Source organism: Qipengyuania sp. (assembly GCF_042095715.1).
Classification (GTDB): domain Bacteria; phylum Pseudomonadota; class Alphaproteobacteria; order Sphingomonadales; family Sphingomonadaceae; genus Qipengyuania.
Map to the genome: position 1 here is coordinate 1 of NZ_JBELMO010000006.1, position 55001 is coordinate 55001.

A 55001-nucleotide genomic window follows, 5' to 3' on the forward strand; every position below is an offset into this window, starting at 1 on the left:
GTTCTTTGGTCTGAAGGTCGCTCCGCCTTCTCATCTTCGTGTGATGGCGGGCTGAAATGGAACTTTCTCTTGCTCACGAGGCGTCGCAACGGACGCTGAAACAGCGCAATCTCCTCGCGCTCATCTGCATCGTTCTCGGCATCCTTGTGGTTGTGATGTTCACGGCCGCCTCGACGCGCGATCGGGAGGTCGTCCTGCAGCCGATCCTCCCGAGCGAAATGACGCTTAGCTCCTCGTCGGTCACGCCCGAGTATCTCGAGGCGGTAACACGCGACACCGCGCAGCTTGCGCTCAATCGCTCGCCTGAAACCCTCCAGTACTGGCTCGACGGGATCGTCGCCATCGCCGCGCCGGAGTCGCGCGGCGCGCTTAAAGCCAAGCTGATGGAGATCATGGCCGAGCAGGAAGGCTCTCAGGTCACGCAGTTCGTCACCATCGACTGGATCAGGACCGACCCCGACGAACTCACGAGCCAGGTCGGCGGCGTGCTCCATACGATCGTCGGTTCGCGCGACGTCCGCCGCGAACACAAGGTCTTCGAGTTCCACTGGAAATATACCGGCGTCTCGCTCCGTCTGAAGGGCTTCGGCGTCGTCGTGAAAGAAGGAGAGGAAGAATGAACCCGGTCATTTCCTCGCTCATGATCGTCTCCGGCGGGCTGTTGGCCTCGCGTCTCGACTGCTACCTTACGCGCTTGAGCGGCGCGGCGCTCATCGCAGGCGCGTTCGTCATCTCGGCTGCGCCCGCACTCGCGCAGGAACACATTCTCGCCGTCGACAACGGCGAGGTACGTTGTCAGGCGTCGAAATCAGACCTTACCCGGATCGCGCTCAAGGACGATCAGTTCGTCGCCGTGTCGCGCGTCCAGAGCGGTATCGAGGCCGAGGACTTCTCGATTGTCCACGAACCCACGCGCGGCGACATCTATCTGTCGGTGCCGGGAGGCTACACCAAGCCGAACATTTCCTTCTTCGGCACGACGCAGAAGGGATACGTCTACAAGTTCGACTGTCAGGTGTCGGGTGACGGCGCGTTGCAGGTCTTCGTGGCCAACGCGGATATCGAGCATCCGCAGCCGCAGGCCGAAACGCTGCAAGCTGCTTCGCTCGACGATCGTGCGGTGGGCCTCGTTCGGGCGATGTTCGAACAGCGTCCCGTGACGGGCTTCGAGATCAGCGACGCCGCTCGCGCGCCGGTGAACGTCGGCGACATCAAGGTCCAGCTGGTCAGCGAATATCGCAGCCCGACCATGACGGGCAAGGTTCTTCGGATCGAGAACACCGGAGCCGCTCCCATGACGCTGCAGGAAGAGCTCATCGCCGGCGACGGTGCGATCGCCGTTAGCATTTCAAACCGCGACCTCGCGAGTGGACAGGCGACTGCCGTCTATGTCGTCGTTCCCACAGGAAGGTAACTGAGATGGATCTCCTGAAGCGCAAACCCAAGGATCTGGATGCCGCCGGATATGACGAGCACGATGAGCTCGACGAGAGGGGTTCGATCGCGGAGAACGACCAGACCCAGAAGCGTCAGAAGATGCTGATGTACGGGCTGGTGGGCGTCATCGCGATCGCGGGTTCGATGTACGTCCTCGATACCGACGATACCATCGAACAGGCGATGGACGACGGTACCGAGACCACGGTCTCGACCGACGCCCTCATGAACCGCCAGCGTGTCGACCAGGAATGGGTCGCCATGTACGAGGGCGAGATCAACTCCCAGGGGCAGCGGCTGAAGGGCGTCGAGGCGCAGGCCGGCCAGATGATGGAGCTTCAGTCGCAGGTCGAGAGTCTGCGCAACGAGAACGCCGCGATGGCTCGCGATGGCCAGCGTGTTCTGGAAGCATATGAGCGCGAGAACGAGCAGCTACGCCAGCAGGCGAGCCGCGGGAACGCCCGCCCGAGTGCTCCGGGTCCGGTCGCCGCTGCACAGGCTTTGGGGGTCGCCCCCTCCTCATCGCCTGTCGCGGCGCCGCCGCAGCCGCCGCGGCGCGCCAACGATGTGCAGATGGTTTCTTTCACGGCGAATGGTGGCACGGGTTCGCGGATCGACGCTTCCAAGTCGCCCGCCATCTACACAGACTCTCCGAACTACTTGCCGCCCAACTCGATCGCGAAGGCGACGGTGGTCGTGGGGGTCGACGCCACCACCAACACACGCAGCCAGAGCGATCCGCTCCCGGTGCTTCTCCGCATCACCGGACCAGCGCGCTCGGTCTACAGCGAGGGCCGCCTTCTCGCCACTCGCGTACAGGGCTGCATGGTGAACGGCGCGGCTTACGGCGACCTTTCCTCGGAGAAGGTCTACGTAAAGCTCCAGCGCATGACCTGCGCGCAGCCTGGCGGCCGCTTCGCGGTGTCGGAGGTGAAGGGCTTCATCGCCTTCGGCGGCAAGGTCGGCGTTCGCGGCCGGGTGGTCAGCCGCGAAGGGTCTCTGACGACTCAGGCCTTCCTCGCTGGTCTCGTCAGCAGCGCCGGCACCGCCCTCAACGGCTCGTTCAACGCGCCCATCATCTCGGGGGGTCGCGAAGACCCGGATGCAAGTGAGGTCGGACTGCGCGCTCTTGGCGGCGGTGCCGAACAGGCCGGCACGACCCTCTCCGAATATCTCATCGAGCGCGCGGAGCAATATCAGCCCGTCGTCGAGATGCCCACCGGCGCAAGTGTCGAGGTCGTGTTCCTCGACGGCACCTTCATCAGGAACTGAGAGGCAATCATGCTGAAGAATTTGACCCTCAAGCGGCTCATGCACGGCGATCATAAAGCCGGTCTCGTCCGGACTGTTCAAGCAGTCGGGATCCTTGGCGCGGGAGGCGTTCTTGCCCTTGGAGCCCAGGCTCTCGCGCAGAGTTCCTCGGACGCTGCGGTGCAACAGGCTCTCGCCGAACGCCTGCCCAAGACCGAGATCACCGCGATCGACTGCGAGAAGATCGAGGGCGTATGCGAGGTGCAGGCTCGGCAGAACCTCTTCTACATCGATCACGGCGCTCGCTATCTCATTATCGGCCGCGTCTACGACATGGAGACCAAGCAGGATCTGACGGCGGCGCGGCTGCTCGAGATGAACCCCGACATGCTGATTGGGGGAGGCGGCGGAGAATCGGCAACGGCCAGCGCCGACATGCAAGCGCCCGCCGCAGGCGATGCCACGGGCGGCTCGATCGACGATCAGATCGACCCTCGCGCGCTGGCTGCGTTGCCGCAGAACGGCGCGGTCGTGATGGGCCGGGGGACAAAGACGGTCACCGTCTTCAGCGACTTCCGCTGTGGCTATTGCAAGCGGCTTCATGAGACCCTCGAGACGCTCAACGTGAAGGTCGTCGAGCGCCCAATCTCGGTGCTCGGCACACGCCCGATTTCCGAAGCCGTGATCTGCTCTCCCGACAAGCGCCGGGCCGTGAATCAGGCGTATGATGGCGGGTCGATCACCACCGGATCGGAATGCGACACGTCGGGGCTCGATGCCAACGAAGCTTTCGCGCGCCAGCATGGCTTCAATGGAACCCCCGTAATCGTCCGCGAGGATGGTGCCGTCGTTCACGGCTACCGCCCCCGCGAATTCCTCGAAAGCTGGATCCAAGGGAGTGCATCGTGAACAGCAAAGCCATTCTCACCATCGCCGCGCTTGGCGGCGCGCTCTCGGCCTGCACCACACTGGGCACCAATGTGAGCGGCAGTTTCCGGTGCGATGCTCCCGACGGTGTGTGCGCCCCCTCCACCGTGATCGACGACAACGCGATATCGCGGATCGAGGAAACGAGCTCCACCGATCTGCTCAATCCCGCCGGTCCCTACCAGATGGATGACGGGATCGATGCTCCGGTCCACAGCACCGTTCTCGCGTCCGCTCCCATGACGGCGACCAGTGCCCCGAGCTATGAGCTTGCCGTTGTCTTTCCGGGCTACACCGATGCGACGGGCATGATCCACGCACGGCGGACCGTCAGGACCGAGGCCGTCTTGCCCGGTCGCGGTGATGCGATGGACGCGATGGCGATGCGCGGGCGCAATCCCACGCGCAACCAGGGGCTGCTTGCCGCTGCGGAGAGTGCCCCGCCGTTCCTCGCGATCACCCCCGATATCCTCCCGCCCGCGGCTGATCCTACGGCAAAGCCGCAGGAAGTCGCCGTCGCGACAGGGACCGATCCCATCGCGGCGATCGAGGCGCAGGTATCCGAACGCCTTGCAGGCCAGCAGGCGAAGCCGCGGCGGCAGGCCGCATCGTTTCCCGGCGTGGTGGAGTGAAGCGCGATGATGAGAGCATTCAGCAACATCGTGGACCTGGTGGTCGGCGACAGCCGGAAACCCGAGCAGAAGTCGAACCCGCCGCAGGTGCCGATGCTGTCGCATTACCTTGGCTATCGCTCCTACGACGAAGACAAGCGGGTCTTCCACCAGGTCCGCTCGAAAGGCTTCATCCTCGAGCTTGCGCCGCTGGTCGGGGCCAATGATCGCGTCAACGACATCATAAGTTCGCTGTTCTCGGATATCCTCCTGCCCGGGACCAAATTCAGCGTAACCAATTATTCCTCTCCGCGCGTCGCGGAGAAGCTGCAGGACTGGGCGCTACCGCGCTTTAGCGCCTCCGGCGTCTTCCAGACCCTTGCCCGACATCGTCTCGACAAGCTCCGCAACGGCGCGTGGTCGACTCTCGCGAGCGACGGCCCCTTCTTCGTCCGCAATTACCGTGTCGTCATGTCGGTCGGCGTCAGTCAGGGCTCCGGGCTGACGACCGATGATCTGGTGACGATGCGCGACGGAACCATTTCGGCGCTGGAATCGATCGACGTTCCAATCAAGCAATTCGAGCCCACCGATCTGATCCGCTTTTTCGACGAGATCCTGGCTCCATCGACCGGAGCTGGAGACGAGGTTCCGGGGTACAACCGGTTCGACCCAATCAACGAACAATGCGTCCGCCGCGATCTCGTCACCCATGTCGAGAAAGATCGTCTTATCCTTCATGCGCAGTCGCTCCGCCCAACGGGTGCCTCTGTCGAGGGCGTGCCGGAGATGAAGGATTTCGTTCCCGAGCGCTTCGACATCCGGACGATGGCGGCACGCAATTTCCCCGATCGCTGGGCTCCGTGGGACACGCAGAAGATCATCGGCGATATCTTCAATCCCAAGCTGAACTTGCCGTGCCCGGTCCTCCAGACCGTGTGCGGGGTCATCCCCGGGCAGGAGTCTTCGGAAAGCAAGGCGGGATACAAGTTCGCGCGCACGAGCTCGCTGGCGGAGGGAAAGGGCGTCAAGCTCGTCCCGAAGCTTCGCACAGAGGCCGCCGAATGGCAGTTCATCCAAGACCGTGTGAAGCAGGGCGAAAAGCTGGTCTCATGCTATTATGCGGTTTCGATCCTCGCGCCCAAGGGACGTGGCGAGCCCTGCGAGCGAACGCTCAAGGCGCTCTACAAGGCGAGCGGGTGGGACCTGATCGACGAGACCCATATCCAGCTGCCCGCCTTCATGGCCCATTTCCCGCTCATGCTCGCGGACGGGCTCGATTCCGATTACAAGCGCATGAAGCGGCTGCGCACCATGCGCTCCACGAACGTCGCGGCCATCGCACCGATCCAGGGTGAATATGTAGGCGGCAACATTCCGCATCTGCTGTTCATCGGGCGCCGGGGGCAACCGCAATTCTGGTCGCCGTTCCAGAACGGTGCCGGCAACCACAACGTGGCAATCGCGGGCAAGTCGGGTTCGGGGAAATCGGTCCTCCTTCAGGATCTGACGGCGAGCTTCGCCGGCGTCGGCGCGAAGACGATCGTGATCGATGACGGTCGCAGTTTCGAGCACATGGCGAAGGCGCTCGGCGGCACCTTTACCGAATTCAAGCTCTCTTCGGGCATTTCGATCAACCCCTTCCGGATGATCGACCAAGAGCTGGCCCAGGGCGACGACGACTATCTGGTCGACTGCCTCGCCATGTTGAAGTCGATCATTTCGCAGATGGCGCGAAACGAGACCCGACTGAACGACACCGAGCGCGGGCTCATCGACCAGGCCGTCAACGCCGTCTGGGAAGCAGAGGGTCGCGATGGAACGGTGGACCACATCATCGAGGCGCTCAAGCAGCCCGAACATCCCTTCGCCTACGATCTTGCGACCTCGTTGCTGCCGTTCGCCTCGACCGGGACATTCGGTCGCTTCTTCCTCGGCGATGCCAATCTGGACCTGTCGGCCGACCTCACCGTCTTCGAGCTTTCCGATCTGGCGACGCGTGAGGAGTTGCGCGGCGTGGTGCTGACATCCGTGATGTTCATCGCTTCGCAGGTGATGCGCCGGATGGACCGCTCGATCCCCAAGCCGCTTATCATCGATGAGGCCTGGCAGATGCTGAAGGGCGGGGCGATGGCAGACTTCGTCGAGACCTATTCGCGCACCTGCCGCAAATACGGAGGTTCGCTTATCACGGCGACGCAATCGATCCACGATTACTACAAGTCGGAGGGGTCGCGCGCCGCGCTTGAGAACTCCGACTGGTTCCTCATCCTTCAGCAGAAGGGCGAGACGATCTCCGATTTCCGCAATTCGGATCGCTTCGAGATGGACAACATGACCGAGGCGCTCTTGCGGTCCTTGAAGCGCAACGGCGTGGACTACTCGGACGTGTTCATCCGGGGGCCCGACACCGAGAGCATCGGGCGGCTCGTCCTCGATCGCTATTCGGCGACCCTCTACTCCTCGAGCCCCGACGTCTTCGCCGAAATCGAGGATTACGTCCATCGTGGCTTCCCGATGCACGATGCGATCGAGGCGGTAGCCTTTCCCGAAACCCACCATATGCTGGAGGCCGCGGAATGAACGCATTTGCACACGCCGGATCCCCGCACACTCGGATCGGACGCGGCCAAGACGCAATGGCCGTTGCGTTCCGCCTGATCGGGTGGTTCGCCACGACGGGCCTCGCGACCCTTGGCGTCGCGACCTTGTTCTTCGTCCTCCTCGGCAGCTTCACCCTTTCTGGGACGATGCTTCAGCTGGACAATTTGGCCGCGCGCTTCCTCGCGGCCGACGCGGCTCGACAGGCGCAATTTCAAACGATCGTATTCACGGTCCTCGGCGGCGCCTTCGTTCTCATCGCTTTCTTTCGCCGTGCGAGCCTTCGCTCCGCTTTCGAAGTCGCTGGAGGTGACAATGACTGATCTGTTCGAGAATGCCGATCATGCGGCAACCGCCGAAGTTCGCAGGCCCAAGACAGTGGCTGCCAAACGCGCCTTTGCGGGTCTTTCACCCCGGGAGATCGTGCTGCTCGCTGCCGCCGCCGCCATCTTCATCTGGGGAGCCTGGGTCACCAAGAACCTCGTCTCTGAAGATGGGGGACGCCAGGAGTTCGTGCAGCTTCAGCTGCAAGGGATCATCGGCGAATATCTGCAGGCCCAGGCGCGATCGAGTTCCGACGAGCAGACTGCCGCCCAGGAAACGGCCGTCTTCATGGCCGCACTCGATCGAACCGTCGCTGGCTTGTCGAAGAGCGGGAAGGTCGTTCTCGTCCACGAGGCGGTGATTGGCGGCGAGATCCCGGACGTCACCCAGAGCGTAAAGGCGGCCGTCTACGCGAAGGTGCCGCGCCCGCAAATCGCCCAGGCTTCGATCGACATGCGACAAGCGCAAGACGCGCGTGTCGAGCAGGAAATGCAGGCGTTCATGGCCGCGAACGGGGGAGGGCAGGGCGGTGTTCAACAATAGAGCCAAGCGGCTGTCGACCAAGGGCAAGCTATTCGCGATCGCCGCGCTTTTCGGCATCGGAACGGCGGTGACGTCCCTGCAGCAATGGAGCGAGACCCATGCCTTCATGATTAACGCAACGGATTCGCTGCCGAACTGGGCGTTCCTTGTCGAAAGTGGCCGCTTTCCCGACCGCGGCGATTACGTGATATTCCACCCGGGCCATGATCCGGTCACCCAGAAGTATTTCGGCGAAGAGCCTGGCGCCTTCGCCAAGATCGCCTTCGGTCTGCCCGGCGATTTCGTGACCCGCGAAGGCCGTGACGTGCTGGTCAATGGCGAGCGCATCGCATCGACCAAGCCGCTCACGAAGCGCGGTGATCCCCTGACCGAAGGACCTCTCGGCGTCGTTCCGGAAGGTTGCGTGTTTGCAGCCACTCACCACAAGGATGGCTTCGACAGCCGCTATTCGCACATCGGCTTCGTGTGCCGCGACCGCCTCGTTGGAACGGGAGTGGCGATCCTGTGAGGTATCGTCTCGTCATCCTCTCATGCGCCGCCGTCACCGCGGCTGCGACGGCGCCGTCGATGCTGACTGCGCAGGCGCAGGATCATGGCCAGATGGGTCAGACCTGGCCCGTCATCGAGCCCGACCTCCTGTCCGTCATCAAGGCGCGTCTCGATCATGCGCAGGCGACCGGCAAGCTCGACGAGATGAACCAGCAGTTCGCCGCGAAAGTGAAGGATCGCGTCATGCGTCCGGTTCCCGTTCCGGGAATGGCGCGTGCCGAAGAGACGCGTTCGTGGGAATTCGATCCCGCGATCGTCGTCGAGAACGACATCCGCGACCACCAGGGCAATCTGATCGCGGCACGTGGGCAGCGGGTTAATCCGCTCGCGACTTCGGGGCTCTCCAAGAAGCTCGTCTTCGTGGATGGCGACGATCCCGCCGAAATCGAGTGGGCGCTCGGTCACGGATCGGATGAACGCGCTAAGATCATCTTTGTCGATGGTTCGCCCTTCGAATCCATGAAAACTCACCAGCGTCGGTTCTACTTCGACCAGGAGGGCAAGCTCTCCAGTCATTTCGGCATCACCCGCACGCCCGCGCTCGTTGAGGCGAAGGGCGATCTCCTGCTGATTACCGAGAAAGCTATCCCGCGGAGGCAATCGTGACGTCCTGGCGCGACATGATCCCGGCTCCTCTCGCCGCTCCGGAAACTGGGGAGATACGGGCTGCGCGCTTCCGCGTCATCGCAGCCTGCCTCGTTTTCGCGGTCGCACTTCTGTTCCTTGGCCAGCTTCGCCGGCTTATCGGGTCCGCCGCTCTCCCGGGCCTGGCCGCGGCCTTCACCTTCATGTCCGTTCAGGGCTGGGCATGGGCCAGGCTGAAGAACGCCGCGGACGATGCCTGGCTCTTCAGGGAGACCGACGATGTTGCGTAGGTGGCTTACCGTTGTTGCGGCGCTTGCCGCCCTTGCTCTTGTCGCGCCGGCGTCCGCCCAAGGACTGCCCTCCGGTCCGGGGCGTTGTTCCGGATCGTTCGTCAATCCGATCACGGATGTGTGCTGGGGCTGCATGTTCCCCCTTTCCCTCGGATCGCTCAAGATCTGGCCATCATCACGCGCCGATACCAAGAATCCGGATCTGCCGATCTGCGCTTGCGGAACGCCCGTTCCACGCGTCGGGCTTGCGATGGGGTTCTGGGAGCCCGTGCGTCTCGTCGATGTCTCGACCAAGCCGTGGTGCTTTCCCAATCTTGGCGGGATCAAGCTCGATCCGGGCTTCTCGATCGGGAACGGCTACGCCTCGAACTCCTCGCAGATAGGGGGCCAGTCGCAGAACACGGCGAAGTACCACGTTCACTATTACATCTACCCGCTGCTTTATTGGCTCGAGGTCGTAACCGATTTCCTATGCCTTGAAGCCAGCTCGTTCGATGTCGCTTATATGAGCGAGATCGATCCGCTGTGGCAGGATGATGAGCTTACGACGCTTCTCAATCCCGAAGCGGCGCTTTTCACCTCGCCGATCGCTCAGGCCGCTTGTTCGGCCGACTGTATCGCTTCGACTTCGAAACTGCCGATAGACGAACTGTTCTGGTGCTCGGGGTGCCAAGGGCCGATGTATCCGATGAACGGCAACATCGGAGCGAATGTCGGCATCAAGCAGTCGGCTCGGCTCGCCGCCGAACGGATGATCTACAAGATGCATCGCCAGGGTCTGGCGTGGGGCACTAGCGGCTCGAAAGCCCTCTGCTCGAAGTACATCATGCCGATCCTGAAGAAGAGCCAGTATCGCCTTCAACAGGTCAATCCGACGCCGATGGTCAGCGGACGAGAAAGCTGCTCGCCGATCGGCGCGACCCCCATCCTGCCCAAGTCCGGACAGGTTTACCCGGTCAAGGGAGAGGACGTGGGTTTCCTCCTTTGGCGCAAGCGCAATTGCTGCGTGCTGTAGAACGGAGACCTGCCATGAACCGCAAGATCGCTATCTCGCTCGCCGGTTTCAGCCTCATCGGCTGCGTGACGGCCGTCTTCGCCCAAAGCACGGACGGTTTCGATCCCCAAGCAATCGAAGCACGCGCTGGGGAGTTCCAAGAAGATGCCCAAGCACTCTTCGACTACGTGACCTCCAATGGCGAGGAGCACCGGGAAGAGGCGCAGAAGGTCGTCGAGGGTGGTTACGCCTCGATCGAAGGGCTCGACGTGTCCGATATCGCTGCCGGTGATGGCCCCTTCGACTTCGACGAAATGGTCGCTGGCGCCAAGGCGGGCATGGCCAACCCCGAGGGTGCGCCGTTGTTTATCGCGTTCGCCAGCCTTTCGATGCCCGAAGAAGCGCTGGCGAAAATGATCGAGGACACGACGAAGGCCGGCGGCGTCGTCGTGTTCAGAGGCTTCTCGGCCGGGAATCCGCAAGCGTTCATCACCGGCATCCGTAACGTCGTCGACCAGGCAGGCGCGAGCAACGTCGCGATCGAACCGCGGCTGTTCCGGTCTTTTCAGGTCGATCATGTTCCGACCTATGTCGCGCTTTCGAGCGACTTCGAGCCTTGCGACCAGCTTGACTGTGTGACTGCGCCGCCGCCTCATGACCGGATCGCGGGCAATGTCAGCGTCGGCTATGTGCTGGAGACCTTCGCGGGCACCAACGGCCCTGGCGCTCCGGTCTCGCGGGTTGCGCTCGCCAATTACAGGTCTGCGCAGTGAACATTCGCGGCCTCGCTCTTGCTTGTGCCGGTCTCGTGGCGACGGATCAGCTTGCCCACGCGCAGATGACGTCGTCCGATGCCCGCGCCGAGGGCGAGGCAATCGGGGAAGGCGTCCGCGACGCAACGAACGGATCCATCCTCGCCGATGGTTCGGAAGCGAATGTCCCTACATACGCAGGGACTGATTTCCCGTCTCTCGATTATGCGGACGATGCGGTCGGTTTGACGACGGCAGGCGAAGCGCAGCGTTATCAGGAGGACTATCGTGTCGTCATCGATCCGTACCGCAAGGTTGTCGATCCTGCGACGATCGATCTCTCCGCGGCATCCGCCATCGAAAGCGATCCCGACGCCTATCTCGGTCCCGGCGCTAGCCCGGGTGGATCGAGCGGTTCATGCAATCCACTGCCTCCCGGGGGCGGTGGCTCGACCACCTATCTCGAGAGTTGCAACCAGGGTTCGCAGCCTTTCGACGAAGCGCGGACGTGCAGGGCTCTCCTGACAATTCAGACACAGGGTTCCCGGTATTGGGAGTACACCTGCGATGAGGGGTTCGACAGGGATGTCAATCTAGGCGCGCGGCAATGCGCCGCCATTCAAGGCCAGCTCGATGCCGGCGGTTGTCAGGAGATCAACCGGGTCCGGATAGGCCAAGGGTGCCTTCAGTGGTACGACAATGGACGCACTCGCTACTGCTCCGAACCCGGCGACCCAATTTACCGTCTGACCTATTCTTGCCCCGCGCAAACTGCGGTCTCCGGCGGCATTGAGCGGAACAAGATTTCGATTGTCAGCGAGTCCGTCGACGAAACACAATGCGAAGCCACGATCGGTGGAGCGACGTGCTCGCTCCAAAGCGAGACCTGCACGGCTCCCAACGAGACGCGCGTCATCGATGGCTTGCCCGTAACCCGCCCGTGCTGGGAGTGGAGCCGCACGTATCAGTGCCAGGGTTTGCTTCCGGCGAACGACTGTGCTGCGCTCGAGGCACGTCCGGAATGCTCACTCAGCCATGACGAATGTCTGAGCTACGACGCCAATGGCATCACCTGCAACGTCTATGATCGCTGGTTCCAGTGCACGACACCGGACACGGGTGCGCCTCCGCCGCCTGCCTACGTTTGCGCGGGCGACCTCTACTGCATCGACGGCGAGTGCACGAGTGTCACGCGCGAGGCTTCGACCGAGTTCAAGGACGCGATGGTGGCGATGAACGTCCTAGGCGAACTCAGGGACGAGTTCGATCCGAACCAGCTCAAGATCTTCAGCGGCGAGAACCTCAAATGCACCAAGAAGGTGTTCGGGCTGTCCAATTGCTGCAGCGGGAAGGGCGTTCCCCTTCTCACGCCGTGGCTCTGCAACAGCCAGGATCGGGACGTCGACAAGAAGGATGACGCCGGGCTCTGCCATTATGTCGGCACCTACTGCTCGGACAAGATCCTCGGCGTCTGCGTGACGCGCAAGCAATCTTACTGCTGCTACGGGAGCAAGCTGGTCCGCATCCTCAACGAGCAAGGCAAGGCCCAGCTCGGGATGCGATGGGGCAAGGCCAAGGAGCCCGACTGCGAGGGTTTCCTCATTGCCCAGTTCCAGCAGCTCGACCTCAGCCGGATGGATTTCCGCGAGGTTTACGCTGAGTTCGTCGATGCGGCCAAGCTGCCCGACGAGATCGAAATGTCGATCCAGATCCAGACCAAGATTGAAGACTACTACAATCTGAATGGAGGGACTTGAAGTGTCGGGCGGCGAAGTCATTGCGTTTCAGGAAGGGGATCCGTTCCCAGCTGCCGAAGTGCTCGATCTCGCAATCAGCGTCGCGATCGGACGCAACCTTGCTGCCAGCGAGGAGGAGATGTTCTCGCGCATCGACGACTGGTTCCTGCGCCCAGCATCGAGGGCGGAGCTCGTGGCCGCTATCGGCCGATTGCTCGAACGCGGTTGGATCTCCCGCGCAGGCGAGAGCGCTTTCGATTTCTGCCTCACCGACGCCGGCATCGACGGCGCGACGACCCTATCCGGCGGAATGATCCGGATGATCGACCGTGGTCGGGGTCACCTCAAGACCGCCTTCCTCCTGCAGATGCTCGACCTCGACAAAGGGAAACGCTCATGAACAAGCTCGCTTTGCTCGGCCTTGCGGCAGTAGTCGCCGCAGCCACGGCCCCCGGTTTGGCGCAGACGGCGGACACGGCGTCCCAGCGCGATGCCTTCTACTGCGACGAGCGCAAACTCGGGTCGTGGTTCTACTGCAATTCCGAGAAGGTGAAGCGCGAGGCGAAGGAGAGGGAGCAACAGCCCGCCCAAACCGTACCCGCCGTGGAGCGAATGGCGGCGATCACCAAGCAGCTCGACGAGCTCAAGGCGCTCGCAATCCTCGAACCAACCTCCGAGAACATCGTCAACTACATCCGCTTCCAGCGTGAGCAGCTCGATCGTGCGTCGACCTTCGCCGATACGTGGAGCAGGTCGATCTGGCAGAACCCCGAGCTCGACTACACACTCGAACGGCCAGTGGGCACCTTGGCCAAGCAGACGTGGCTCACGGACCGCCGCGACCAGCGCGAGGGATCGATGCAGGCGCTCACGCAGCGCTACGGCGTCTTCTACTTCTACTCTTCGAGCTGCTCGGCGTGCGGGACGTTCTCGCCGGTCATGCGCGCGTTGTCCGACAACTACGGCCTCGAAGTGCTGGCTGTATCAATGGACGGCGGTCCGAATGAGCTCTTCCCGAACTACGTGATCGACAGCGGACAGTACCAGCGAATGGGGCTCCAGGGAGGCACCGTGCCGGCGATTGTCCTGTTCGACACGCAAACCAAGCAGCCGATCCCGATCGGCTACGGCGTCATGGCTGCCGACGAAGTCATGCAACGCATCTTCTACCTCACGCAGATCGAGCCAGGGAGCGATTACTGATGTCTACTCGGACGAGAGGCGGCATCGCCGTCCGTTTCGCAAAACCCGCCTGTGTGGCGCTCTGCGCGTTGGCGGCGACAGGCATGGCCGCGGCGCCGGTCAGCGCGCAGGTTGGGGCCGAGCTCAACGATTTCTTCAACGACATGGGCGCGGCGGCCAACGCGACCGGGCCGACCGCCTATCAGGGCCAATCCGCGGGCTATTATTCGGGTGGGAACATCTGGACACGGTTTCCGCAGAAGAGCGTGAACCCGGTCAATCTGCAACTGCCCTCGATCAAGGCGGGTTGCGGCGGCATCGACGTCTTCTCCGGCAGCTTCTCCTTCATCAACACCGACGAGATCGTCGCGATGTTGAAGGCGACCGCCAACAATGCGCTCGGCTTCGCCTTCCAGCTCGCCATAAAGTCGATCAGCCCGCAGATCGCCTCGACGATCGAAGAGATGGCGCAGAAGGCTCAGCAGATGAACCAGTTCAACATGAACAGCTGCGAGACCGCTCAAAATCTCGTCGGTGGGTTGTGGGGAAAGTCGGACCGCATGTCGTCGGAGATTTGCAAGTCTATCGGCAACAGCCAAGGGCTCTTTTCCGATTGGGCGAAGGGCAGGCACGAATGCGGGACCGGCGGTCAGCGGGAGTCGACGATCGCTGCGAACAGCGATCCGAACATTCCGTCGGAAAGCTACAATTTCACCTGGGACATGCTGAAGCAGAGCTACCCCAGCTTCTCTCCCCAGTTCCGCGAGTATCTCATGACCTTCGTGGGGACCGTCATCTATTATCAGGATGGCGATGCGAGCGGGAAGCGCGGATACCAGTTCTTCGGGCAAGGCGATCGCGCGCTTCTGACGGCGCTTCTCGACGGAACGAACTCGGTCACGATGTTGAAGTGCGACACGTCCGACAAGTGTCTCAATCCGACGACGCAGACCATGTCGGTCAACCAGGCGCAGGCATTGAAGCCTCGCGTCCGCGCAATGATCGAGAGCATGAATGCCAAGGTCCGGTCGAATACCGCGCTGACGTCGGACGAGATCGGACTGCTCGGCGCGACCACGATCCCGCTCTACAAGATCATTTCGGTCAACGCGGCGGCGACGCTTGGCGGAATGACAGCCAACGACATGAACGATCTGGCCGAGATTGTGTCGATGGATCTGCTCGATGCGCTTGCGCAGCAATATTACGGCTACGCATCCCGGGGTGTCGGGACGTTCCAGAACGCGAACGAGGAAGCGCTGTCGCAATGGCGTGACCAGATTGTCTCCGTGCGGCACGTCCTCGATGGTTATTCCCAAGGCATGAACCTGCGCCTCGATCGGACACAGCACGTCATCCAGCGCGCGGTCTTCCTGGAAGGCACGCTCCGCAACAATCTCTCCCCGCAGATGTCGGCGGCGCTGTCCTTCAATACGTCGCTGTCGAACCAGGGCGTCCAGTAAGGATCAGGGGCCATGATGGAGATCTACACGATCGGCGGCGGGGAATATATCGTCAACGTCCTCAACGCGGTCTCCGCATGGACGGGGGGAGGGGGCTTCCGCTCGCTTCTCCGGGTCGTGATGGTGATGGGTTTCATATACACGCTTCTGATCGTCGCCTTCAGTTTGAACTGGCGCGCCTGGCTCAACTGGTTCCTGGGTGCGACGCTCATGTACGGGGCACTCATCGTCCCGACGACCACCGTGCAGGTCACCGATCGCCTCAATCCCAGTCTGGCACCCTCGACGGTCGGCAACGTCCCGGTTGGTCTGGCCCTCATCGCCTCGGTCAGCTCGACTGCCGGCGACTGGTTGACGCGCACGGCCGAGACCGTCTTCACGATGCCTGGCACCCTGCAGATGTCGAACAACGGTATGATCTATGGAGCGAGGCTCTGGGATCGCACCAGGGACTTCCAGATCCGCGACCCCCGCACCAGCGCCAATCTCGAGGAGTATTTCAAGCAGTGCCTCTTCTATGACATCCTGCTCGGCCATACGGCTTTCGACGCGGTCGCCAATTCGAACGATATCCTGACCGATATGGGTCCCGGCTCGCCGGCGCGAGGCATGAAGTGGATCCCTGCCACGGGCACCCCGACGATCGTGACTTGCCAGGCAGGATACACGAGCCTTCAGAGCGGGATTGTCACCTATACCGATGCGCAGCTCGAGGAGGAGGGCCGCAAGCTCTTTCCAGGCCTCACTCCCGCGGCCGCTCGCGCCAAACTGATCTCCGACCTCCCAGTCATCGCCAATCAGTTCCACGGTAGCAGCCAGACCGCGCAACAGATTTTCCATCAACGCTCGCTGGTGAGTGCCTTCCTCGAAGCGCGAGCCAATCTCGGTGCGGCTGATGGCGATACATTCGCCATGCTCCGCGCCGAGGAACAGGCGCGCAACACCTACACGTCGATCACACAGCAAGCGATGACGTGGGTCCCGCTTCTCAACATCGTGCTGACCGTCGTCTTCTATGCGATGTTCCCGGTCATCTTTCCGCTCTTCCTTCTTCCGCGCACAGGGGTCACCGCGCTGAAAGGTTATTTCACCGGCTTCTTCTATCTGGCCGCATGGGGGCCACTCTATGTGGTCTTGCACATGTTCATCATGGATCGCGCGTCGGACTCGTTGAATGCGACCGCGCCGGGCGGCATCACGATGGCAGGCATGGCCGGTATCGATGCGGTCAACGCGGATACCGCGACGATCGCAGGCTTCCTGATGATGTCGATCCCGTTCCTTGCTGCCGGCATGGCGCGGGGAGCGATGGCCGTCTCGTCGCAGGCGACCTCCATGCTCGCGCCGGCACAAGCTGCAGCGGAAGCGGCGGCTGTCGAGCGGACGACCGGTAACTATTCCTACGGGAACGAGAGCTACATGAACCTGTCGAGCTTCAACCGGCAGTCTAACCAATGGAACACTGCGCCATCCTTCACGGGTGGAGCTGCTGTGCAGTCGACTGTCAATCCCAACGGTACTTTTACGCGGACGATGGCTGACGGTTCTACCGTCTTCGATACATCACCCGGTATGAGCCGTCTCGCCTTCGGTGCCTCTTTGAGCCAGTTCGCGAATTCCGAGCGCCAGCAGACGCTTTCCGAGCTCGAGACGGCTCGCAACAGCCTCACCGAGGAGCGTTCGCGTGCGGTTTCGTTCCTCGACCGAACCTCGGCACGTCAAACGACCGGCGTCCGCAACTCGAGCGGAAGCGAAAGCTCTGCAGGATATCGCTCTGGTGAAAATTTACAGAGGTTTGACAATCAGTCGCTCGATTCCAGAGACGGTATAAGCGAAAGTGACAGGATTTCTGGCTCTTCGGGCAATCAACAAACCAACATTGATCGTCTTGAGACTACTCGCGGCGGGAATATCGGCATATCTGGCACTGCCGGTAGAGGAAACTCTGGGGGGAGGCCTCGTAGGGGCTCTGGCGCTGGTATTAATGCTGGCGCGCAAACTGGCATCAATGGAGGACGGTTGCGCACCGATAGCGTCAGCCACGGGAATGAGCGTACAGAAAGCCAGGGATTCGACTCCTCGACCTCTGATAATCGCTCCAACGGATCGAATGCTACACAGGATATTGGTAGCTACTCGCAGAGCGGCAGCTTTAATCGAAGCGAAGGCTATTCGGATAAGTCCTATTCTCGTGAGCAGGCTCTCGAAGAGATCCGACGTATCGATGAACGCATCGCTGCAATCGATGAAATTTCGACGTCCCTCAGCAACAATACCTCCAATCGCGAAGGATACGGTGCGAACCTCAACTTCGACATGTCTCAGATTGTTGCATCAAGGTATCAGGAAAAGGCCGCAGAACTTGGAGTGACCGCACCGAGCTTGGCCCGCACCGACTACAATACGCAAGAGCAGGCAACCTATGAGTTCGTAGCGAGAGAAATCATCGCCGATTACTACGATGATCGCGTCGCCCCCTTCAATGACCTCATCCCTGAACGCGGCTCTTTGGTTGGCAATGTCACTGGGCCCGGCGATTTCAGCAAGTCCGACCTTCGCGGTAGTCCGCCTAACCCTAATGTTGGTGAGCCACGAAACCTTGTGAGTGGAGCAGCTAACGGATCGATCGGTAACCGGATCGATGAAGGGGCATCTTCACTTGGCGATCGCTACCAAACGAATGGTTCGCGTTATGGCAACCGCCGTCGGGAATTCGAAGAAGGTCGGGATGGTCAAGGCGGCGCGAATGACCGCTTCAACGAGCGCTTCTATGACCGCGATCAGCGGGAGCGGAACTCGATACAACGACGTCTTCGTGGTGATGACGAATGAGTCACCAACTCAAAACGGCGAGGAAGATGAACCCAATCGCTAACATCAATCCGAAAATAGCATGCGAGGATCCGCTCCCTTGCGATGCCTCGTGATCGTCCTCGAGAGCCTCATCTTCGATCCTATAGAGCCACTCTGGATTTACTCCGCCTGAAGGATCCCATTGCGTGGCTGCCTGGAGCACTCCAGATTCTCTAGGTTGATCGTCGAAGCTCATCGCGTTTCTCCCAGCCTTTATGTAACATTTTGGCAGGCCAAAAACAATGACTGGCCGAACGCTGCGTTCAAATCCGATTGGACAATCCGTTACGGAATCCTTGATGCTCGAGGTCCTTGCGGAAAATTCCAGGCCTGCGTGGCCCAAGCTTGGCAGCAGTGCACACGCGATACTTAATCGAAGATTTGAATCACAGGGCAGGGCGGTGATTCAGTTTCTGCGTTGGATTTGAGGGCTTCGGTGTGAGCAATGTTTTTCATGGCAAAGCACTTCGAATGCCGCGAGCACTGGCGGGCTGTCGATACTGCGCGCAACATCGCACGCGATTATCAGCTCACGGTCACGCTTGATCTGTTTGGCTGGACCGTCGTCGATCGTCACTGGGGTCGCATAGGTTGTAAAGGAAAGGGCGCGCGCGACAGCTTTCCGAATGCGGCGTCGGCGCGGCGTTTTGTCGATGCAGTTCGTAGCCGACGCGGAAGCGCCAAGCACCGGATCGGAGTGGAATATCGGTCCGTTGAATAAGCATAGGCGAGCGACTCACATCCCGTAGGCATGGTTTCATGCAGTTTGCGGAAAATAGGCTTTCCAATCTCCGCATGAACTGTCGCGAATGTATTGCGCAATGCGGAGATTAGGAGAACTGGTCTGCTTTTGAGCGGGATGCCGAAACGTTGTCAGCGCGGATATCTCGCAGACTAGACGTCCGAGATCTCGCGGCTGAGGCGTGAGTTCGACCGCAGGTTTGGGCCCTGAGTCCGAGCATAAGGTTTGTAGACTGCGCCAAACACCAAGCTTGGCTTGGCAAAAGCGGAAAGCTTCAAACTGGATTTTGGTTTGAAGATATGCCAAAACACTAATCATGGCTAAGCGTTCTGACAGCAAGCTAAACCGGCTTCAGCGGGAACTCCCTGAGGGACTCCTGGCCGATGCCGCGTGGATGGAGGCGCACGGTTATTCATCGGCGCTGCGCAGCCAGTATGTCCGCGCTGGCTGGCTCGAAAGTCCGGCGCGGCGGGTCTATCGTCGCTCGCGCGCGCCATTGACATGGCCGCAGGTGGTTATCTCGCTCCAGACCGTGCTGGACCTGCCGCTGACCGTCGGCGGGCGCACCGCACTCGAACAGCTAGGCTATGCCCATTACCTTTCGGCGGAGATGCGCGAGGTTCACCTCTACGGGCCGAAGCGACCGCCGACATGGCTGGACAGCTTGCCGCTCGACGTAGCCTTCCGCTGGCACAACAGTCTGCGTCTGTTTCCCGGCGATGCCGGCGCACAAGCGGAGCCGAGCCCCGTCATGGTCAGCGCCGCAGGTCTGAGCTTACCCATCCGCTATGCGAGCAAGGAACGTGCCGCGCTCGAATTGCTCGACGAGTTGCCCAGACATGAGAGTTTCCATCAGGTCGATGCCCTGATGGAAGGGCTGAGCGATCTCAGCCCGCGTCGCCTGCAAACCCTGCTGGAGACCTGCGCCAGCGTGAAGGTGAAACGGCTATTCCTGTTCTTCGCCGACCGCCACCGGCATGCCTGGCGATCCCGTCTCGATGTGACCCGTGTCGATCTTGGATCGGGGAAGCGCGTCCTGGTCAAAGGTGGCACGCTCGACCCCGGCTACCACATAACCGTGCCGTCCGATCTGGCGGGGTAGCGGGCATCATGGCCTTTCTCGACTCTTACCGGCAACAGGTCGCCCTTCTCATCCGCACCATTCCTTTCGTAGCGCAGGAAGAAGCCTTCGCCCTCAAAGGCGGTACCGCGATCAACCTGTTCGTGCGCGACATGCCGCGCCTGTCGGTGGACATCGACCTGACCTATCTGCCGGTCGAGGATCGCGCCAGGTCGCTTGCCGCGATCGACGCGGCCATGCTGCGAATAGCGAAACGGATCGAACGCAAAATACCGGATGCGAAGGTCCATGCTTCGCGCTCGGCCGACGAGAAAATCGTCACCAAGCTGCTCGTCCGCGCTGGAGGCGTGCAGATCAAGATCGAGGTAACGCCGGTACTGCGCGGCACCGTCTACGATCTTGCCTTGCGGAGCGTTGTGCCAACAGTCGAAGACGCCTTTGGCTTTGCCGAGATGCAGATCGTGTCCTTCGAAGATCTCTATGCGGGCAAGATCGTCGCGGCGCTTGACCGCCAGCACCCTCGCGACCTTTTCGACGTGCGCGATCTCCTGGCGCACGAAGGTATAAGCGACGAGCTGCGGCGCGCATTCCTTGTCTACGTCATCAGTCACCATCGCCCGATTGGCGAAGTTCTTGCCCCGACACGAAAACCGCTTATGGAGGAATTCGAGCGCGGTTTTGTCGGAATGACGCATGAGCCGATCGCGCGGGCCGATCTTGAAGAAGCGCGCGAGGCGATCATCGCTGCGATGGTTGCCGACATGCCCGATGCGCATCGGCGGTTTCTGGTCGGCTTCAAACGCGGAGAGCCGGACTGGCAACTTCTCGGCATACCGGAAGCTTGGCACCTGCCTGCCGTCCTGTGGAAGCAACGCAATCTGGACCGGCTCCCTGCCAAGAAGCGATGTGAACTGGCGGATGCACTCGAGAAGATGCTGTTTCAATAAAGCTAGTATCGAAACTTCGTTGTCCGGAATCAAACCCTGGTCTTATTGCGGATCGTTTCCCAGAAACCGTGCGGTTGCGCTCGAATATGCCTGCAGCTTCCTGCCGTATCGCAGCACCGTCGATGCAGAATCCCAGCGCATTGCATTCAAGATCGCGACACCGTCAGCGCCCAACGCGATCAGATCCTGGGTCAAGCCAACCCTCAACGAGTGGGATGATATCAACTTCAGATAGCCCACGTTGTCATCATTTTGTCGCATCGACGGCGAAAGCGCGGCCTCCGCCGCATGCTTTAGGTCCTTGCGGAAAATTCCAGGCCTGCGTGGCCCAAGCTTGGCAGCAGTGCACACGCGATACTTAATCGAAGATTTGAATCACAGGGCAGGGCGGTGATTCAGTTTCTGCGTTGGATTTGAGGGCTTCGGTGTGAGCAATGTTTTTCATGGCAAAGCACTTCGAATGCCGCGAGCACTGGCGGGCTGTCGATACTGCGCGCAACATCGCACGCGATTATCAGCTCACGGTCACGCTTGACCTGTTTGGCTGGACCGTCGTCGAACGTCACAGGAGTCGCGTAGGTTGTAAAGGAAAGGGCGCGCGCGACAGCTTTTCGAATGCGGCGTCGGCGCGGCGTTTTTTCGATGCAGTTCGTCTCCGACGCGGAAGCGCCAGGCACCGGATCGGAGTGGCATATCGGTCGGTTGAAAAGGCTTAAGCGACCGACTTTTCGCATCCGGTCGCTCTGGTTCGATGCGTTTGGCGGAGAATAGACTCCCCAATCTCCACACGAACTGCCGTGCATATATTGGGCGATGCGGAGATTGACGTCTATATTCACCGCAGGAATTGGCAGCGCCTTTGGCTGCCGTTCGGCATCGCCAAGGGCGTCTGCGGAGCCGGATGGAAGGCTTCGGTTTTGATCTCCGCACGGCACGAGGGCGGTCAGGGAAGGTGGGGAACGTCCTACCAGGATGAATCCGAAAACATGGTTAGACGAAAGCTTCGCTTCGATCACGCTGGCAAACATCCCGACATACCCGATTGACAAGTGTTGTCAGATATGACTACATAGGATCATGTCGCGCCCCAACGCTTCGACCGATTTCGTGGATCAAGGCAGCGCGCAAGGATTTCGGGGCGTTCCCGGCCCGTGCGATCGACAAGGCGCTCGATGCGCTGACGATCGTGGCCGATGGCGGGGCGCCGGACATCGCCAAGCCGCTCGCTGGTCTCGGCTCCGGTGTTTGGGAGCTGGCGATCAAGGAGCGCGGCGATGCCTACCGTGTCGTCTACGCCCTGCAACTGGATGACGATATCTGGGTGGTGCATGCCTTCCAGAAGAAGTCGACGAAGGGAATATCGACGCCGCAGCGCGAGATCGACCTCGTGCGCGAGCGGATCAGGCGATTGAAGGAGATGCTGGAATGACCGAACAGAAGGACGACATCGAACTGGTGCGCGGGTCAGGCAATGTCTTTGCCGATTTCGACGTGGCCGATGCGAGCCTGCGTCAGCTCCGCGCGATCCTCGCCGCCGAAGTGGTCAAGACGCTCGACAAGGAAAAACTGACCGTCCGCGATGCCGAAGCCCGCACCGGTATTGCGGCGGCCGATTTTTCGCGCATCCGCCAGGCCAAGCTCGACCGCTTCACCGTGGACCGGCTGATGCGCATCCTCGACCGGCTCGACCGCGATGTTCGCGTCAAGGTATCGGTTGCTGCACGGCCCGAGCACCTCGCGGCATGTCGGCGCGGCATTGCAACATCTCGCTAAGAGTGGCCGGGCGCACGCCCGGCATGGTGATCTGGTCGGGGTCGGGTCCGGCGATGCGGACCGGTGGATTGCGCCTGGTCATGCTCCACCCCTCAATATTCGCTGGCAACCATGATCGTCAGCACTCGACGGGCAGTCGCTAGGTTGGCCGGGTTCTCGCTGCCGAACCGCAAATCGCGGTCGTAGGAATCGATCTTCCAGAACACGGTTTCGGCAAGTTGTGCCGGTCGCATGATCGTCCAATTTCCATCGCCGCCCTGATAGATCGTTCCGAAATCACGCTCGCCTTACGGATCGTTGTCCGGCACGAAGGCGTCGAAGGTCTCGATCAACTCACGCACCCGAGACCGATCTGCCTCGGGCAAGGCCCGGAATCCCTCTGTCGCCACGGCAACACCGGCCAGCCCCATCGCCTGCCGCGCCCGGTCATTGAGCCGGACAATTTTCTCGGTGCGTGAAAGTGTGCCAGCGGTCATTACACCGCCCTCCCGCCACTTTCGCAGATGTCGATCAGTTCGCCGAAATCCTTCTGCTCACCCAGTTCCTCGACGAGTTCTGGGAGAAATGGGCAATGCGCTGGTGTCCCAAAGACCAAGAACATCAATGGCTGCTACCGGCGGCTCTACTTGCAGGAGGCTTTTCCGGGTCTCTGCATCGACGAGCTCAATGAAGAGCACGCCACCAGATGGTTTGCCGAGGTCAACCAGCAAATGGAACCCGGCACTGCTAACAGGGCCTTCGGTTTTCTAAGGCTGACGCTCTTGCGTCAGCGAACTTTACATGCACTCTGATATGCTAACAATAAGTATCGGATTTAACATAAGAAGTATTATCATTCTAGCGGATCAGCTCGGCCTGCCTTTCAGAACCCTTTCCGGGAAAGCTTGTACGCGGATCCGCTACCAAGTAGCGCGCGTGGCCCAAGGACTAATCTCGGTAGATCGCCGGATGCGCGGGTCACGTCCGTATCACTCCCAACCTCCCAATTCTTCTCGCTCGAATACGTGCTATCGGATTCTGGCGCAGCGTAAGAAATAGACGATATCCTTGAAGAACTGAGCTATCTGACACGAGACGCCGCCCGCGAAACGGAAACAAGACTATGTTTTCCAAGCGGAGTCCGGCATGCTAAATTTTTGCAGTATCATGGTATCCGATAGACGCTCGACCACTCCTGCGATTGTTGTGCAGCTTTTGCTGGGCATGGCACTCTTTGGCAGTGCGACGCCGCTCAGCAAGTTAATCGGGCAGCAGTTCTCGGTCTTCACGGCATCTTGCATGCGAATGCTGATCGCTTGCCTGGTCCTTACCCCATTCACGTGGCTGCTGACGAAAAGGTTTGGCAACGCGCAGCGGTCGGACTGGTGGGTAATTGTCGCGATCTCACTGTTCGGGATGGTCGGTTTTACCGCAGCCATGCTTTTCGGCATGCGCCTCACAACGGGGGTGATTGGCTCTACAATCATGAGCGCGACACCGGCAGTGACTGCCGGCGCGGCCGTGGTTTTCTTCGGTGCCGCAATGAACTGGCGGACGTCGGGAGCACTGGCCCTTGCGGTCGCGGGGATAGTAGCAATCAATCTGCTACGAACGGAAGGAGGCGGAGACACGGAAGCTCCGATCCTCGGCGCAGCTCTTGTCGCAATGGCCGTGTGTTTCGAGGCAGCCTACACCCTGCTTTCTCGGAAACTGTCCGACGGTATAAGCTCGCTGGAGGCCACGCTGGCAGCCTCATTGATTGCTGCGTTGGTTTTTGTTGTTCTGGCTATTGTTTTCGACCCCCGACCGTTCGATTTTTCCGACGTAGGTCAGACTGGGTGGTTTGCGGTAGCCTTCTGGGGCGCGGCTACAGCGGGGCTTGCTCCTGTTTTATGGTATAACGGTGCCCGCGAAGCGCCGGAAGCACTCACGGCAGGTGCTATGGCGGTCATGCCCCTTAGCGCGCTTGTGCTATCTTATTTGTTGCTCGGCGAGCCCTTTCGCTGGTCTCACCTCTTGGGCTTTGGGTTGGTTTTCTCAGGGCTTGTTCTGATGATAGTCGAGCATTCGAAGTCGGCAGATTAGGCTCCGGACCGGGATTCCCAGAGCCGCCATAATGTGATCCCGCAGCGCCCCCCAGCAAGTTGCGCGCAAACTTGACGCGGTTTCCTGCCGTGCTGCCAGCCTATTCTCGACGAGAAAACCGCCGGGCCGTTCGAGCGCCTTGCTCATATTAAATGGCGATCAGCCTACTGCTTCAGTGACTAACCTTTGTTATCAAAGAGGATTTTTGCGACGAGCGGAGAAACTATCATCGCGGTGCGAGCGTTACTCCGCTGTGACCAAGTCACTCTTGGTCAATTTCAGTCGGAAAGGAGTTATCACGATGTCGCATCAAAACGTAAGGAGCAGCGATCTGATTGGCAGCGACCGCGTCGAAGGAACGGCGGTCTATGGGTCCAATGGCGACAAGATCGGTACTGTCGAACGTGTCCTGATCGAAAAACGCGGTGGTCAGGCCCGCGATGTCGAGATTTCGGTGGGCAGCTTCCTTGGTATGGGCGGCGAGTTGCACAGCCTTCCCTGGGAAAAATTCGACTATAATACCGAACTAAATGGCTACCAGCTCGACGTGACCGAGGATCAGTTGAAGGGCGCGCCGACCTATAAGGAAAGCGAGCGCGACACCGCTTATGACCGCGATTACCAGACGCGCTCGTACGAATATTGGGCGGTCACACCTTACTGGTGACGGAAGCCACGCACTTCGCGCGCACGAAGTGGCGAGAAGCATATTGAGTGGAGACGAGGAGCAGATACCATGCCGACAAAATCGAAAGCCCAGCAAAAAGCCGCAGGAGCAGCTCTGTCTGCGAAGCGCGGCGATACCAAGGTGAGCGATCTGCAAGGCGCTTCGAAAGACATGTACGACTCGATGAGCGAGGACGAGCTTGAGGATTTCGCCAAGGGCGAGCGCCAAGGGAAACCCGAGCACGCCGACAAGGATGATTGATCGCCGGTATCGCCGTACTGAAGCTTTGTCGATCAGGCGACCGCTCGCCCACCCCGCTCGGTATGTGATACAATAAATTGGTTCCGCGCGTCCTGATCCAAGACTCTGTTCGAGAGACTAGAGAGGCTTTAAACAATGGCGGAGGCTCAGGCGGTCCGCTTTGATGAAGCATTGGATATGCCGGAAAGCATAATTCTGGACGTCATGCGATGCTGGCGCGATGCCAAGGATCATGGCGAAGCGGTTCAGCCCTACATATACCAGACGCTGGCGCGGCATCGGCTTGAAATTCTCGTCCCAGTTTTTGATAGCCTGATGACCCTTTGCGAAGCGGCTATGAAACGATCCTTTGTTGCCGGCGAAGATGGCGATCGAAGCGGCGACGAAACCGCTCTGATCGATATGCTCGTCGATCCCGAAGACGCGCGAATTTATATCGGCTGCACTCAAGAAGATCGCATTTTGTTGAATTGCGCTTTGCGTTCGACACGATTGATGATGGAACAGGCGGTCGCGGGGATATCGACAGGCCGCCCACAGCAATATTAGACCAGAGCTGTCGGCGTATGGTCAGCGCCGCGTCCCTTCCAAAATTTCCGCCGAAAATTTGCATCTCACATGTCACACGATCCGAAACACTTCCCCTGTCCTGGTATCGCGGTAGAGATCAACCCGCTCCCCATCCCAATGATAATCAAGATGGCGACCCTGGATCGCATTTGAGGCGAGGTCGGGATAGAACAGGCCAGCACACTCGCCACTTTCGCGGCGCACGCTGGAATAAGCCACGCCGTTGGACCCGGCTGCCCGTAACTGCCCTCCCAGCGTTTGGCTTGCCGAATAGTCATTCGGATCCGCGGCTTTACTAAATCGTCCCTCATCCGCGCGGAGATCATGCAACCGCGCATTGATGTCCATCACGACCTCGCGGAATTGCGAAGTCCAGCCTGGTGCTTCGTTCGTGCGCGCCATGAAGCGGCTATGATGATGAATGGTTTCGAGCAGCGCGACCTCGAAGCTGTTGCCCGCATAGAGCACGCCATAGCTGCCGTCACTGAATCGCGTCGGGCGGTCGGGGCTGACATGGGTGAACGGTGCCATAAGATACGTCGCCCCCGGTCCGCCGACACGCCGTTCTTGCGGTACGAGGTCGAGATTGCCGATATTTTCCATCAATCGCGGATTGGTCTTTTGCTCCGCCGAGATGAGCAGCGGCCAGTCGGCAGGATCGGCAATATCCTCGAACAGATCGATCGGCGGATGGATGCTGCGGATGATACGGACCACGTCTTGCCATTCAATGGTGGAAACCGGGACCGTGTCGGGATCGATCACCAGCCGCCACGCTCGGCGTCGAGATAGCGGCGCACCCGCATCAGATCGGTCAGTTCGCCGCCCAGCATGATATCGAGCGCGGAGCGACCCTGAAATGCGCTATTGGGTGCCTTGATCCAGTCATGGGCGCGCCGTGTCTCACGAAAGATATAGCGCAGCGCCTTGTGAATACCGATCAGGTTGGACAATCGCGCCTTGCCGTCGCGGTCGATCCGGCCGGGTTCACCGTCCGCTTTCCAGCGGCGGTAAGACCGCACGGGGACGTCAAGCAGTGTGGATGCCTGTTCGTCGGTCACATCCCATTTTCCGAACAGGTTTACCACCGCACGAAACATCGCAGCGGCCTCGTCATCGGTAATCGGGACGGGCCGAAAATCGCGAATTGCGGTGTCTACAGGCTGAAATGCAGTCATCATGATACTCCTATATGGCATCGTATGGGTCATATAGGGCCATTTGGCAACCTTCGTTTGTAATATCGGGGTTCTTGTCGCTTGCATTTCTCCTCGTTGAAATCGCTAGCGGTATCCTTACCCGAAGCTGGCTTGGCGGTGGTGAACCATGTGAGCGGTTCGCAAGCAGGCGTTGCGCGCGCCTACCAGCGCCCCAACTGGAAACAGGAAATAGGGCAAAGCCCTCGACGACTGGAACAGACATCTCGTTCGCACCGTTGGTGATGCGGTCCTCTACTGCGACGCGCCACAAGTGGAACCGCCGCCATTTTCGCGCGCCTCCTGAATGGGCGGACATGGCACATCTCCATAAGAGCAAAAGACGCAGCAGTCTCCGGCCAGCGGCTTCAGCCTTTTCTGGCAATGCGGGCACTCGTAAAAGAACCAGCATGCGTTGCTCGGCATGGTTTCGGTCGTGGCCGCTTCGCATTGGGGGCAAGTGATCGTGGAGACAGTCTGCATCAGGCTCCTCCGAGTGCACGCATCAGCGGTTGTTCAATAAAACCCCATAGCGCGGACAGAACGACCATCGCGGTGGCAATCAGCAATATCAGCCGGGTAGCGCTGCTGTGGGCAGGCTGCGCACAGCCATCAGCACTGCAAAAACGCACTTTGCGCAAGTGAAGAAACCACCCAAGGGCCACGACTAGGAAGGCTGCGATTGTGAGCGACAAGTGGTAGGGAACAAACCATGCGAGCCCTCCAGCGCCAAGGCCGACCGCGACAAGGGCCAAGGGCAGAACGCAGCAAGCAGCCGCGGAGAGAAGCGCAGCTGCACTTGCCAGTACTCCGACGCCAGCCACCCCGCGATCGCTCACGTTTTTCGGCTCGTCGTATTGGATAGTCTGCTCGGTCATCTTTGCTTCCGCTCGATTCGATCCCTATGTACTTCCTGTAGTAGATATAGGTGCAAGGAGATTCGACATGGGCGGCCTGTCGATAGGTGAGCTGGCGCGCAAGACCGGCGTCAATATCGAGACGATCCGGTATTTCGAGAAGATCGGAATGCTCGGTGCGCCGGAGCGCACAGCAGGCGGTCACAGGGTGTTCGACGATGGTCACCTTCGCACACTCAAATTCATCAAGCGGGCGCGCGAACTAGGCTTTGCGCCAAAGGAGGTTCGGACACTTCTGGACCTGGGCGGTCCTGCCAAAGCATGCTGCGACGAAGTGCGCAAGATTGCAGTTCATCACCTCGAAGAAGTGCGGGGCAAAATCGACGATCTCGTCCGATTGGAACGGCACCTAGCCGCCACCGTCGAGCAGTGTTCGGGCGGGCATGTGCCCGACTGCGCCGTCATAGACATGCTGGAAACCGCCCGGCCCTAGACCCACCCCTAGACCATGTATCCGATGTCAGACGCGCCGGTTGGATAGGCGAACATCGTAGTCTTCAGATCGTCAGCGGTTAGCCCATGGCGGATCGCCAGTCCGAAAATATTGATGGTCTGATCTGCGCCGGGTCCGACGAGGTGGGCGCCCAGTATCTTTCCTGTCTCCTCATCTATCAGTGTCTTGTAGCCGTAGACCGGTTCGGCGACCCGCCTGGCGGTGAACCATTGAGAGGTCCGCTCGCACTTTGTTCGAAATTTCAGCCCCGCCTCTTTCGCGTCGGCCTCGGTGAGGCCAACCCGGGCGATAGGCGGAAGCGTGAAGGCCACGCTCGGTACACCTTTGTAGTCGGGCTTGCGGTGATTGCCTTCGACGAGATTGGTCGCGACAACTTTTGCATCATGGCTGGAAACGGGCGTGAGTGGCGGCCCGTTCGAGGCAGCATCTCCGGCAGCGTAGACGGCCGGATTGCTCACGCTCTGCAGAAATTCGTTCAGCTTCAGCTTTCCGTTTTCGACTGCGACACCGCCCTTTTCGAGATCGAGCCGCTCAATCGCCGGGGCCCGTCCTGCCGCATGAACGACAAGATCGGCCGCAACCTCGATCGGCCCCTCCTTGCCACTCGCATGGACCGTATACTCTCCGTCCCGTTCTCGAATGGCATCGACGGTCGTATCGGTAATCACGCGGACACCGATCCGATTGATCGCATCCATGAGCCAGCTCACCAGTTCTGGTTCGAACTGCGTCAACATGCGCGGTCCCCGCTGGAGGATCGTTACCTCGGCTCCCGCGCGGGCGGCGATATGCGCAAACTCGGCGGCGATATATCCGCCGCCGACCATCACGATCCGCTTCGGCAGCGAGGGCAATTCGAGAAAGCCCTCATTGTCGATCAGGTGCTTTTCGCCCGGGATGACTAGAGGTATAGGTCTGGCTCCTGACGCAATCAGGATTTTGCGGTATTCGATTTCCTGGTCGCCTACGGAGAGCCGATCAGGCCCCGTGAATTTTGCCGTTCCATGCAAGGTCACGATGCCGGCCTCTTCATACCGACGCTCATGCTTTTCAGGCACGGGGTCGGTGAAGCTGCGCTTGAAGCGGATAAGGTCGGACCAATCGATGCGTAAAGTCCCCTCTACCCCGTGACCTGTCATTCGTTGTTTTGCTTCGATCGCTTCTGCGCCGGCCACCAGCATCTTTTTGGGATCGCAGCCGCGTAGCGCGCAGGTGCCGCCAAACGGTTTCTCGTCGACGACCGCGACTTTCCAGCCAGCTTTCGCAACGCGCATAGCGCAAACCATGGCTGCAGTCCCCGTGCCGATCACTACCAAATCGTATTCCATGTTCACTCTCCTGCCCGCTCAACGAAGCTGGAGCGGCTACAGGTTCCAATGCCACCATCGAAAGATCGGTGAAAGGCAAAAGTCATTCCTTGAAAATATCTTAGCCTGCTCTAAATTAGTAATAGCTAATGGAGAAGATTATGGGCCAGGACGGGCCTTCAGAAACGGATTTCATGCGCCAGGCTGGCGAGGCCAGCCGCCTGCTGAAAGCGATGGCCAACGAATCGCGCCTGCTGGTCCTCTGCTTCCTGGCCGAGGAAGGCGAGTTGTCCGTCGGGGATCTGGCGCAGCGCGTCGGGCTGAGCCAGTCCGCCCTGTCGCAGCACCTCGCAAAATTGCGCGAAGGCGATCTCGTCGCGACCCGCAAGGAGGCCCAGTCGGTGTTCTACCGTGTGTGCGACCCCAATGCGCAGCGTGTTCTGGAATTGCTGCATGACATGTTTTGCCCTGAGCTCGGCCAATCCCCCAGCCGAGCGACGACATCGGAGAGACAGTATGAGTGACGACACGAATATCGAAAAGGCCATCGAACAGGTGAACGGCGTTCTTGCCGGCAATCCGCGAGCGCCTCACGTCAAAGCGTTCTTCCATGAGCCGACCTTTACCGCGACCTATGTCGTCAGCGACGATCAGACCAAGCGCGCGGCCATTATCGACAGCGTCTGGGATTTCGATCAGCCTTCGGGCCGCACCAGCTTGGAAGCGGCGGACGAGATTATCGATTATGTGCGCGAGGCAGGCCTGACCGTCGACTGGATTCTGGAAACCCACGCACATGCCGATCACCTGTCGGCCGCGCCCTATCTGCAGGAGAAGCTGGGCGGCGAAATGGCCATCGGCCGCGACATCGTGACCGTTCAGGGCGTGTTCGGCAAGGTGTTCAACGAAGGCACCGAATTCGAGCGCGACGGCTCGCAGTTCGACCGCCTGCTGGAGGATGGCGACGAGTTGATGATCGGCGATATACCGCTGATCGCGCTCCACGTTCCCGGCCATACCCCGGCCGACATCGCCTATATCGTGGGCGATGCGGCCTTTATCGGCGATACGATGTTCATGCCCGATTATGGCTCTGCGCGGGCCGATTTTCCGGGCGGCAATGCGCGCAATCTCTATCGCTCGGTCCGGCGACTGATGCGCCTGCCGGACAAGACGCGGGTATTCCTGTGCCATGATTACAAGGCACCCAACCGCACCGAATTCGTCTGGGAAACCACCATGCTCGCACAGCGCACAGCCAATGTGCATCTTCACGAAGATGTTGATGAGGATGAGTTCGTCGATATGCGCACGCAGCGCGATGCGACGCTGGAGATGCCGCGCCTGATCCTGCCCGCCATCCAGGTGAACATGCGCGGTGGACATTTGCCTCCGCCGGAAGATGACGGCACGTCCTACCTCAAGATGCCGGTGAACAAGCTGTGATGCTGCCCGGATTTCCCGACGCCGCTCCACTGGCAGGATTGCTCGGAGGCGTGCTCATCGGCCTCGCGGCCGCGCTGATGCTGCTGGGCGCAGGGCGAATTGCCGGCGTGTCCGGCATCGCCGCCCGCGCCTTCGGCATCAGCGGTGACGGTACGCCCAGATCCGGCGCGTGGGCGTTTGTCCTGGGTCTGCCGATTGGCGCAATGCTGATTGCCTGGGGCCCTGGCGGGATCCAGGCCAGCTTTGCCGGTTACGTACCGCTGATTGTGGCGGGCCTGCTGGTCGGCATCGGCACGCGCATCGGCAGTGGCTGCACCAGCGGCCACGGCGTTTGCGGAGTCAGCCGGTTGTCACAGCGCTCGCTCGTCGCCACGGTGACCTTCATGGCGGCCGGGATCGCGACCGTCGCCATCATGAATGCCTTTGGGCTGGAGGTGCTGTCATGACGCGTTCGTGGCCGGTGACGCTCCTATCGGGGACGTTGTTCGGCGCCGGGCTGGCGCTGGGCGGCATGGTCGACCCGGCGCGTGTACGCGGTTTTCTCGACATTTTTGGGGACTGGGATCCCACTCTTGCTTTCGTGATGGGCGGCGCGGTGATCGTGATGGCGATTGCCTGGCGGATCCAGGCGCGCATGGCGCAGTCCTTGATTGGAGCCACGTTCGCCCTTCCCGACCGGACAGACCTGACCCCCCGCCTGATCGGCGGCGCCGCGCTGTTCGGCACCGGTTGGGGAATTGCCGGCCTGTGTCCCGGGCCAGGCTTCGCCGCGCTGGTAATCCAACCGGCAAAGGCGGCGGCATTCGTCGCGGCGATGCTGGGCGGAATGCTGATCGTACGCTTGTTCGAGCCGCAGCGCTAAAGCGTCGTCGGAGCAATCGAAGCCATGGCCGAGCCCAACCTGCTGGCACGCTACCTCCCCATTCTGCAATGGGGGCGCACCTATAATGGTTCTGTCCTGACGAACGATCTGGTGGCGGCGGTGATCGTCACGATTATGCTTATCCCGCAAAGCCTGGCTTACGCCTTGCTCGCCGGGCTGCCACCGGTCGTCGGGCTATATGCCTCGATCCTGCCGCTGGTGGCCTATGCGCTGTTTGGGACGAGCCGGACGCTGGCGGTGGGTCCGGTCGCGGTCCTGTCACTGATGACCGCATCTGCTGCGAGCGCTGTCGCTGCGCAGGGCACGGCCGAATATGTCGAAGCGGCGATCACGCTGGCCGCTCTGTCGGGTATCCTGCTGGCTGTGCTGGGCTTTCTTCGGCTGGGCTTTCTTGCCAACCTCCTCTCGCATCCGGTGATCAGCGGTTTCATCACGGCCAGCGGCATTCTGATCGCCACGAGCCAGATCAAGCATATTCTCGGGATTCCGGGCGGCGGCGACAATTGGCCGGAGATGCTGGGATCGCTCGCGTCCAATATAGGCCTGACCAATCCGTGGACGCTGGCCATCGGTATACCGGCGACGCTGTTCCTGTTCTGGGTCAGGGGCGGACTGAAACCAGCCCTCTTGAGGATCGGGCTGAAATCGCGCGCCGCCGATATCGCTGCGAAGGCGGGTCCCGTGATCGCGGTGGCGCTGACCATTCTGGCGGTCGTTATGCTCGATCTTGCGGAAAAAGGCGTCGATCTGGTCGGGGCCATTCCGCAGGGGCTGCCGCCCTTCGCCACCCCGTCGACCGACATGGACCTGATCGCGCAGCTATGGGTGCCCGCTCTGCTGATCTCGGTGATCGGGTTCGTGGAGAGCGTCTCGGTCGCGCAGACCTTGGCCGCCAAGAGGCGTCAGCGTATCTCGCCCGACCAGGAGCTGATCGGGCTGGGCGCATCGAATATCGCAAGCGCCTTTTCGGGCGGCTATCCGGTGACGGGCGGGTTCGCCCGCTCGGTGGTAAACTTCGATGCCGGCGCGGAAACGCCGGCTGCGGGCGCCTATACGGCCATCGGGATCGCCCTGGCATCGCTGTTCCTTACGCCGCTGCTGTTCAGCCTGCCTATCGCCACGCTGGCGGCCACGATTATCGTCGCGGTGCTCAGCCTGGTCGATCTGAAGACGCCCGGTCAGCTGTGGCGCTATTCCAAGGCGGATTTCGCAGCGCATCTGGCGACCATCGTCACCACTCTCTTGGCTGGCGTGGAACTGGGCGTGATTACCGGTGTCGTGGTTGGTCTGCTGCTGTATCTGTGGCGCGCATCGCGGCCGCACGCGGCTATCGTCGGGCGTGTTCCGGAAACCGAACATTTCCGTAATGTGGAGCGGCATGATGTCTTTACCGTTCCGCACGTCCTGTCGATCCGTATCGATGAAAGCCTGACCTATCTCAATGCGCGCTGGCTGGAGGAATACGTGCTCGAGCGCGTCGCGGACCAGCCGGAGGTGCGCCACGTCATCCTGATGTGCAGTGCGGTCAACGAAGTGGACGCCTCGGGCCTGGAAAGCCTCGAGGCGATCAATCACCGGCTCTCCGATAGCGGGATCGACCTCCACCTATCGGAAGTTAAAGGTCCGGTGATGGATCGGCTCAAGCGAACCGAATTTCTCGAGAAAATCGGCGGGCGTGTGTTTCTGTCGCAGAACCGCGCGTTTCGCGAATTGTCGCGGGATAATGACGATCCGTCTCTGCCCGACGATATCGCTCGAGGTTTGATATGAACGAATATCCAAAAAGGAAATGGAGATTGGCATATCTCTCGGCGTCCATCGCTATAGGCATTTTCGACGCACTTGTTTTTCCTCATCGTCCGCCCAGGCGGCACTTTTCCTGTGAACTCGCAATCCTTTACGGTGGCCAACCGTTTTGCTCGGGGGCCTGCTTTCGGCCTGACCGCATCCCCTCGTAAACCGACCAGAAGGAAACCCATCATGCTTCTCGAAAAAATCAAGACACCCGGCCTATCCCATCTGTCCTATCTCGTCGGGTCCGGCGGGCAGGCGGCAGTGATCGATCCGCGCCGCGATTGCGACATCTATATCGAGAAGGCCCGCGCCGAAGGCTTGGCGATCACGCATATTTTCGAGACGCATCGTAATGAGGACCTCGTTTCCGGCGCAGCGGTCCTGGCCGACATGACCGGGGCAAAGGTGCTGCACGGCCCGAACGCCGATGGCGAAGTCGTCTATGCGCAAACGACGTGCGAGGGCGACAGCTATCGCGTCGGCCAGCTCGAATTCCGCGTATTGGAGACGCCGGGCCATACATTCGATCATCTCGCCTACGCATTGTTCGACACCGAATATCCGGAGAAAGCCGTTGGCGTGTTTACCGGCGACGCCTTGTTCGTCGGCGACGTCGGACGCACCGACTTCTATCCCGACCGCAAACGTGAGGTCGCAGGCCTGCTCTATGATTCCCTGCGCAAGATCTGCGACCTGGGCGATCAGGCCATCATTTATCCGGCCCACGGTGCCGGTTCTGTTTGCGGGTCGGGCATGGCCGACCGCGAGTTCTCCAGCGTGGGCCACGAGCGGCACAACAATCCGCGGCTGCAGATCGAGGACCGCGAAGCCTTTATCGACTTCAAGGTGGGAGAGAACCATTATCAGCCTCCCTATTTCAGGTTGATGGAGCGGCTGAACCTGGAGGGCGGGAGTCCCGCTCCGCGGGTCATTGAGCCGAAACCGATGTCGCTACAGGAGCTGGGCGAATGCGGCGCGGACCACCTCATCGATATCCGCGAGCCGCTCGCCTATGCGTCGGGCCATCTGCCCGGCAGTATCAATCTCCCGGTTGGGATGATCCCCGCCTTTGCGGGGTGGTTTATCGGCGAAGGGGAGAGTGTCGCCCTGATCGCCTCGTCGCAGGGCCAGCTTAATACTGCCATGGAACACCTGGTCCGCATTGCACTGGACAACGTTCTGGGTGGTTACGTAGGCGTAGTGCCCGCGGCGGCGGCGGGCAAGAATATGCGATCGATTCCGATGGTGGATACCGAAACAGTCGAACGGCGGCTGACCGGCGAACACAACGAATGGACACTGCTCGATGTGCGTGATGCCGATGAACGGGCGGCAGCCGCGATCGACGGCTCGGAGCATATTTATGTCGGCGAACTGCCCAAGCGCTGGCAGGATCTGGACCCGGCCCGCGGCTACACCCTCATGTGCGCGAGCGGAATGCGGGCGACAGTGGCGGCAGGCTGGCTCGACGCTCACGGCTTTGACAATGTGGATGTGTACCTGGGTTCGATGGGCGCGTGGAAAGCAGCGCAGAATTGAATTGCTAAAACCTATCCCGATAGCCGACTGACCAATTGCGGAACGCGCTCCTCGCATCTGCGAAGGTAACGCCGCAAGGCGCGCATCCGTATGTCACGCGAGCATCGTAGACTCGCCCCGATCTCAGCGAGGCTTTCTACAGCGTCGAGCAATACGTCGGGTTCATGGATCTGGACCCGGTGCAGCCGGTCACTGATCCGATCGATCAGGACCGTCAGACACCGGTATGTCGGCAAAGACGGTCAAGCAAGCTGCGACGAAAACGTCCTGCTCGATATGGTGGTTTCTCTCGATGATGCGGAAAATCACGTGAAAGACACGCATGAAGCTGTCGCCTGGATGATATGCGCCTTGCGTTCGACCAGATTGGATGATGCAACTCGCTCGCGCGGAAGTAGAACTGCACCATGAGCAGTAGCATCTGGACATGATCTTCCGTTGCTGGCCCGTACGGTTGCTGTCAGGTCAGCAAAGGATCTTAAGAAACCCGTCCCGAAAGGTTGCCCCACCTGCCCCGCAATGCCCCCTCCGCTTCGCCGACATATCGGCGCGTCAAGGGTAAAGCCCTCCGATCGCGGCAATACTGAATCTGGTAATTGCACATGCCGCCATGTTCGAAAGCCGCCGTGGCTCCGGCGAGATAGAAGGTCCACATGCGATAGAAGCGCGCATCGAACATCGCCTCGATCCGTTCGCGGTTGGCTTCGCAATTGGCATACCATGCGCGCAGCGTTCTGGCGTAATGCAGCCGCAGCATCTCGACGTCGCTGGCAATGAGGCGATATTTCTCGCTCGCCGCGACGGTTTCCGAAAGCGCCGGGATGTAGCCGCCTGGAAAGATGTATTTGCGCGTGAAAGCGTCGGTTGTGCCCGGTGTGCCGATCCGACCAATCGTGTGGAGCAGCATCACCCCGTCATCCGTCAGCATATTGGCGCAGCAGCGGAAGAACGTTGCGAATTGCGGGCGTCCGACGTGCTCGAACATGCCGACCGAGACGATCCGATCGAAACGCTGGCCGCGCAACGAGAACCAAAGTTCTCGCCATCCATGCGCAGGAGTCCATCGCAGCCATAATCGAAAGCGGCGACGAGGAAGCACAGCGAATGAAACTGGCGGAACTTTCCGATCTCTTTGGAAAGTTCAACCGCTAGAGACGGTGTCCCCCCTCCTGAAGGCTGTTTCGAGAAAGACCTGAACGGCAGCGTGGGAAAAATAAGCAACCAGTTGCCATCCGCATTCTGCGTCATGATCGAAAATGCTTGGCGCGCTCCACCATATGGTTCATTTGGGTCGCTGCGTGGATGGTCAGCGGATGCTGCTTCGCGTCGGGCCGCGGCGTTATCAAGTCCGCCATTTCAGCGATATGCTCCAGCTGCTCGTTGCTTGCCTTCGACAGAAGGCTGAGAACGATATTTTCCAAGGCAATGACCCGGATGCGCAGCTGGATGAGCTCCGCGTCCGACAGGGCGGGGATATCCCACTCGTCGCAAGTGGCTGCTAGCGCTTCCTGGGGACCGCAGGGCAGTGCCCCGCCCTCGCCTTCCCACCGCGACACTGCGATGTCTTTCTTGTCATGTGTCATGTTCTCAAACTCCAGACCGAATTGCCGATGCCGCAAGCGGCGCATTCCAAACGGCGACAAACATCGCCATCGCTCAACCTATCGCGACGAAGATGCGAAGAGGCTTTCCAGTTCCTCGCGAAGGGCAAGAAGCCCTTCAAGATCGTCAGCCTCCGGCTTGCCGATTGCAGGCTTTTCGTTGATCCACCTCCCACTCACTACTGAATCGAGAAGCAGGGCAGCGAGATCGGCATGGCGGCAGCGGAAGCAGTCCGCCGATAGCGTCCGCGCTTTCACTCGCGCTTCGCCGCTATAGGGCAAATTGATAAGCCAACCGGGTCTTGCGGCCGTCCACCTGAGACCTTGCTCGGCCTCGAGCATGCCCTCCATGACCCGCATGTGTTCGAGAATGTTTGCCAGAGCGGGGACAACAGTCAGCCGGAACCATGACGGCATTCCGGGCTGCTGGTCCACGAAAGCTGCGGAGATCACTGCGATCCGGTCGATGTCCGCCCGGCGCATCGCTTCGAGAATGCGGCGTGTTCCCTCGGTGTAGAGCGGTGGTGGGTCGATCGCGGTCGATGGCGTGAACGAAACGCCAAGGGTAGAAATAACCGCATCGCAACCACGGATGGCATCAGCAAGGTCGTCCTCGAGCACGTCGCATTGGATATAGTGGGCACCTTCGATCCGTTTCGCCGGGTCCGGCAAATGATGCTCGAGACCGCGCACGTGGTGGCCGCGCCGCTTCGCCTGTTCGAGGAGCAGCGTGCCGGTCTTTCCACCGGCGCCGAAGACGGCAAGGGTCAGATTATCTGTCAAAAAGAAACCTTCGCAATTGCAAATGATGCGCTTGAATGTGAAGCCCCGCGCATGGGGTTGGTCACGCGCGGGGCTCCGAGACGGCTCTAGAGCCTGCGACCCGCAGGCTCTCTTGGGGGGAGGTGGAGCCGCCTGTCCATTGCAGCTTCGAAACCCGCGCATAGTCTGCCTAAGGCAAAAATTCAGGCAGCTCCCGCAGGTTTTTCTGCTACTGATCGCAGATAGAATACCCACGGTACCCCAGTTCATCTCCTGCCCCGGGCGGGACCACGATCAATTCCTGCGCTTGCAAGCCCGCATTGCCTTCATCGTCCAGCAGGCGCGTAGTGACGAGCAGATCGCCGCTGGTATAGCGATCCGTACCGGCAGCGCTGACCGGGATCAGTTTGCCGTTCAGCTTGATGAAGCCCTGGCTTCCCGGTTCGTAAACGAAGGTGGGGTAGCCAACCTCGGTCAAGCGGAAGACACAACGACCTTCCTTCCCGCCGATTGCCGAAACATCGGCGTCGCTCATCGTCTCGGGCTTTACGAGCGCCGTCGATATGTTCTGCAGCGCGCTGGAAGCCGGCTCGATTGGCGACGCTTTGGCCGGCGGATCAAGCTGCGCTTCGCGATCATTGCCGATGGCGGTGTTCTGGTTGCACCCAGCCAGCGCGACAGCCAGCCCTGTGGTGAGGATAAAGGTCGTCTTCATTGCGCAGCTCTTTCTTCGGGTGTCTCGGCAAGGGTTGGGTCAGGTTGCGGAGTTGCGGGAACCGGAGCTTCGATATCTTCGGGGAGCCTCTCAGTGGTCCGCACGCCATTTTCCTCGATATCCTCGATGAGGTATTTCATCTGCGCGATCTCGCGGCGCTGGGCGAGGATGATATCGTGCGCGAGCTTGCGCACGCGCGGATCGCGGATATGCGCCCGTTCGCTGGTCATGATGGCGATCGAGTGGTGAGGGATCATCGCCGCCATATATTCCTCGTCGTCGATCGTGGTCTGGCTGCGCACGAGCCACAATGCCAGGGCGAAGACCACTGCTGCGACGCCGAGAATGATGAAGTTCTTGGTTCTGTCTTTATACATGCCCCACATGAAGAGCAGCATGACGACCATCATCATCGCGCCCATCACGAACATCATCCAGAAGCGCGTTTCGCTCCAGAAGAAGTGATCGGCATCGTAGGTGTTGGCATACATGAGGACAAACATGACAACGGTCGATGTCGAGACCATCGCCATGAAGCGCCAGTAATTGCCACCGCCTCCCTCGCTATGATCGTGTTGCGTGCCTTTCGCCATATCAGTTCTCCTGTTTGCTCATGGTCTGGTAGACATATTGGGCGGTGCAGCTGATCATCAGGAACCCGGTCAGTGCGGCTATTCCGGAAATAGCGCGCATGTGACCGGCGGGCAGAATATCGCCCAGTCCGACAGTCGATATCGTAATCAGCGCGAAGTAATAATAGTCCATCCAGCTATCGATGACGTCCTGCTCCAGCGCTCCAAGTCCCCAAACACTGGCGAGATACATACCGCCTGCAAAGATACCGGCGATGACGAGATGGCTGGCAAGAACCAGGGACGAGCCGGCAAGGACCCGAAGATGCCTTGGCTCCTTCCCGGGCGGGGAAAGGGCCTTGGCGCCGCGCAGCATCCACATATGAAAATAGAGCGAGACCGCAAATAGGACGAAGCCGAGGAGCAGAGCCGCGATCATAAAGTGATCCAGCCCAGCGCCTTTGCTCCCATCCAGAGGCCCATACCGATCATGAACAGGTTCTCGGTCAGCGACACGAACCCCAGCGGCACGTTGGAACTGCCGCCCACGCAGGCGCATTTGAGCTCACGCTTCTGGATGTAGACCGCGTAGAACACGCTGACGGCACCAATCGTGCCTATGAACAGTGAGACCGGTACCGAGATGATCGGCAGCGCATGCGCGGTCATCAGGATACCAGCCAGCGCCTCGCCGAAGGGATAGACGAAACCGTAGCGCACCCAGCGCTGCGCCAGCAGATCGTAATTGAGGAACATGGTCGAGAAGCTGCGGACGTCCTGCAGCTTCTGCACCGCGAGCAAGCACATTGACAGACTGACAAACCATTCGGCAGCTTGCACGGTGAGCAGCTCGCCAAGCGCGTACCAGCTGATGGCGAGGCCAAGCAGCGCCGCGATCGCGAAGATGGCGATGACGGGTTGATAGCTGATCGTGTCGTCGCCGGTCTGCGTTCTCTTCTTGCCGAAATGGGCGCGGACATCGTCGTATCCGCCGATCCGCTTGCCATCGATAAAGGTCTGCGGTGTCGTCTCGACGCCATGCTCTTGCTTGAACGCGTCGGTTTCTTCGCGCGAGGAGAGGTGATTGTCCTCGACCGCAAAACCCTGCCGTTCGAGCAGGTCGACCGTTTTCAGGCCGTATGGACAGATGTGCTTGTCCATCACCATCCGGTATACTTTTGCCTGCTTCATTGTTTTTCTGCCTCGTTTTGATGGTCTTGGCTGCTTCCATTGACGCCGGCGTCCGCATGCGCGTTCCCATCCTCCGCACGTCTCCGGCGCAGGAACAGGGCTTCGAGACCAAATACCGCAGCTATGAGGACCGCCCCGATCACCACGATGGCGGGGTCGGAATCGAGCTTCACCCCCGCAAAGGCGACAAGAATTACGCCGTCGGCAGCGATTGCCGCAAGCAGGACCGAACCCTTGGCCCCGATCTCCTTGCGCAGATGGCGGTACACGCCCCAATGGACCAGCATGTCCATGACGAGATAGAAGAACGCCCCGAGCGAAGCGATCCGCGACAGGTCGAACAGCACCGCGAGCGTGCCCGCGATCACCACCGTATAGACCAGCAAGTGACCGCGGATCGGACCCTTCATGCCGAAGTGACTGTGCGGGATCATCTTCATCTCGGTCAGCATGGTGAGCATCCGCGAGACTGCAAATACGCTGGCGATCACGCCCGAAGTGGTCGCCGCAATCGCAATGACGATGGTAAACCAGAACCCGAGCTCTCCAAGCGCCGGCCGGGCGGCGGCAGCGAGCGAATAATCGCGCGCCTCGACGATCTGGCCGATCGTCAGACTGGACCCGACCGCGAACGCGACGAGCAGGTAGGTGACGACGCAGATCGCGATCGAGATCATGATCGTGCGGCCTACATTGCGATGCGGATCGACGATCTCTCCGCCGCTATTGGTGATCGTGGTAAAGCCCTTGAACGCCAGGATCGAGAACGCGACCGACGCCAGGAACGCGCCGCCGCTCGTCATAGACGCAGGCTCGGCAAACGCGCCGGAGAAAAATCCGCTCGCGGCGATTGCGGCCACGGCGAACAGAGCGATCCCGCCGATCTTGATCGCCGACATGACAAGCGAGAAGCCGCTCACCGATCGATTGCCCGCCTTGTTCACGATATAGGCGAATACGATCAACCCAAGAGCCAGGGCTGACAGCAGGAGACTGTTCTCCTCAAGCCCGAACGGTCGCAGGGCGTAGGTAGCAAAGGTTCGCGCAACGAGGCTTTCGTTGATAACCATCGAAAGCGCCATGAGCAGGGAAGCCGAGGCCGCAACGACGCCAGGACCATAGGCTTTCTGCAGAATCATCGCGATGCCGCCCGACGATGGCCACGCATTGGACATCTTGATGTAGCTATAGGCGGCCAGCGATGTGACGAGTGCGCCCAGAACGAACGATAGCGGGAACAGCGGGCCGGCAAGTTCCGCGATCTGACCGGTGAGAGCGAAGATCCCAGCGCCGATCATCACGCCGGTACCCATAGCCACACCCCCGGCGAGACTTATTGTCCCCTTACCAGCGGCGTCGGGCGCACTTTCCATCGCGGTATGTGTGCCATGCTTCGTCGCCGTCATAAGGCTCGAACTCCCCCGTCCGGAATGCCGGGAACGCGTCGATGAAGACAGGTCCTGTGGAGTATGAGGTGTATCGTCATCCGCGTTTTTCTCGACCAAACACGGCGTAAAGCGGCACCACGATAACGCCAATGTACCAGCCATAAAGGAAGCTGCCGACGGCTCCGGCAAGGAAGCCGCGCCAGGTTAGCCATTCGAAGCCTGGCAGGAGAGGCGCCCAGGCCTCGTGCATGTGAAACCGCTCAGGGAAAAGGAGGCCGAAACCCACACAGAGAAAATAGCTGAGAAGCAGAAAGCTGCTGAGCGTCCAGCCCCATCGCAAGATTTCCGGGCGAATCGATCGATGGGTCATATCGGCTTTCCTTTCAATCGAATGCTTTCACTCCAGCCCGCTCCAGCGGGTCATGGATAGCTTGCAAATACGCGCTCGCCCGCAGGTCCGAAAGCGATGACCTGGTAGGGCTGCACCCTCCCGCCAACTTCCATGCCGGGGGAGCCAAGGGGCATTCCCGCAACGGCGAGGCCAGTCACGCCGTCGGGTCGTTCTTCGAGAAGGCGCGCGATCTCGCGTGCGGGAACATGACCCTCAATCACATAGCCATCGACTTCCATCGTGTGGCAGGAGACCAAGCCGTCAGGCACGCCTGCTTCGGCCTTTACCTCGGCCATGGGACGGTCTTCGCGAACCATGACCTCGTGATCCAGACCGGTGCGAACATGCTTCGCCCATTCCCCGCAGCATCCGCATTGCGGATCGCGGAACATTACATAGGGGCTTGCCTGTGCGGCGCTCGTGCAGGCTGCAAGGAGGATCACGCCGAAAGTAGCGAGTGCCGCGCGCGCGCGGCGTATGCCCAAGCCAGTAACTATGAATTTCATGCTCAAATCTCCTACATTCCTTCCATGTCGTGATCGGACATGGTCTCCATGTTGTGCCCTGCATGCGGGTCGACCGGTTCCGGAACATCCGAGGTCGTTGGAGCGGGTGCCGGCGTCAAACCAGTTGTCGGCGTGCGCGGTGGTGGCGCTTCGGCCGGACCAGCCGGCTTGCGCTCGGTCGCGGGTACGCTGGCGACGGGCGCGGTTTCTACGCCGGTCTCGGTCGAATTTACGGAAGCGGCCTCAACTGGCGACGGCGCGCTCGCCGGTGCTGTCTCGATGGCAGCCGTATTTCCGTCATCCGCCATAGGCTCGGGTTGTTGATCGCACGCCGCCAAGCCCGCCAGCGCGGTCCCGAGGAAAAGCGTTCCAATCATCTTCTTCGTCTTGAAATGCTGCATCATGTTTATCCTTCAGATCCAGGAGAGGCCAAGGTGATCGGGGCCGTGCGCAAGCTCTCCGCCGAGAAAACCCTGAAGCAGAATGAGCGCGGCCATCGCGAAAAGTCCGGTGCGCAGAAGGACTCTGTCTTTACGCGGCCTGTAAGCAAGGGCGGCAAGAGCGAGACCGAGCGCGGCGATCAGCATTCCGTTCCAGCGGTGGAGATGCATGACCGTATCGCCGCCAAACCAGAGGCCGGTATGAATCCAGCCGAACAGGGCTGCGACGACGGCACCGCCCGCACCGCCATAGATCAGCACGCGGACAGCGGGTTCGGCTGCAGCGCCTCTCCCGGCCATGACGAACAATTCGGCCAAGGCTGCCAGCAGGAACAGTGCAATCGGGAAATGGATCGTCGCGGGATGCAGCTTCTTGAGGACAGTGACAAAGTCACCCTCACTGACGCTCTCGTGTCCGCCGGATGCGTCATCATGGCCGTCGGAGCCGTGGCCGGCTTCGGCAGACTGACCCGAGGCGCTTTGCATCCCGCTCATGCCAGTCGCTTCCTGACTTGGCTCGGAAGAGGCGGCAGCGTTCGTAGCGGGATCATGCGCTTCGTCGCCGTGCGCATAAACAGGACCGAGCGGCAGGATCACCGCGCAAACAAGTATCAAAAAATGGACTGCTTTCATGGTGGCGCGTGCCCTTTCACCGCAGATTAACGAGAGCTATGCTGCCTGTTACGCATCCCGAGCCGCCTCCCCTCATTAAATATCTTTGCGGGGAGCGGACGCGCCGCGCGTATGGGAAGAACGAACAGCAGTTGAAGGATCGACCCGCACCGATGGAACAGGACCTGGACCCTATTCTGAGCGCTCTTGCCCACGATATTGCACCGAGCGTGCTCGGCGGCTTCATGGAAGGCGTCTGGGAACGTGTCGGCGATATGAGTGCGCGGCGGGACGGGGCCATGCGCAGCATGCTGTTTGCCGGCCTGTTCGCAGTTGGACTCGGCGCGGGTGCCCTCACGGTTCAGGCTCCTGTCTATGCTCAGGAACCCGCCTACCCGCTATTTAGCGACGCCCGCCTTTCTCCCGCCGCGCTGCTACACGTCGATTGATGAAAAGTCCCAAACTGTATATCGCGCTTGCCGTCCTACTCGCTGCTCTTGCGGGATTTCTGGGCGCGGTCGCAGCAGAGCGATGGTTCGCGCCAACCCAGCCGGGCAGTCTCCACGAATTCGTTCACGAACAGCTCGACCTCACCGCCCAACAGGAAGATCGGCTCGACCGTCTCGAGGAGCGCTACGCAATCGAGAACGCCCAGCGCGAACTGGCGGTTCGGCGTGCTAACGCCAATCTGGCCGCCGCGATGGACAAGGAGCATGAATACGGCCCCGAGGTCAGTCTAGCCATCGACGAGGTCCACCAGAGCATGGGCGAATTGCAGAAGGCGACGGTCCGGCATGTTTTCGCGATGCGCCGCATTCTCGACCAAGAGCAGCAACGCGAATTCGATCAGCAGGTTGCCCGGTCACTGACCGGTTCGCCTTCGGAATGATCGCGGAGTGCAGGGGCAGCCGGATAGTCAGGAGCAGGCGCTTGTTGCAAAAGTTGCCGCCGGTGACCGCCGCGCATTCACGGAACTTGTAGAACCGCTCATACCCCGCCTGCTTGCAACCTCATTGCGAATGGTTGGCTCACATGATGAAGCCGAAGACGTTGTGCAGAATGCCCTTGCTTCGGCGTGGATCGCCCGCAAGCGCCTCGATCCGGCGCGGCCCGTTCTCCCGTTCCTCACGACGATCACACTCAACAAATGCCGCGACAAACTCCGCAGGCGGAAGGCAGCGCAGTTCCTGGGGTTCGGAAAGGCTTCCATGCCGGAACTTGCCTCCGATCCTGCGCCCTCGCCGGAATCCGAGACAGTCGATCGGCAGCTTCTGCAAAAGACCCATGCCGAAATTCAACGGCTTCCCGTGCGGCTGCGCGAGGCGCTGATTCTCGTTGCCATCGATGGGCGAAGCCAGAACGAGGTTGCCGATATAATGGGTGTTTCGGAGAAGGCGGTGGAATCGCTGGTCTACCGTGCCCGAAAGGCTCTGAAGGAAAAAATTTCGCGCGCGTGAGGGGAAGCGCCTCCAGCCGCGTAGGATAGGGCAAACCTCCTTCGAACAGGACTTTCTCATGCAAGCAATCAATCGACGCAAATTCCTGGGCTCGAGTATCGTCGCCGGCGGCCTGTTTGGTGCCACCGCCGCGATGCCCGCCTGGGCGCGCGGCGGCAACATGAATGGCGCGACGATCCGCCAGGGTTTCGATGAAGTATCCGGCCGCAATATCGATCTAACCATCGCGCGCGGCCCGCGAATTGTTCAGGGCCGTAGCGGTATGGGAGTGGCGGTGAACGGTAGCGTTCCCGGTCCGCTGGTGCGGCTGAAAGAAGGCGATCCTGTCAATCTCAATGTGACAAATGCGCTGGACGAAGACAGTTCGATCCACTGGCACGGACTGCTTGTGCCGTTTCAGTTCGATGGTGTGCCCGGTGTGAGCTTTCCCGGAATCCGGCCGCGGCAGACATTCACCTACGAAATGCCCGCCATACGGCAGGCTGGCACCTATTGGTGGCATAGCCATTCCGGCCTGCAGGAACAGGCCGGGCATTACGGGCCCATCATCGTCGATCCTACCGGACCCGATCCGGTGCAGGCCGACTACGATTACGTGATGCTGCTCAGCGAATTTACGCCGATGCATCCCCACACAATCATGTCGAAGCTGAAGAAGGGCGAGGGGTACTTCAATTACCAGCAACGCACGTTGACCGATGATTATCCGCTGACCGGAGAAGAGCGCCGGATGTGGGCAGAAATGCGCATGATGCCGACAGATATCCTCGACGTCACGGGCTCGACCTACACTTACCTCGCCAATGGACACGGTCCCGAAGAAGGGCTGGAATATCTGTTTTCGCGCGGCAAGCGGGTCCGCATCCGGGTGATCAATGGCAGCGCCATGTCCTTTTACAACGTCCGTATTCCCGGGCTGAAATTCTGGGTCGTAGCGGCCGACGGTCTCAACGTGAGGCCGGTCGAGGTCGAAGAGTTCCAGATCGGCACCGCCGAGACCTACGATATAGTCGTCGAACCGACCGGCGAAGCGCATACCATCGTCGCGGAAAGCATGGATCGCTCGGGCATGGCGGTCGCGACGCTTGCCAGCCGCCCCGGTGCCCGCGCGCCTGTCCCCGCGCTGCGCGATCCGCCGCTCCTGACGATGGCCGATATGGGCATGGCGGGTATGGGTGGCATGGCTGGAATGGAAGGTGACATGTCAGGCATGGATCATAGCGCGATGGGACATGGAACCTCGCCGCCGGACGGTATGGACATGAGCGACAGCGGCGACGGGTCAAGCGAGGGAGCGATGGCCGGAATGGCTGGAATGTCGATGGGCGGCATGGACATGCGCGACACGTCCAGGCTGCCACCCGATGTGAAGGTCAGTCCAGGCATAGACATGGTTGCCATGAACCCGCAGGACCGGATGGGCGATCCTGGTATCGGCCTCGACAAGGTTCCGCATAAGGTGCTGAACTACAAGGATCTGGTCGCGCTCGAACCGAATGACGATCTGCGCACGCCGTCGCGCCAGATGGAAATTCATCTCACCGGGAACATGGAACGCTACATGTGGTCGTTCGACGGCGAGAAGTTCTCGGCCGTCAGCGACGAGCCGATCCGCTTTGCCTATAACGAACGGGTTCGGGTCAAGCTGGTCAACAACACCATGATGGCGCACCCGATCCACCTTCACGGTCATTTCTTCGAGCTCGTCAACGGCGCACCTGCCGATCGCCAACCACAAAAGCACACGGTGGTCGTGCAGCCCGGCGGCTTCGCCCAGTTCGATCTCACCGCCGACGAGCCAGGAGACTGGGCGTTTCACTGCCATCTTCTCTATCACATGCATGCCGGCATGTTCCAGATCGTAACGGTCGCGCAGGAAGCAGGGCAACCAGACGTACAGCGCGTGGGAGAGAGCGGATGAAGTATATGATCGCGCTCATGCTCGCCGGAACGGCAACGCCCGCCTTCGCGCAAGACCATGGCCATAACCATTCCATGCCGATGCAGCCTGCCGACCCGCAGGACGCAGAGGAGGCCGCCGAAGAGGAAGGCAGCGGAGAGGATGCTTCGCCGCCATCCTCCGCAATGCCCATGGACCATTCGCAAATGGACCATGGTGCAATGGATCACCAATCCATGCAGCCGCAAGGTGAAGGTAGCCCCGAGATGCCGCAACCCATGGGCCAGTCACCTGTAGACCACTCACAGATGGATCATTCGCAAATGGGCCATGGGTCGATGGATCAGTCCGGAGTGGTCGACGACCAAGCGGGCGGAGAAATGGACCATTCCGCCATGGGTCATGAGGCGATGGCGATGGACATTCCCTCGGGTCCGCCGCCCGCTTCCGCGGGTTCGGGCCCTGCACGCGCCGCAGATGCCATATGGGGTGTTGAGGCAATGCGCGAGAGCCGTGAGCAGTTGCGCGATGAACAGGGCGGCCAGACATATTTCTGGTTCCAGGGTGACCGCGTCGAATACCGCGCGCGCGAAGGATCCGACGGCTATCTGTTCGACCTTCAGGGGTATTACGGTGGCGATCTCGACAAATTCTGGTTCAAATCGGAAGGTGAAGGCAGTTTCGGCGAGAAGATCGAAAGCGCCGAAGTCCAGGCGCTCTACAGTCGCGCTATCGCGCCGTTTTTCGATTTCCAGGCCGGTATCCGGCAGGATTTCGCGCCATTGGACCGCACCTATGCGGTGGTCGGCATCCAGGGCCTCGCACCCTATCTGTTCGAGGTGGATGCCGCCGCATTCCTGTCCGACAAAGGCGACCTGACGGCGCGCATTGAGGCCGAGCTCGACCAGCGAATTACCCAGCGCCTGGTCCTTCAACCCCGTGTGGAAGCGTCCTTTTCGGCGCAGGACGTGCCTGAACTGGGCATCGGTGCGGGCTTGGATACAGTCGAAGCCGGCCTTCGCCTGCGTTATCATTTCGCGCGTGAGTTCGCGCCCTATATCGGGATCGATCAGGAATGGAGGATCGGTCAGAGCGCCGACTACGCACGCGCCGAAGGAGAAGATCCCAGCGTGACGAATTATGTCGTCGGCATACGGTTCTGGTTCTGAGTAACAAGGAAAGTTCGATGCACACTACAATCATTCGGGGCGTGGCCGCTGCGGCGCTTGCTTTATCCGCGGCACCGGCGTTGGCCCAGGACATGGACCATTCCGCGCATGGGGAGCATTCGCAATCGAAGCAGATGGACCATTCGGCGCAGGGCATGAACCAGGCGGATCATATGGCGGCCATGAACGACGACGTCGCGGGGGCGGAGGCTGCTCTCACAGCGTATCGTAACGCGCTGACGGCGCGCGATGCTGAGGCCATGACAGCCTTGTTTGCGGAAGAATCCTTCGTTTACGAGAACGGAAAGGATGAAGGCAGCTTCACGAACTACATGGCGCATCACCTGGGGCCTGAACTGGACGCGATCACCAGTTTCACCTTCGGTGAGCCGACCGTTGCAGTCACCCGGATGGGACACATGGCTTACGGCCGGGAAACCTATACCTACCGGATTGAACTGGCGGATGGACGCGTGATCGATCGCGAAGGCGTGGCAACGTCGGTACTCACGCACGACGCCAATGGCTGGAAGATCGTGCAATACCATTCATCGTCGCGTCCTCCCCGCAACCAATAAGACCTCATGGCGTCGGTTCCAGCTCTACGAAAGCCGTCACGCAAGCTGCGGCTGCACATATTCGGCAGCAAGCTGCATAAGTGGCTCGCGCTTGTTGTCGGCGTGCAGGTGCTGTTGTGGATGGGAACCGGCGCTATCATGTCCTTTCTCAAGATCGAGCAGGTACGGTCCGAGCACGTCATATCGCGCGAGGCCGAAACACTCGATCCTGAGTTTCCGGCGCCGCAATGGTTGGTGGATCGACAGGGCATCGTTGCCGTGACGACCAAGTCCGTAGCTGGCCGTCCCCTCGTTCAAGTCGAGCGTAGCGATGGCTCGATGACGCTTCATGAGACCGAGACCGGAACGAGGGTATCTCCCCTCCCACTCGCCGATGCCCAGGCCATCGCTTCGCGGGCCTGGACCGGTCCCGAGACCTCGATCACCGGTGCTAAGCTGATCGAGCGCCCGATAGGAACAGAGTTCCGAGGTCCGTTTCCGGCGTGGCAAATCACCTTCTCCGATCCAGACGCGACGAGGCTCTACATCGATGCGTCGAGCGGCGCGATTCTCGCCGCTCGAAGCGATACCTGGCGCTTCTTCGACTTCGTCTGGGGCTTGCACATCATGGACTGGACCCAGCGCGACCGGATCAACAGCTGGTGGCTGCTGCTTTTCGGAATCGGTGGAACGGTCATCGCGTTGTCGGGCTTTGTACTGCTGGCGAACCGGTTCCCGAAACTGCGCCGCAGAAAGGTCCGGTGATCTATCCAAGGTATCCAATAATCGCGCTAATGATAGAAAGGCGCAATGTCATCCCTGCCCAGAAGTATCGGGAAAGTTTGCCAAGATCAAAACAGCGAGGCCCGTCATGAACAGTTCCGAACAAACCGCACCTCATCGAAAGGTTTCGATTCTACCGCGGATAGTCGCGATTCTGATCGGACTCATCGGTGCAACACTGTTTGCCGGTGGCATCTGGCTCGCAATCCTTGGCGGCTCGCTTTACTATGGGCTGACCGGCGCGGCGCTGCTTGCTTCCGCCTATTTCATCTTTCGCGGGAAAGCCTTGGGCGCGTGGATTTACGTCGGCATCTATATGGTGACCGTGCCCTGGGCATTATGGGAGAGCGGCAATGATCCGTGGGCGCTCGTGCCGCGGCTTGTTGGTCCGACCGTTCTCCTCGCTCTGGTCGCTTTGGTTTCACCCCGCCTTTATCGGCCGACAAGATGGCCAGTTGCACTTGCAGGGGCTGGGGGAGCGGTGGTGTTCCTTGCGGTTGCACTCTGGGTTGCATCGGCATCGGGCCCCGATCCGGTGAGGGGGGAACTCCCGATAGCCCAGGCCGGGATAGAGTTCGAGGATGTGGGCGTTGACTGGCCAGCCTGGGGAGGAACCCATTCAGGTCAGCGTTATTCGCAGTTGGATCAGATCACACCGGCCAATGTCGGCGGCCTGAAGCGCGCATGGATAGCACATACCGGCGATCTGCCCCTAGGTGCGGGTGAAGGCAAATACGCCCCAGAAACGACCCCGCTGAAGATCGGCGACCGTTTGTATCTGTGCTCGGCGATGAATATTCTCATCGCGCTCGACGCGCAAACCGGCGCGGAAATCTGGCGCCACGATCCACAAGTCTCCACCGCCGCCATTCCCTATTCGGCCTCCTGCCGCGGCGTGACCGCCTACACCCGCCCACGGGACAGCGGCACACAGCTTTCCGGAGGCGCCCAAGGCTCTCCTTCCCAGAATGGAGGCGCGCCGCTCGTACCTTCGAGAGCTGCAGCGAATTGCGCGATGCGCATTATTGAAGGGACGCTCGATGGCCGTCTCATCGCCGTCGATGCCGAAACCGGCCGCCCCTGCGCCGACTTTGGCGTCAACGGCGAGGTCGATATCAAAGAGGGCATGGGCCAGACATATCCAGGCATGGTGGCGATCACGGCTCCTCCGGTGATCGTGCGCGGCAACATCGTGACGGGCCATCAGGTTCTCGACGGGCAGCGCAACAGCGCACCGTCGGGCGTAATCCAGGCGTTTGACGCCGTTACCGGGGAGCGCGCCTGGGCATGGGATATGGGGCGTCCGGGAGAATTTGGCGAACCTGCTCCAGGCGAGCAATTCACGCGCGGGACGCCCAATATGTGGACGACGGCTTCGGCGGACGAGGAATTCGGTCTCGTCTACCTTCCCATGGGCAACAGCGCGGTCGATTACTGGAGTTCGGATCGCAGTCCACAGGAAAACGAATTCTCGACGGCGCTCGTGGCATTGGACGGCGAGACGGGCGAGCCACGCTGGCGTTTCCAGACCGTATACAAGGACGTCTGGGACTACGACCTCGGGAGCCAGGCAACGCTTGTCGATCTGCCGGGCGGAACGCCGGCGATTATTCTCCCGTCGAAGCAGGGCGAGATCTACATTCTCGACCGACGTACCGGTCGACCGCTGCACACCGTGATCGAGCGCGCCGTGCCGCAAGGTGGTGTGGAGCCCGCCGAGCGCACCGCCACGCAGCCCTATTCGGGCTTTGCGACGCTGCGCAGACCCTCTCTCGAAGAACGCGACATGTGGGGCATGACGCCAATCGACCAGATGATCTGCCGCATCCAGTATCGGCAGTCGGCCTATGATGGCTACTATACGCCTCCCACGTCAGATCGCCGGTGGATCCAGTATCCCGGTTACAATGGTGGATCCGACTGGGGATCGGTGGCGATCGATCCGCGCCGCGGAGTGATCTACGCCAACTATAACGACATGCCCAACCACAACCGCCTCGTCCCTCGCGCAGTGGCGGACGAAAAGGGATGGGAGCCGCGCGGCCCGCAGGGCAATCAAGGTGGCGGTGGTTCTGAAGGTGAAGGCTCGCCCCAGACCGGTACGCCGTTCGCCATCGACGTCAACGCGGGCTGGCGGCTCGGGCTGACCGGCCTTCTGTGTAAAGAGCCGCCTTATGGCGGCATTCGTGCGATCGACATGAGTAGCGGCGAGACGCTATGGGACCGGCCCTTCGGTTCGGCACGCGCAAACGGTCCCTGGGGTCTTGCTCTTGGCATTCCGTTCACGATCGGTACGCCCAACAATGGCGGCGGTGTCGTGACGGCAGGAGGACTGCTGTTCATTGCCGCGACGACCGACAATCTGATCCGCGCGATCGACGTAGAAACCGGTGAAACCGTCTGGACCGACGTCCTGCCGGGCGGCGGCCAAGCCAACGTGATGACCTACTCCCAGGACGGCCGCCAGTATGTCGTGGTTATGGCAGGCGGGCATCATTTCATGAAGACACCTGTCAGCGACGCAATAGTAGCCTACGCGCTGCCCTGGAACTAGCTAAGGAGAAATCACTGGGCAGAGGGATTGCCTGCCAGCGTTCCTAGGCAGAACCGGCATTGATCGCTTCAAGCTTCGTGTCCGTCATCACAAATAAGGCCATTTGCCGCTTCGTGACACCCCGGTTTTCTAGCGATTATTTCGATCCTGCACTTGCATTTCGAAAACCGGAAGCTTCACCCCCCGCAATCGCAAAGCATTGGCAATAACCGAAACCGATGATAGGCTCATCGCCGCTGCCGCAATCATCGGGTTGAGCAGCAGTCCAAACGCCGGGAACAGCACCCCTGCGGCAACCGGTATCCCGAGCGTGTTATAGGCAAAGGCGAAGAACAGGTTCTGGCGGATGTTGCGCATGGTCGCGCGCGACAGGATGATTGCCTGCACTACCCCGGTCAGATCACCACGCACCAATGTTACACCGGCGCTTTCGATCGCTACATCCGTGCCCGTTCCCATGGCAATGCCGACATCGGCGGCTGCCAGAGCCGGCGCATCGTTTATACCATCGCCCGCCATGGCGACGCGGCGTCCTTCACTCTTCAGCCTTTCAATCTCGCGGTGCTTGTCCTCGGGCGAGACATTGGCGTGCACCTCGTCGATGCCCATTTCCCGCGCGACCGCTTCAGCCGTTGCTCGGCTATCGCCGGTCAGCATGACCACGCGGATATCGCGAGCGTGCAAAGCGGCGATGGCTGCCGCGCTGGTCGGCTTGATCGGATCGGCCACCGCGATCATCCCCGCAGGGTGCCCATCGAATGCGACAAACATCACTGTTTGTCCTTGCGAGCGACCGCTTTCCGCAGAGCCCAGCCAGACATCGTCATCGATCCCCACCCGCCGCATCATCTTTTCATTGCCGATGGCGATGCGACGATTCTGTACATTCGCCTCGACGCCTTCCCCCGTGGTCGAAGCCAGGTCTGTGGCTTCGGCAGGCGAAACACCGCGGGCCCGCGCGCCTTCTACTATGGCGTGCGCGAGCGGGTGTTCGCTGCCCATCTCGACGCCCGCGACCGCGGCAAGGAATTCGGTTTCGTTGATACCCTCGACCGGGTCGACCGCAACCAGGTCAGGCTTACCCATCGTCAACGTGCCGGTCTTGTCGACCACCAACGTATCGATCTTCTCCAATGTCTCCAGTGCTTCGGCATTGCGGATCAGGATGCCATGCTGCGCGCCCTTGCCTGTGCCGGTCATCACCGACATCGGCGTGGCAAGCCCCAGCGCGCAGGGACAGGCGATAATCAGAACAGCAATCGCATTGACCAACGCATAGGCAAGCGCTGGCGCGGGACCCCAGATGGCCCACACCGCAAAGGTGACGATCGCAACAACCACGACCGCAGGAACGAACCAGCCCGCGACCTGGTCCGCGAGCCGCTGGATCGGCGCGCGGCTGCGCTGCGCCTCGGCAACCATCTGGACGATCTTGGACAGCATCGTGTCCTTGCCGACATTGGTGGCACGCATGATGAAGCCGCCGGTCTGGTTCACGGTCCCGCCGATAACCGTATCGCCCGCGCGCTTGGTCACGGGCAGAGGCTCGCCGCTGACCATGGATTCGTCGATCGCGCTTGAACCCTCCTCGATTTCGCCATCGACCGGCACTTTATCGCCGGGCCGCACTCGCAAGCGGTTGCCGGTCGCCAATTCGTCAAGCGGCACTTCGCGTTCGTCGCCATTGCCGAATATCTTCACCGCCGAGGGAGGTGCGAGTTCGAGCAGCGCCCTCAGGGCGCTGGAAGTCGAACCGCGCGCCTTGAGTTCGAGTACCTGGCCCAGAAGCACGAGCGTGGTGATAACCGCCGCCGCCTCGTAATAAACGCCCACGCGCCCCGAGTGGTCGCGGAAGGCAGGCGGGAACAGATCCGGCAGCGCCGTTGCCACGAGGCTGAACACATAGGCAATGCCCACGCCGATCCCGATCAGCGTAAACATGTTGAGATTGCGGGTCTTGAGCGATTGCCAGGCCCGGACGAAGAAGGGCCAGCCGCCCCACAGGACCACCGGCGTGGCAAGGAGGAACTGCGCCCATTGCGCCCTGGCAGGCTCAATCAGGCGGTCGAAGCTGATCCCCGGGATCATGTCTCCCATTGCATAGACAAACAGCGGCAGCGTCAGGAGCGCGCTCCACCAGAACCGGCGGCGCATGTCGACCAGTTCCGGATCGGGCCCTTCATCCAGGCTGACAGTCTCGGGTTCGAGCGCCATTCCGCAGATCGGGCATGAGCCGGGACCGGGCTGGCGGATCTCCGGGTGCATCGGACAGGTGTAGATAGTGCCTTCCGGCACGTCCTCAACAGCATCGAGATGCGCGTTCGACAGATAGAGCTGGGGGTCCAGGAGGAATTTGTCGTGGCAGCGCGAAGAACAGAAATAGTGCTCCGCCCCCTCATGCTTGGCCTTGTGTTTCGCGCCGTCGATCTCGACGCTCATCCCGCAGACCGGATCGATCGCGGTTCCCTTGATCACGCTTTCATCCCTGCTCATGACCATTCCTTCCTAGCTGTTCACCACGACGAACTGCCCCATCATGCCCGCATCCTCGTGTTCGAGGATGTGGCAGTGATACATGTAGGGCGTGTCCGGGTCGCTATGTTCCTCGAAGCGCAGCAGCACGCGCACCTGCTCGCGCGGATTGACAATAACCGTGTCCTTGAA

Annotated in this window: 63 protein-coding genes and 2 pseudogenes (1 of these 65 running past the window's edge); 41 read left to right on the forward strand and 24 right to left on the reverse strand. The window is 60.6% G+C overall.

The features are described from left to right. Nucleotides 1–56: 56 nt before the first annotated feature. The 18 genes from ACFDTG_RS03045 to ACFDTG_RS03130 are packed head-to-tail and all read left to right on the forward strand — an operon-like array spanning nt 57 to nt 18077. Nucleotides 57–620 (forward strand): type IV conjugative transfer system protein TraE, encoded by a 564-nt coding sequence (locus ACFDTG_RS03045; protein ID WP_119587720.1) that lies wholly within the window; start codon nt 57–59, stop codon nt 618–620. After that, a complete protein-coding gene (locus tag ACFDTG_RS03050) occupies nt 617–1414 on the forward strand; it encodes a type-F conjugative transfer system secretin TraK (protein WP_063612617.1) in 798 nt (265 codons plus the stop codon). The genes ACFDTG_RS03045 and ACFDTG_RS03050 overlap by 4 nt, the downstream gene beginning before the upstream one ends. A 5-nt stretch (nt 1415–1419) precedes the next feature. After that, on the forward strand, nt 1420–2709 hold the full coding sequence (locus ACFDTG_RS03055; protein ID WP_082863935.1) for a TrbI/VirB10 family protein: 1290 nt from the start codon (nt 1420–1422) through the stop codon (nt 2707–2709). Nucleotides 2710–2718: 9 nt separating this feature from the next. After that, a complete protein-coding gene (locus ACFDTG_RS03060) occupies nt 2719–3597 on the forward strand; it encodes a DsbC family protein (protein ID WP_227819756.1) in 879 nt (292 codons plus the stop codon). Further along, entirely contained in the window at nt 3594–4247 is a 654-nt protein-coding gene (locus ACFDTG_RS03065; RefSeq protein ID WP_063612618.1) for a hypothetical protein, read from the forward strand. The genes ACFDTG_RS03060 and ACFDTG_RS03065 overlap by 4 nt, the downstream gene beginning before the upstream one ends. 9 nt (nt 4248–4256) lie before the next feature. Continuing rightward, nucleotides 4257–6809, forward strand: a complete 2553-nt coding sequence (gene traC / locus ACFDTG_RS03070; protein WP_375289640.1) for a type IV secretion system protein TraC — start codon at nt 4257–4259, stop codon at nt 6807–6809. Next, nucleotides 6806–7150 (forward strand): hypothetical protein, encoded by a 345-nt coding sequence (locus tag ACFDTG_RS03075; protein ID WP_375289618.1) that lies wholly within the window; start codon nt 6806–6808, stop codon nt 7148–7150. Before traC ends, ACFDTG_RS03075 begins: the two co-directional genes overlap by 4 nt. Beyond that, nucleotides 7143–7694: a TrbI F-type domain-containing protein gene (locus tag ACFDTG_RS03080; protein WP_375289619.1), complete on the forward strand. Its 552-nt coding sequence runs from the start codon at nt 7143–7145 to the stop codon at nt 7692–7694. The genes ACFDTG_RS03075 and ACFDTG_RS03080 overlap by 8 nt, the downstream gene beginning before the upstream one ends. Further along, nucleotides 7681–8202: a S26 family signal peptidase gene (locus ACFDTG_RS03085; RefSeq protein ID WP_375289620.1), complete on the forward strand. Its 522-nt coding sequence runs from the start codon at nt 7681–7683 to the stop codon at nt 8200–8202. The genes ACFDTG_RS03080 and ACFDTG_RS03085 overlap by 14 nt, the downstream gene beginning before the upstream one ends. Beyond that, entirely contained in the window at nt 8199–8849 is a 651-nt protein-coding gene (gene traW / locus ACFDTG_RS03090) for a type-F conjugative transfer system protein TraW (RefSeq protein WP_375289621.1), read from the forward strand. Before ACFDTG_RS03085 ends, traW begins: the two co-directional genes overlap by 4 nt. Then, nucleotides 8846–9118 carry a hypothetical protein gene (locus ACFDTG_RS03095; RefSeq protein WP_176268258.1) on the forward strand — a complete coding sequence of 91 codons (273 nt, stop codon included), beginning with the start codon at nt 8846–8848 and terminating at the stop codon, nt 9116–9118. The genes traW and ACFDTG_RS03095 overlap by 4 nt, the downstream gene beginning before the upstream one ends. Next, complete coding sequence (gene traU, locus ACFDTG_RS03100; protein ID WP_375289622.1) at nt 9108–10133, forward strand: conjugal transfer pilus assembly protein TraU; 1026 nt, start codon at nt 9108–9110, stop codon at nt 10131–10133. Before ACFDTG_RS03095 ends, traU begins: the two co-directional genes overlap by 11 nt. Before the next feature lie 14 nt (nt 10134–10147). Then, entirely contained in the window at nt 10148–10885 is a 738-nt protein-coding gene (trbC, locus tag ACFDTG_RS03105) for a type-F conjugative transfer system pilin assembly protein TrbC (RefSeq protein ID WP_375289623.1), read from the forward strand. Then, nucleotides 10882–12621, forward strand: coding sequence for a conjugal transfer protein TraN (locus tag ACFDTG_RS03110; protein ID WP_375289624.1), 1740 nt, complete (start codon nt 10882–10884; stop codon nt 12619–12621). Before trbC ends, ACFDTG_RS03110 begins: the two co-directional genes overlap by 4 nt. Further along, nucleotides 12608–13000 (forward strand): hypothetical protein, encoded by a 393-nt coding sequence (locus ACFDTG_RS03115; protein ID WP_375289625.1) that lies wholly within the window; start codon nt 12608–12610, stop codon nt 12998–13000. The genes ACFDTG_RS03110 and ACFDTG_RS03115 overlap by 14 nt, the downstream gene beginning before the upstream one ends. Continuing rightward, on the forward strand, nt 12997–13803 hold the full coding sequence (gene traF, locus ACFDTG_RS03120; protein WP_375289626.1) for a conjugal transfer protein TraF: 807 nt from the start codon (nt 12997–12999) through the stop codon (nt 13801–13803). Before ACFDTG_RS03115 ends, traF begins: the two co-directional genes overlap by 4 nt. Next, complete coding sequence (locus tag ACFDTG_RS03125) at nt 13803–15245, forward strand: conjugal transfer protein TraH (protein ID WP_375289627.1); 1443 nt, start codon at nt 13803–13805, stop codon at nt 15243–15245. Before traF ends, ACFDTG_RS03125 begins: the two co-directional genes overlap by 1 nt. A gap of 12 nt (nt 15246–15257) precedes the next feature. Beyond that, nucleotides 15258–18077, forward strand: coding sequence for a conjugal transfer protein TraG N-terminal domain-containing protein (locus tag ACFDTG_RS03130; RefSeq protein WP_375289628.1), 2820 nt, complete (start codon nt 15258–15260; stop codon nt 18075–18077). A gap of 1 nt (nt 18078) precedes the next feature. Here ACFDTG_RS03130 and ACFDTG_RS03135 read toward each other — a convergent pair whose 3' ends face one another. Then, nucleotides 18079–18294 carry a hypothetical protein gene (locus ACFDTG_RS03135; RefSeq protein ID WP_067673781.1) on the reverse strand — a complete coding sequence of 72 codons (216 nt, stop codon included), beginning with the start codon at nt 18292–18294 and terminating at the stop codon, nt 18079–18081. A 258-nt stretch (nt 18295–18552) separates the two neighbouring features. Here ACFDTG_RS03135 and ACFDTG_RS03140 point away from each other — a divergent pair, with 258 nt between their 5' ends. The 3 genes from ACFDTG_RS03140 to ACFDTG_RS03150 all read left to right on the forward strand — a co-directional run bounded on the left by ACFDTG_RS03140 (nt 18553) and on the right by ACFDTG_RS03150 (nt 20868). After that, the gene (locus ACFDTG_RS03140) at nt 18553–18819 is read left to right on the forward strand and encodes a WGR domain-containing protein (RefSeq protein WP_156492841.1); all 267 of its coding nucleotides are present in this window, start codon (nt 18553–18555) and stop codon (nt 18817–18819) included. A gap of 337 nt (nt 18820–19156) precedes the next feature. After that, nucleotides 19157–19942, forward strand: coding sequence for a type IV toxin-antitoxin system AbiEi family antitoxin (locus ACFDTG_RS03145; RefSeq protein ID WP_082834651.1), 786 nt, complete (start codon nt 19157–19159; stop codon nt 19940–19942). A gap of 8 nt (nt 19943–19950) precedes the next feature. Next, nucleotides 19951–20868: a nucleotidyl transferase AbiEii/AbiGii toxin family protein gene (locus tag ACFDTG_RS03150; RefSeq protein WP_067673804.1), complete on the forward strand. Its 918-nt coding sequence runs from the start codon at nt 19951–19953 to the stop codon at nt 20866–20868. Nucleotides 20869–21263: 395 nt separating this feature from the next. Here the strand turns inward: ACFDTG_RS03150 and ACFDTG_RS03155 are convergent, their stop codons facing one another. Further along, nucleotides 21264–21884, reverse strand: a complete 621-nt coding sequence (locus ACFDTG_RS03155; protein ID WP_375289629.1) for a hypothetical protein — start codon at nt 21882–21884, stop codon at nt 21264–21266. Between the two features lie 26 nt (nt 21885–21910). Between ACFDTG_RS03155 and ACFDTG_RS03160 the strand changes: the two genes are divergently transcribed. Further along, entirely contained in the window at nt 21911–22297 is a 387-nt protein-coding gene (locus tag ACFDTG_RS03160; RefSeq protein ID WP_063612635.1) for a type II toxin-antitoxin system RelE/ParE family toxin, read from the forward strand. Next, a complete protein-coding gene (locus ACFDTG_RS03165) occupies nt 22294–22641 on the forward strand; it encodes a helix-turn-helix domain-containing protein (protein ID WP_375289630.1) in 348 nt (115 codons plus the stop codon). The genes ACFDTG_RS03160 and ACFDTG_RS03165 overlap by 4 nt, the downstream gene beginning before the upstream one ends. A gap of 92 nt (nt 22642–22733) precedes the next feature. On the opposite strand, the pseudogene ACFDTG_RS03170 reads toward ACFDTG_RS03165, so the two are convergent. Further along, nucleotides 22734–22916 (reverse strand): annotated as a pseudogene (locus ACFDTG_RS03170) (DUF3768 domain-containing protein); the annotation flags it as partial. A 12-nt stretch (nt 22917–22928) separates the two neighbouring features. Next, on the reverse strand, nt 22929–23117 hold the full coding sequence (locus ACFDTG_RS03175) for a hypothetical protein (protein WP_082834649.1): 189 nt from the start codon (nt 23115–23117) through the stop codon (nt 22929–22931). Nucleotides 23118–23766: 649 nt separating this feature from the next. Here ACFDTG_RS03175 and ACFDTG_RS03180 point away from each other — a divergent pair. The 3 genes from ACFDTG_RS03180 to ACFDTG_RS03190 all read left to right on the forward strand — a co-directional run bounded on the left by ACFDTG_RS03180 (nt 23767) and on the right by ACFDTG_RS03190 (nt 25633). Next, nucleotides 23767–24705, forward strand: a complete 939-nt coding sequence (locus ACFDTG_RS03180) for a DMT family transporter (RefSeq protein ID WP_160729011.1) — start codon at nt 23767–23769, stop codon at nt 24703–24705. Nucleotides 24706–25006: 301 nt separating this feature from the next. Beyond that, nucleotides 25007–25372 carry a PRC-barrel domain-containing protein gene (locus ACFDTG_RS03185; RefSeq protein WP_375289631.1) on the forward strand — a complete coding sequence of 122 codons (366 nt, stop codon included), beginning with the start codon at nt 25007–25009 and terminating at the stop codon, nt 25370–25372. A gap of 69 nt (nt 25373–25441) precedes the next feature. Beyond that, a complete protein-coding gene (locus tag ACFDTG_RS03190; protein WP_063612639.1) occupies nt 25442–25633 on the forward strand; it encodes a DUF3008 family protein in 192 nt (63 codons plus the stop codon). 117 nt (nt 25634–25750) lie between these two features. On the opposite strand, the gene ACFDTG_RS03195 is transcribed toward ACFDTG_RS03190, so the two are convergent. The 5 genes from ACFDTG_RS03195 to ACFDTG_RS03215 form a co-directional block, all read right to left on the reverse strand. Then, the gene (locus ACFDTG_RS03195; RefSeq protein ID WP_375289632.1) at nt 25751–26176 is read right to left on the reverse strand and encodes a hypothetical protein; all 426 of its coding nucleotides are present in this window, start codon (nt 26174–26176) and stop codon (nt 25751–25753) included. Between the two features lie 78 nt (nt 26177–26254). Further along, nucleotides 26255–26968 carry an RES family NAD+ phosphorylase gene (locus ACFDTG_RS03200; RefSeq protein ID WP_375289633.1) on the reverse strand — a complete coding sequence of 238 codons (714 nt, stop codon included), beginning with the start codon at nt 26966–26968 and terminating at the stop codon, nt 26255–26257. Then, complete coding sequence (locus tag ACFDTG_RS03205; RefSeq protein ID WP_063612731.1) at nt 26965–27381, reverse strand: MbcA/ParS/Xre antitoxin family protein; 417 nt, start codon at nt 27379–27381, stop codon at nt 26965–26967. The genes ACFDTG_RS03200 and ACFDTG_RS03205 overlap by 4 nt, the downstream gene beginning before the upstream one ends. Before the next feature lie 273 nt (nt 27382–27654). Beyond that, nucleotides 27655–27882 (reverse strand): GDCCVxC domain-containing (seleno)protein, encoded by a 228-nt coding sequence (locus ACFDTG_RS03210; RefSeq protein ID WP_082834648.1) that lies wholly within the window; start codon nt 27880–27882, stop codon nt 27655–27657. After that, on the reverse strand, nt 27882–28277 hold the full coding sequence (locus ACFDTG_RS03215) for a hypothetical protein (protein ID WP_063612642.1): 396 nt from the start codon (nt 28275–28277) through the stop codon (nt 27882–27884). Before ACFDTG_RS03215 ends, ACFDTG_RS03210 begins: the two co-directional genes overlap by 1 nt. Nucleotides 28278–28344: 67 nt before the next feature. Between ACFDTG_RS03215 and ACFDTG_RS03220 the strand changes: the two genes are divergently transcribed. Further along, nucleotides 28345–28749, forward strand: a complete 405-nt coding sequence (locus ACFDTG_RS03220; protein ID WP_063612643.1) for a helix-turn-helix domain-containing protein — start codon at nt 28345–28347, stop codon at nt 28747–28749. A gap of 8 nt (nt 28750–28757) precedes the next feature. Here the strand turns inward: ACFDTG_RS03220 and ACFDTG_RS03225 are convergent, their stop codons facing one another. Continuing rightward, a complete protein-coding gene (locus ACFDTG_RS03225) occupies nt 28758–30098 on the reverse strand; it encodes a dihydrolipoyl dehydrogenase family protein (RefSeq protein ID WP_375289634.1) in 1341 nt (446 codons plus the stop codon). A 128-nt stretch (nt 30099–30226) separates the two neighbouring features. Here ACFDTG_RS03225 and ACFDTG_RS03230 point away from each other — a divergent pair, with 128 nt between their 5' ends. The 6 genes from ACFDTG_RS03230 (at nt 30227) to ACFDTG_RS03255 (ending at nt 35739) form a co-directional block, all read left to right on the forward strand. Further along, complete coding sequence (locus ACFDTG_RS03230; RefSeq protein WP_225871717.1) at nt 30227–30601, forward strand: helix-turn-helix transcriptional regulator; 375 nt, start codon at nt 30227–30229, stop codon at nt 30599–30601. After that, the gene (locus tag ACFDTG_RS03235; RefSeq protein WP_063612645.1) at nt 30594–31523 is read left to right on the forward strand and encodes an MBL fold metallo-hydrolase; all 930 of its coding nucleotides are present in this window, start codon (nt 30594–30596) and stop codon (nt 31521–31523) included. Before ACFDTG_RS03230 ends, ACFDTG_RS03235 begins: the two co-directional genes overlap by 8 nt. Beyond that, nucleotides 31523–31969 (forward strand): YeeE/YedE family protein, encoded by a 447-nt coding sequence (locus ACFDTG_RS03240; protein ID WP_063612646.1) that lies wholly within the window; start codon nt 31523–31525, stop codon nt 31967–31969. The genes ACFDTG_RS03235 and ACFDTG_RS03240 overlap by 1 nt, the downstream gene beginning before the upstream one ends. Beyond that, a complete protein-coding gene (locus ACFDTG_RS03245; RefSeq protein WP_375289635.1) occupies nt 31966–32385 on the forward strand; it encodes a DUF6691 family protein in 420 nt (139 codons plus the stop codon). Before ACFDTG_RS03240 ends, ACFDTG_RS03245 begins: the two co-directional genes overlap by 4 nt. Nucleotides 32386–32409: 24 nt before the next feature. Next, on the forward strand, nt 32410–34176 hold the full coding sequence (locus ACFDTG_RS03250) for a SulP family inorganic anion transporter (RefSeq protein WP_160729004.1): 1767 nt from the start codon (nt 32410–32412) through the stop codon (nt 34174–34176). A gap of 210 nt (nt 34177–34386) precedes the next feature. Then, a complete protein-coding gene (locus ACFDTG_RS03255) occupies nt 34387–35739 on the forward strand; it encodes a rhodanese-like domain-containing protein (protein WP_160729003.1) in 1353 nt (450 codons plus the stop codon). Nucleotides 35740–36217: 478 nt separating this feature from the next. Here the strand turns inward: ACFDTG_RS03255 and ACFDTG_RS03260 are convergent. The 12 genes and pseudogenes from ACFDTG_RS03260 to ACFDTG_RS03315 all read right to left on the reverse strand — a co-directional run. Then, a pseudogene (locus ACFDTG_RS03260) lies at nt 36218–36760 on the reverse strand (class I SAM-dependent methyltransferase); the annotation flags it as partial. Between the two features lie 223 nt (nt 36761–36983). After that, on the reverse strand, nt 36984–37322 hold the full coding sequence (locus ACFDTG_RS03265; protein WP_160729002.1) for a hypothetical protein: 339 nt from the start codon (nt 37320–37322) through the stop codon (nt 36984–36986). Between the two features lie 78 nt (nt 37323–37400). Next, nucleotides 37401–38123 carry an NAD(P)-dependent oxidoreductase gene (locus ACFDTG_RS03270; RefSeq protein ID WP_375289636.1) on the reverse strand — a complete coding sequence of 241 codons (723 nt, stop codon included), beginning with the start codon at nt 38121–38123 and terminating at the stop codon, nt 37401–37403. 208 nt (nt 38124–38331) lie between these two features. Then, entirely contained in the window at nt 38332–38817 is a 486-nt protein-coding gene (locus ACFDTG_RS03275; protein ID WP_063612652.1) for a DUF6692 family protein, read from the reverse strand. Then, nucleotides 38814–39344: a DUF305 domain-containing protein gene (locus ACFDTG_RS03280; protein WP_063612733.1), complete on the reverse strand. Its 531-nt coding sequence runs from the start codon at nt 39342–39344 to the stop codon at nt 38814–38816. Before ACFDTG_RS03280 ends, ACFDTG_RS03275 begins: the two co-directional genes overlap by 4 nt. Nucleotides 39345–39411: 67 nt before the next feature. Further along, nucleotides 39412–39828, reverse strand: a complete 417-nt coding sequence (locus ACFDTG_RS03285) for a potassium channel family protein (RefSeq protein WP_063612653.1) — start codon at nt 39826–39828, stop codon at nt 39412–39414. After that, the gene (locus tag ACFDTG_RS03290; protein ID WP_063612654.1) at nt 39825–40580 is read right to left on the reverse strand and encodes a glutaredoxin; all 756 of its coding nucleotides are present in this window, start codon (nt 40578–40580) and stop codon (nt 39825–39827) included. Before ACFDTG_RS03290 ends, ACFDTG_RS03285 begins: the two co-directional genes overlap by 4 nt. Beyond that, nucleotides 40577–41953: an APC family permease gene (locus ACFDTG_RS03295; RefSeq protein ID WP_160729034.1), complete on the reverse strand. Its 1377-nt coding sequence runs from the start codon at nt 41951–41953 to the stop codon at nt 40577–40579. Before ACFDTG_RS03295 ends, ACFDTG_RS03290 begins: the two co-directional genes overlap by 4 nt. 109 nt (nt 41954–42062) lie before the next feature. Beyond that, the gene (locus tag ACFDTG_RS03300; RefSeq protein ID WP_066850773.1) at nt 42063–42338 is read right to left on the reverse strand and encodes a DUF5676 family membrane protein; all 276 of its coding nucleotides are present in this window, start codon (nt 42336–42338) and stop codon (nt 42063–42065) included. Nucleotides 42339–42388: 50 nt separating this feature from the next. After that, nucleotides 42389–42865 (reverse strand): DUF411 domain-containing protein, encoded by a 477-nt coding sequence (locus tag ACFDTG_RS03305; protein WP_160729001.1) that lies wholly within the window; start codon nt 42863–42865, stop codon nt 42389–42391. Between the two features lie 11 nt (nt 42866–42876). Further along, nucleotides 42877–43269 (reverse strand): hypothetical protein, encoded by a 393-nt coding sequence (locus ACFDTG_RS03310; protein WP_063612657.1) that lies wholly within the window; start codon nt 43267–43269, stop codon nt 42877–42879. Nucleotides 43270–43278: 9 nt separating this feature from the next. Then, nucleotides 43279–43938 carry a DUF2231 domain-containing protein gene (locus ACFDTG_RS03315; protein WP_063612658.1) on the reverse strand — a complete coding sequence of 220 codons (660 nt, stop codon included), beginning with the start codon at nt 43936–43938 and terminating at the stop codon, nt 43279–43281. Between the two features lie 152 nt (nt 43939–44090). On the opposite strand from ACFDTG_RS03315, the gene ACFDTG_RS03320 reads away from it, so the two are divergent. The 8 genes from ACFDTG_RS03320 to ACFDTG_RS03355 all read left to right on the forward strand — a co-directional run bounded on the left by ACFDTG_RS03320 (nt 44091) and on the right by ACFDTG_RS03355 (nt 52337). After that, nucleotides 44091–44366, forward strand: coding sequence for a hypothetical protein (locus tag ACFDTG_RS03320; RefSeq protein WP_160729000.1), 276 nt, complete (start codon nt 44091–44093; stop codon nt 44364–44366). Further along, a complete protein-coding gene (locus ACFDTG_RS03325) occupies nt 44366–44806 on the forward strand; it encodes a periplasmic heavy metal sensor (RefSeq protein WP_063612660.1) in 441 nt (146 codons plus the stop codon). Before ACFDTG_RS03320 ends, ACFDTG_RS03325 begins: the two co-directional genes overlap by 1 nt. A 7-nt stretch (nt 44807–44813) precedes the next feature. Beyond that, nucleotides 44814–45374 (forward strand): RNA polymerase sigma factor, encoded by a 561-nt coding sequence (locus ACFDTG_RS03330; RefSeq protein ID WP_063612661.1) that lies wholly within the window; start codon nt 44814–44816, stop codon nt 45372–45374. Between the two features lie 58 nt (nt 45375–45432). Further along, the gene (locus ACFDTG_RS03335) at nt 45433–47295 is read left to right on the forward strand and encodes a copper resistance system multicopper oxidase (RefSeq protein ID WP_160728999.1); all 1863 of its coding nucleotides are present in this window, start codon (nt 45433–45435) and stop codon (nt 47293–47295) included. Beyond that, complete coding sequence (locus tag ACFDTG_RS03340) at nt 47292–48443, forward strand: copper resistance protein B (protein WP_160728998.1); 1152 nt, start codon at nt 47292–47294, stop codon at nt 48441–48443. The genes ACFDTG_RS03335 and ACFDTG_RS03340 overlap by 4 nt, the downstream gene beginning before the upstream one ends. 17 nt (nt 48444–48460) lie before the next feature. Continuing rightward, complete coding sequence (locus ACFDTG_RS03345; RefSeq protein WP_225871716.1) at nt 48461–49021, forward strand: nuclear transport factor 2 family protein; 561 nt, start codon at nt 48461–48463, stop codon at nt 49019–49021. Nucleotides 49022–49027: 6 nt separating this feature from the next. Beyond that, complete coding sequence (locus ACFDTG_RS03350) at nt 49028–49765, forward strand: PepSY domain-containing protein (protein ID WP_174539187.1); 738 nt, start codon at nt 49028–49030, stop codon at nt 49763–49765. Nucleotides 49766–49871: 106 nt separating this feature from the next. Further along, nucleotides 49872–52337, forward strand: coding sequence for a membrane-bound PQQ-dependent dehydrogenase, glucose/quinate/shikimate family (locus tag ACFDTG_RS03355; protein ID WP_063612664.1), 2466 nt, complete (start codon nt 49872–49874; stop codon nt 52335–52337). Nucleotides 52338–52466: 129 nt separating this feature from the next. On the opposite strand, the gene ACFDTG_RS03360 is transcribed toward ACFDTG_RS03355, so the two are convergent. Next, nucleotides 52467–54830 carry a heavy metal translocating P-type ATPase gene (locus ACFDTG_RS03360; protein ID WP_063612665.1) on the reverse strand — a complete coding sequence of 788 codons (2364 nt, stop codon included), beginning with the start codon at nt 54828–54830 and terminating at the stop codon, nt 52467–52469. Nucleotides 54831–54842: 12 nt separating this feature from the next. Then, nucleotides 54843–55001, reverse strand: partial view of a multicopper oxidase family protein gene (locus ACFDTG_RS03365; RefSeq protein WP_067505942.1) — the 3' end only. It continues 1380 nt past the right edge of the window; the window shows 159 of its 1539 coding nt (coding positions 1381–1539); its start codon lies beyond the right edge, outside the window — the gene reads right to left on this strand; the stop codon is at nt 54843–54845.

Coding starts and splice junctions, on each gene's coding strand:
- ACFDTG_RS03045 (WP_119587720.1), top strand. CDS start 57: ATGGAACTTTCTCTTGCTCACGAGGCGTCGCAACGGACGCTGAAACAG.
- ACFDTG_RS03050 (WP_063612617.1), top strand. CDS start 617: ATGAACCCGGTCATTTCCTCGCTCATGATCGTCTCCGGCGGGCTGTTG.
- ACFDTG_RS03055 (WP_082863935.1), top strand. CDS start 1,420: ATGGATCTCCTGAAGCGCAAACCCAAGGATCTGGATGCCGCCGGATAT.
- ACFDTG_RS03060 (WP_227819756.1), top strand. CDS start 2,719: ATGCTGAAGAATTTGACCCTCAAGCGGCTCATGCACGGCGATCATAAA.
- traC (WP_375289640.1), top strand. CDS start 4,257: ATGAGAGCATTCAGCAACATCGTGGACCTGGTGGTCGGCGACAGCCGG.
- ACFDTG_RS03075 (WP_375289618.1), top strand. CDS start 6,806: ATGAACGCATTTGCACACGCCGGATCCCCGCACACTCGGATCGGACGC.
- ACFDTG_RS03080 (WP_375289619.1), top strand. CDS start 7,143: ATGACTGATCTGTTCGAGAATGCCGATCATGCGGCAACCGCCGAAGTT.
- traU (WP_375289622.1), top strand. CDS start 9,108: ATGTTGCGTAGGTGGCTTACCGTTGTTGCGGCGCTTGCCGCCCTTGCT.
- trbC (WP_375289623.1), top strand. CDS start 10,148: ATGAACCGCAAGATCGCTATCTCGCTCGCCGGTTTCAGCCTCATCGGC.
- ACFDTG_RS03115 (WP_375289625.1), top strand. CDS start 12,608: ATGGAGGGACTTGAAGTGTCGGGCGGCGAAGTCATTGCGTTTCAGGAA.
- traF (WP_375289626.1), top strand. CDS start 12,997: ATGAACAAGCTCGCTTTGCTCGGCCTTGCGGCAGTAGTCGCCGCAGCC.
- ACFDTG_RS03125 (WP_375289627.1), top strand. CDS start 13,803: ATGTCTACTCGGACGAGAGGCGGCATCGCCGTCCGTTTCGCAAAACCC.
- ACFDTG_RS03130 (WP_375289628.1), top strand. CDS start 15,258: ATGATGGAGATCTACACGATCGGCGGCGGGGAATATATCGTCAACGTC.
- ACFDTG_RS03135 (WP_067673781.1), bottom strand. CDS start 18,294: ATGAGCTTCGACGATCAACCTAGAGAATCTGGAGTGCTCCAGGCAGCC.
- ACFDTG_RS03140 (WP_156492841.1), top strand. CDS start 18,553: ATGGCAAAGCACTTCGAATGCCGCGAGCACTGGCGGGCTGTCGATACT.
- ACFDTG_RS03145 (WP_082834651.1), top strand. CDS start 19,157: ATGGCTAAGCGTTCTGACAGCAAGCTAAACCGGCTTCAGCGGGAACTC.
- ACFDTG_RS03150 (WP_067673804.1), top strand. CDS start 19,951: ATGGCCTTTCTCGACTCTTACCGGCAACAGGTCGCCCTTCTCATCCGC.
- ACFDTG_RS03165 (WP_375289630.1), top strand. CDS start 22,294: ATGACCGAACAGAAGGACGACATCGAACTGGTGCGCGGGTCAGGCAAT.
- ACFDTG_RS03175 (WP_082834649.1), bottom strand. CDS start 23,117: ATGACCGCTGGCACACTTTCACGCACCGAGAAAATTGTCCGGCTCAAT.
- ACFDTG_RS03180 (WP_160729011.1), top strand. CDS start 23,767: ATGCTAAATTTTTGCAGTATCATGGTATCCGATAGACGCTCGACCACT.
- ACFDTG_RS03185 (WP_375289631.1), top strand. CDS start 25,007: ATGTCGCATCAAAACGTAAGGAGCAGCGATCTGATTGGCAGCGACCGC.
- ACFDTG_RS03190 (WP_063612639.1), top strand. CDS start 25,442: ATGCCGACAAAATCGAAAGCCCAGCAAAAAGCCGCAGGAGCAGCTCTG.
- ACFDTG_RS03205 (WP_063612731.1), bottom strand. CDS start 27,381: ATGACTGCATTTCAGCCTGTAGACACCGCAATTCGCGATTTTCGGCCC.
- ACFDTG_RS03210 (WP_082834648.1), bottom strand. CDS start 27,882: ATGCAGACTGTCTCCACGATCACTTGCCCCCAATGCGAAGCGGCCACG.
- ACFDTG_RS03215 (WP_063612642.1), bottom strand. CDS start 28,277: ATGACCGAGCAGACTATCCAATACGACGAGCCGAAAAACGTGAGCGAT.
- ACFDTG_RS03220 (WP_063612643.1), top strand. CDS start 28,345: ATGGGCGGCCTGTCGATAGGTGAGCTGGCGCGCAAGACCGGCGTCAAT.
- ACFDTG_RS03225 (WP_375289634.1), bottom strand. CDS start 30,098: ATGGAATACGATTTGGTAGTGATCGGCACGGGGACTGCAGCCATGGTT.
- ACFDTG_RS03230 (WP_225871717.1), top strand. CDS start 30,227: ATGGAGAAGATTATGGGCCAGGACGGGCCTTCAGAAACGGATTTCATG.
- ACFDTG_RS03235 (WP_063612645.1), top strand. CDS start 30,594: ATGAGTGACGACACGAATATCGAAAAGGCCATCGAACAGGTGAACGGC.
- ACFDTG_RS03240 (WP_063612646.1), top strand. CDS start 31,523: ATGCTGCCCGGATTTCCCGACGCCGCTCCACTGGCAGGATTGCTCGGA.
- ACFDTG_RS03245 (WP_375289635.1), top strand. CDS start 31,966: ATGACGCGTTCGTGGCCGGTGACGCTCCTATCGGGGACGTTGTTCGGC.
- ACFDTG_RS03250 (WP_160729004.1), top strand. CDS start 32,410: ATGGCCGAGCCCAACCTGCTGGCACGCTACCTCCCCATTCTGCAATGG.
- ACFDTG_RS03255 (WP_160729003.1), top strand. CDS start 34,387: ATGCTTCTCGAAAAAATCAAGACACCCGGCCTATCCCATCTGTCCTAT.
- ACFDTG_RS03265 (WP_160729002.1), bottom strand. CDS start 37,322: ATGACACATGACAAGAAAGACATCGCAGTGTCGCGGTGGGAAGGCGAG.
- ACFDTG_RS03275 (WP_063612652.1), bottom strand. CDS start 38,817: ATGAAGACGACCTTTATCCTCACCACAGGGCTGGCTGTCGCGCTGGCT.
- ACFDTG_RS03280 (WP_063612733.1), bottom strand. CDS start 39,344: ATGGTCTCGACATCGACCGTTGTCATGTTTGTCCTCATGTATGCCAAC.
- ACFDTG_RS03285 (WP_063612653.1), bottom strand. CDS start 39,828: ATGATCGCGGCTCTGCTCCTCGGCTTCGTCCTATTTGCGGTCTCGCTC.
- ACFDTG_RS03290 (WP_063612654.1), bottom strand. CDS start 40,580: ATGAAGCAGGCAAAAGTATACCGGATGGTGATGGACAAGCACATCTGT.
- ACFDTG_RS03295 (WP_160729034.1), bottom strand. CDS start 41,953: ATGGAAAGTGCGCCCGACGCCGCTGGTAAGGGGACAATAAGTCTCGCC.
- ACFDTG_RS03300 (WP_066850773.1), bottom strand. CDS start 42,338: ATGACCCATCGATCGATTCGCCCGGAAATCTTGCGATGGGGCTGGACG.
- ACFDTG_RS03305 (WP_160729001.1), bottom strand. CDS start 42,865: ATGAAATTCATAGTTACTGGCTTGGGCATACGCCGCGCGCGCGCGGCA.
- ACFDTG_RS03310 (WP_063612657.1), bottom strand. CDS start 43,269: ATGATGCAGCATTTCAAGACGAAGAAGATGATTGGAACGCTTTTCCTC.
- ACFDTG_RS03315 (WP_063612658.1), bottom strand. CDS start 43,938: ATGAAAGCAGTCCATTTTTTGATACTTGTTTGCGCGGTGATCCTGCCG.
- ACFDTG_RS03320 (WP_160729000.1), top strand. CDS start 44,091: ATGGAACAGGACCTGGACCCTATTCTGAGCGCTCTTGCCCACGATATT.
- ACFDTG_RS03325 (WP_063612660.1), top strand. CDS start 44,366: ATGAAAAGTCCCAAACTGTATATCGCGCTTGCCGTCCTACTCGCTGCT.
- ACFDTG_RS03335 (WP_160728999.1), top strand. CDS start 45,433: ATGCAAGCAATCAATCGACGCAAATTCCTGGGCTCGAGTATCGTCGCC.
- ACFDTG_RS03340 (WP_160728998.1), top strand. CDS start 47,292: ATGAAGTATATGATCGCGCTCATGCTCGCCGGAACGGCAACGCCCGCC.
- ACFDTG_RS03345 (WP_225871716.1), top strand. CDS start 48,461: ATGCACACTACAATCATTCGGGGCGTGGCCGCTGCGGCGCTTGCTTTA.
- ACFDTG_RS03350 (WP_174539187.1), top strand. CDS start 49,028: ATGGCGTCGGTTCCAGCTCTACGAAAGCCGTCACGCAAGCTGCGGCTG.
- ACFDTG_RS03355 (WP_063612664.1), top strand. CDS start 49,872: ATGAACAGTTCCGAACAAACCGCACCTCATCGAAAGGTTTCGATTCTA.
- ACFDTG_RS03360 (WP_063612665.1), bottom strand. CDS start 54,830: ATGAGCAGGGATGAAAGCGTGATCAAGGGAACCGCGATCGATCCGGTC.